The organism is Paenibacillus sp., from assembly GCF_031177825.1.
GTDB lineage: Bacteria > Bacillota > Bacilli > Paenibacillales > YIM-B00363 > Paenibacillus_AE.
In genome coordinates this window covers 1-57,671 of the sequence record NZ_JAPSKE010000002.1, presented here as the reverse complement: position 1 = coordinate 57,671, position 57,671 = coordinate 1, and the positions used below count along the sequence as shown (strand labels likewise).

The 57,671-nt window shown below is 60.7% G+C and carries 51 protein-coding genes (1 of these 51 running past the window's edge); 39 read left to right on the top strand and 12 right to left on the bottom strand.

Annotated elements, in window-relative coordinates; all coding sequences use genetic code 11:
* Both RIN49_RS02315 and RIN49_RS02310 read right to left on the bottom strand, forming a co-directional pair.
* On the bottom strand, nucleotides 1-140 hold the 5' portion of the coding sequence (locus RIN49_RS02315) for a Ger(x)C family spore germination protein (protein ID WP_483874275.1). Its footprint begins 124 nt before the window's first position; only the first 140 of its 264 coding nucleotides appear in the window; its start codon is at nucleotides 138-140; its stop codon lies beyond the left edge, outside the window.
* Nucleotides 141-164: 24 nt separating this feature from the next.
* On the bottom strand, nucleotides 165-1,031 hold the full coding sequence (locus RIN49_RS02310) for a pentapeptide repeat-containing protein (RefSeq protein ID WP_309118558.1): 867 nt from the start codon (nucleotides 1,029-1,031) through the stop codon (nucleotides 165-167).
* Between the two features lie 181 nt (nucleotides 1,032-1,212).
* Between RIN49_RS02310 and RIN49_RS02305 the strand changes: the two genes are divergently transcribed.
* Together RIN49_RS02305 and RIN49_RS02300 are read left to right on the top strand one after the other, a co-directional pair.
* Nucleotides 1,213-2,094: an AraC family transcriptional regulator gene (locus RIN49_RS02305; RefSeq protein ID WP_309118557.1), complete on the top strand. Its 882-nt coding sequence runs from the start codon at nucleotides 1,213-1,215 to the stop codon at nucleotides 2,092-2,094.
* A gap of 87 nt (nucleotides 2,095-2,181) precedes the next feature.
* Nucleotides 2,182-3,030: a hypothetical protein gene (locus RIN49_RS02300; protein WP_309118556.1), complete on the top strand. Its 849-nt coding sequence runs from the start codon at nucleotides 2,182-2,184 to the stop codon at nucleotides 3,028-3,030.
* Between the two features lie 16 nt (nucleotides 3,031-3,046).
* Here RIN49_RS02300 and RIN49_RS02295 read toward each other — a convergent pair whose 3' ends face one another.
* The gene (locus RIN49_RS02295; RefSeq protein WP_309118555.1) at nucleotides 3,047-4,231 is read right to left on the bottom strand and encodes a serine hydrolase domain-containing protein; all 1,185 of its coding nucleotides are present in this window, start codon (nucleotides 4,229-4,231) and stop codon (nucleotides 3,047-3,049) included.
* Nucleotides 4,232-4,349: 118 nt separating this feature from the next.
* On the opposite strand from RIN49_RS02295, the gene RIN49_RS02290 reads away from it, so the two are divergent.
* From RIN49_RS02290 to RIN49_RS02275, 4 genes are all read left to right on the top strand, one after another.
* On the top strand, nucleotides 4,350-4,898 hold the full coding sequence (locus RIN49_RS02290; RefSeq protein WP_309118554.1) for a PadR family transcriptional regulator: 549 nt from the start codon (nucleotides 4,350-4,352) through the stop codon (nucleotides 4,896-4,898).
* A 15-nt stretch (nucleotides 4,899-4,913) separates the two neighbouring features.
* Entirely contained in the window at nucleotides 4,914-6,293 is a 1,380-nt protein-coding gene (locus RIN49_RS02285; protein ID WP_309118553.1) for an MATE family efflux transporter, read from the top strand.
* A 25-nt stretch (nucleotides 6,294-6,318) separates the two neighbouring features.
* The gene (locus RIN49_RS02280) at nucleotides 6,319-9,024 is read left to right on the top strand and encodes a winged helix-turn-helix domain-containing protein (RefSeq protein WP_309118552.1); all 2,706 of its coding nucleotides are present in this window, start codon (nucleotides 6,319-6,321) and stop codon (nucleotides 9,022-9,024) included.
* A 91-nt stretch (nucleotides 9,025-9,115) separates the two neighbouring features.
* Nucleotides 9,116-10,036: an NAD(P)-dependent alcohol dehydrogenase gene (locus RIN49_RS02275; RefSeq protein WP_309118551.1), complete on the top strand. Its 921-nt coding sequence runs from the start codon at nucleotides 9,116-9,118 to the stop codon at nucleotides 10,034-10,036.
* A gap of 76 nt (nucleotides 10,037-10,112) precedes the next feature.
* Here RIN49_RS02275 and RIN49_RS02270 read toward each other — a convergent pair whose 3' ends face one another.
* Both RIN49_RS02270 and RIN49_RS02265 read right to left on the bottom strand, forming a co-directional pair.
* On the bottom strand, nucleotides 10,113-10,619 hold the full coding sequence (locus tag RIN49_RS02270) for a DUF3189 family protein (protein ID WP_309118550.1): 507 nt from the start codon (nucleotides 10,617-10,619) through the stop codon (nucleotides 10,113-10,115).
* A gap of 44 nt (nucleotides 10,620-10,663) precedes the next feature.
* The gene (locus tag RIN49_RS02265) at nucleotides 10,664-11,317 is read right to left on the bottom strand and encodes a TetR/AcrR family transcriptional regulator (protein ID WP_309118549.1); all 654 of its coding nucleotides are present in this window, start codon (nucleotides 11,315-11,317) and stop codon (nucleotides 10,664-10,666) included.
* Nucleotides 11,318-11,467: 150 nt separating this feature from the next.
* Here RIN49_RS02265 and RIN49_RS02260 point away from each other — a divergent pair, with 150 nt between their 5' ends.
* From RIN49_RS02260 to RIN49_RS02240, 5 genes are all read left to right on the top strand, one after another.
* Nucleotides 11,468-12,838: a cytochrome P450 gene (locus RIN49_RS02260; RefSeq protein WP_309118548.1), complete on the top strand. Its 1,371-nt coding sequence runs from the start codon at nucleotides 11,468-11,470 to the stop codon at nucleotides 12,836-12,838.
* A 91-nt stretch (nucleotides 12,839-12,929) separates the two neighbouring features.
* Nucleotides 12,930-14,984 carry a thioredoxin domain-containing protein gene (locus RIN49_RS02255; RefSeq protein WP_309118547.1) on the top strand — a complete coding sequence of 685 codons (2,055 nt, stop codon included), beginning with the start codon at nucleotides 12,930-12,932 and terminating at the stop codon, nucleotides 14,982-14,984.
* A 178-nt stretch (nucleotides 14,985-15,162) separates the two neighbouring features.
* The gene (locus tag RIN49_RS02250) at nucleotides 15,163-15,642 is read left to right on the top strand and encodes a hypothetical protein (protein WP_309118546.1); all 480 of its coding nucleotides are present in this window, start codon (nucleotides 15,163-15,165) and stop codon (nucleotides 15,640-15,642) included.
* A gap of 6 nt (nucleotides 15,643-15,648) precedes the next feature.
* Nucleotides 15,649-16,431: an SDR family NAD(P)-dependent oxidoreductase gene (locus RIN49_RS02245; protein WP_309118545.1), complete on the top strand. Its 783-nt coding sequence runs from the start codon at nucleotides 15,649-15,651 to the stop codon at nucleotides 16,429-16,431.
* A gap of 104 nt (nucleotides 16,432-16,535) precedes the next feature.
* Nucleotides 16,536-17,444: a D-alanyl-D-alanine carboxypeptidase family protein gene (locus RIN49_RS02240; RefSeq protein ID WP_309118544.1), complete on the top strand. Its 909-nt coding sequence runs from the start codon at nucleotides 16,536-16,538 to the stop codon at nucleotides 17,442-17,444.
* 47 nt (nucleotides 17,445-17,491) lie between these two features.
* Here the strand turns inward: RIN49_RS02240 and RIN49_RS02235 are convergent, their stop codons facing one another.
* The 3 genes from RIN49_RS02235 to RIN49_RS02225 form a co-directional block, all read right to left on the bottom strand.
* Complete coding sequence (locus RIN49_RS02235) at nucleotides 17,492-19,414, bottom strand: glycosyl hydrolase family 18 protein (protein ID WP_309118543.1); 1,923 nt, start codon at nucleotides 19,412-19,414, stop codon at nucleotides 17,492-17,494.
* Between the two features lie 161 nt (nucleotides 19,415-19,575).
* On the bottom strand, nucleotides 19,576-19,851 hold the full coding sequence (locus tag RIN49_RS02230) for a DUF2653 family protein (protein WP_309118901.1): 276 nt from the start codon (nucleotides 19,849-19,851) through the stop codon (nucleotides 19,576-19,578).
* Entirely contained in the window at nucleotides 19,851-20,291 is a 441-nt protein-coding gene (locus RIN49_RS02225; protein ID WP_309118542.1) for a hypothetical protein, read from the bottom strand. The genes RIN49_RS02230 and RIN49_RS02225 overlap by 1 nt, the downstream gene beginning before the upstream one ends.
* Before the next feature lie 127 nt (nucleotides 20,292-20,418).
* On the opposite strand from RIN49_RS02225, the gene RIN49_RS02220 reads away from it, so the two are divergent.
* Nucleotides 20,419-20,943 (top strand): DUF309 domain-containing protein, encoded by a 525-nt coding sequence (locus RIN49_RS02220; protein WP_309118541.1) that lies wholly within the window; start codon nucleotides 20,419-20,421, stop codon nucleotides 20,941-20,943.
* On the opposite strand, the gene RIN49_RS02215 is transcribed toward RIN49_RS02220, so the two are convergent.
* Nucleotides 20,894-21,256 carry an iron-sulfur cluster biosynthesis family protein gene (locus RIN49_RS02215; protein WP_309118540.1) on the bottom strand — a complete coding sequence of 121 codons (363 nt, stop codon included), beginning with the start codon at nucleotides 21,254-21,256 and terminating at the stop codon, nucleotides 20,894-20,896. The two genes, RIN49_RS02220 and RIN49_RS02215, sit on opposite strands and share 50 nt — an antisense overlap.
* An 80-nt stretch (nucleotides 21,257-21,336) precedes the next feature.
* On the opposite strand from RIN49_RS02215, the gene RIN49_RS02210 reads away from it, so the two are divergent.
* The 14 genes from RIN49_RS02210 (at nucleotide 21,337) to RIN49_RS02145 (ending at nucleotide 39,121) form a co-directional block, all read left to right on the top strand.
* Complete coding sequence (locus RIN49_RS02210; protein WP_309118539.1) at nucleotides 21,337-22,845, top strand: carboxypeptidase M32; 1,509 nt, start codon at nucleotides 21,337-21,339, stop codon at nucleotides 22,843-22,845.
* Nucleotides 22,846-22,979: 134 nt separating this feature from the next.
* Nucleotides 22,980-23,075: a YjcZ family sporulation protein gene (locus tag RIN49_RS02205; protein ID WP_309118538.1), complete on the top strand. Its 96-nt coding sequence runs from the start codon at nucleotides 22,980-22,982 to the stop codon at nucleotides 23,073-23,075.
* 157 nt (nucleotides 23,076-23,232) lie between these two features.
* Nucleotides 23,233-23,799: an outer spore coat protein CotE gene (locus RIN49_RS02200; RefSeq protein WP_309118537.1), complete on the top strand. Its 567-nt coding sequence runs from the start codon at nucleotides 23,233-23,235 to the stop codon at nucleotides 23,797-23,799.
* Nucleotides 23,800-23,946: 147 nt separating this feature from the next.
* On the top strand, nucleotides 23,947-25,404 hold the full coding sequence (locus RIN49_RS02195) for a putative amidoligase domain-containing protein (RefSeq protein ID WP_309118536.1): 1,458 nt from the start codon (nucleotides 23,947-23,949) through the stop codon (nucleotides 25,402-25,404).
* Between the two features lie 68 nt (nucleotides 25,405-25,472).
* Complete coding sequence (gene mutS / locus RIN49_RS02190) at nucleotides 25,473-28,130, top strand: DNA mismatch repair protein MutS (protein WP_309118535.1); 2,658 nt, start codon at nucleotides 25,473-25,475, stop codon at nucleotides 28,128-28,130.
* 36 nt (nucleotides 28,131-28,166) lie between these two features.
* The gene (locus RIN49_RS02185; protein ID WP_309118534.1) at nucleotides 28,167-29,621 is read left to right on the top strand and encodes a S41 family peptidase; all 1,455 of its coding nucleotides are present in this window, start codon (nucleotides 28,167-28,169) and stop codon (nucleotides 29,619-29,621) included.
* Complete coding sequence (gene mutL, locus RIN49_RS02180; RefSeq protein WP_309118533.1) at nucleotides 29,614-31,620, top strand: DNA mismatch repair endonuclease MutL; 2,007 nt, start codon at nucleotides 29,614-29,616, stop codon at nucleotides 31,618-31,620. The genes RIN49_RS02185 and mutL overlap by 8 nt, the downstream gene beginning before the upstream one ends.
* Nucleotides 31,620-32,405 (top strand): class I SAM-dependent methyltransferase, encoded by a 786-nt coding sequence (locus tag RIN49_RS02175; protein ID WP_309118532.1) that lies wholly within the window; start codon nucleotides 31,620-31,622, stop codon nucleotides 32,403-32,405. Before mutL ends, RIN49_RS02175 begins: the two co-directional genes overlap by 1 nt.
* Nucleotides 32,402-33,373, top strand: a complete 972-nt coding sequence (gene miaA, locus RIN49_RS02170; RefSeq protein ID WP_309118531.1) for a tRNA (adenosine(37)-N6)-dimethylallyltransferase MiaA — start codon at nucleotides 32,402-32,404, stop codon at nucleotides 33,371-33,373. The genes RIN49_RS02175 and miaA overlap by 4 nt, the downstream gene beginning before the upstream one ends.
* Before the next feature lie 11 nt (nucleotides 33,374-33,384).
* On the top strand, nucleotides 33,385-33,624 hold the full coding sequence (hfq, locus tag RIN49_RS02165; protein WP_138193465.1) for an RNA chaperone Hfq: 240 nt from the start codon (nucleotides 33,385-33,387) through the stop codon (nucleotides 33,622-33,624).
* A 127-nt stretch (nucleotides 33,625-33,751) separates the two neighbouring features.
* On the top strand, nucleotides 33,752-36,199 hold the full coding sequence (locus RIN49_RS02160) for a transglycosylase domain-containing protein (protein ID WP_309118530.1): 2,448 nt from the start codon (nucleotides 33,752-33,754) through the stop codon (nucleotides 36,197-36,199).
* Between the two features lie 121 nt (nucleotides 36,200-36,320).
* Nucleotides 36,321-36,953: a peptidylprolyl isomerase gene (locus RIN49_RS02155; RefSeq protein WP_309118529.1), complete on the top strand. Its 633-nt coding sequence runs from the start codon at nucleotides 36,321-36,323 to the stop codon at nucleotides 36,951-36,953.
* Entirely contained in the window at nucleotides 36,943-37,851 is a 909-nt protein-coding gene (locus RIN49_RS02150; RefSeq protein ID WP_309118528.1) for a hypothetical protein, read from the top strand. The genes RIN49_RS02155 and RIN49_RS02150 overlap by 11 nt, the downstream gene beginning before the upstream one ends.
* Before the next feature lie 280 nt (nucleotides 37,852-38,131).
* Nucleotides 38,132-39,121, top strand: a complete 990-nt coding sequence (locus RIN49_RS02145; RefSeq protein ID WP_309118527.1) for an AAA family ATPase — start codon at nucleotides 38,132-38,134, stop codon at nucleotides 39,119-39,121.
* Nucleotides 39,122-39,264: 143 nt separating this feature from the next.
* Here the strand turns inward: RIN49_RS02145 and RIN49_RS02140 are convergent, their stop codons facing one another.
* On the bottom strand, nucleotides 39,265-40,158 hold the full coding sequence (locus RIN49_RS02140) for a helix-turn-helix domain-containing protein (RefSeq protein WP_309118526.1): 894 nt from the start codon (nucleotides 40,156-40,158) through the stop codon (nucleotides 39,265-39,267).
* A gap of 104 nt (nucleotides 40,159-40,262) precedes the next feature.
* Here RIN49_RS02140 and RIN49_RS02135 point away from each other — a divergent pair, with 104 nt between their 5' ends.
* From RIN49_RS02135 to RIN49_RS02115, 5 genes are all read left to right on the top strand, one after another.
* Complete coding sequence (locus tag RIN49_RS02135) at nucleotides 40,263-42,029, top strand: sensor histidine kinase (protein WP_309118525.1); 1,767 nt, start codon at nucleotides 40,263-40,265, stop codon at nucleotides 42,027-42,029.
* Nucleotides 42,004-43,653, top strand: a complete 1,650-nt coding sequence (locus RIN49_RS02130) for a response regulator transcription factor (RefSeq protein WP_309118524.1) — start codon at nucleotides 42,004-42,006, stop codon at nucleotides 43,651-43,653. The genes RIN49_RS02135 and RIN49_RS02130 overlap by 26 nt, the downstream gene beginning before the upstream one ends.
* 138 nt (nucleotides 43,654-43,791) lie before the next feature.
* Nucleotides 43,792-45,528, top strand: coding sequence for an extracellular solute-binding protein (locus RIN49_RS02125; protein WP_309118523.1), 1,737 nt, complete (start codon nucleotides 43,792-43,794; stop codon nucleotides 45,526-45,528).
* 75 nt (nucleotides 45,529-45,603) lie between these two features.
* Nucleotides 45,604-46,503, top strand: coding sequence for an ABC transporter permease (locus tag RIN49_RS02120; protein ID WP_309118522.1), 900 nt, complete (start codon nucleotides 45,604-45,606; stop codon nucleotides 46,501-46,503).
* Between the two features lie 14 nt (nucleotides 46,504-46,517).
* Entirely contained in the window at nucleotides 46,518-47,402 is an 885-nt protein-coding gene (locus RIN49_RS02115; RefSeq protein ID WP_309118521.1) for a carbohydrate ABC transporter permease, read from the top strand.
* Between the two features lie 249 nt (nucleotides 47,403-47,651).
* Here the strand turns inward: RIN49_RS02115 and RIN49_RS02110 are convergent, their stop codons facing one another.
* Nucleotides 47,652-48,476, bottom strand: a complete 825-nt coding sequence (locus RIN49_RS02110; RefSeq protein WP_309118520.1) for a phytanoyl-CoA dioxygenase family protein — start codon at nucleotides 48,474-48,476, stop codon at nucleotides 47,652-47,654.
* Nucleotides 48,477-48,611: 135 nt separating this feature from the next.
* Between RIN49_RS02110 and RIN49_RS02105 the strand changes: the two genes are divergently transcribed.
* From RIN49_RS02105 to RIN49_RS02085, 5 genes are all read left to right on the top strand, one after another.
* Entirely contained in the window at nucleotides 48,612-49,487 is an 876-nt protein-coding gene (locus RIN49_RS02105) for a helix-turn-helix transcriptional regulator (protein WP_309118519.1), read from the top strand.
* A gap of 116 nt (nucleotides 49,488-49,603) precedes the next feature.
* Nucleotides 49,604-50,383 carry a phytanoyl-CoA dioxygenase family protein gene (locus tag RIN49_RS02100; RefSeq protein WP_309118518.1) on the top strand — a complete coding sequence of 260 codons (780 nt, stop codon included), beginning with the start codon at nucleotides 49,604-49,606 and terminating at the stop codon, nucleotides 50,381-50,383.
* Nucleotides 50,384-50,520: 137 nt separating this feature from the next.
* Nucleotides 50,521-51,546 (top strand): Gfo/Idh/MocA family protein, encoded by a 1,026-nt coding sequence (locus RIN49_RS02095; protein ID WP_309118517.1) that lies wholly within the window; start codon nucleotides 50,521-50,523, stop codon nucleotides 51,544-51,546.
* Entirely contained in the window at nucleotides 51,534-52,445 is a 912-nt protein-coding gene (locus RIN49_RS02090) for a helix-turn-helix domain-containing protein (protein ID WP_309118516.1), read from the top strand. The genes RIN49_RS02095 and RIN49_RS02090 overlap by 13 nt, the downstream gene beginning before the upstream one ends.
* The gene (locus RIN49_RS02085; protein ID WP_309118515.1) at nucleotides 52,442-53,845 is read left to right on the top strand and encodes a sulfatase family protein; all 1,404 of its coding nucleotides are present in this window, start codon (nucleotides 52,442-52,444) and stop codon (nucleotides 53,843-53,845) included. Before RIN49_RS02090 ends, RIN49_RS02085 begins: the two co-directional genes overlap by 4 nt.
* Here the strand turns inward: RIN49_RS02085 and RIN49_RS02080 are convergent.
* Nucleotides 53,842-54,780, bottom strand: coding sequence for a phytanoyl-CoA dioxygenase family protein (locus RIN49_RS02080; protein ID WP_309118514.1), 939 nt, complete (start codon nucleotides 54,778-54,780; stop codon nucleotides 53,842-53,844). The two genes, RIN49_RS02085 and RIN49_RS02080, sit on opposite strands and share 4 nt — an antisense overlap.
* Nucleotides 54,781-54,917: 137 nt before the next feature.
* On the opposite strand from RIN49_RS02080, the gene RIN49_RS02075 reads away from it, so the two are divergent.
* The 3 genes from RIN49_RS02075 to RIN49_RS02065 form a co-directional block, all read left to right on the top strand.
* Complete coding sequence (locus RIN49_RS02075) at nucleotides 54,918-55,784, top strand: helix-turn-helix domain-containing protein (protein WP_309118513.1); 867 nt, start codon at nucleotides 54,918-54,920, stop codon at nucleotides 55,782-55,784.
* Between the two features lie 116 nt (nucleotides 55,785-55,900).
* Nucleotides 55,901-56,875, top strand: a complete 975-nt coding sequence (locus RIN49_RS02070) for an ABC transporter permease (protein ID WP_309118512.1) — start codon at nucleotides 55,901-55,903, stop codon at nucleotides 56,873-56,875.
* Nucleotides 56,876-56,890: 15 nt separating this feature from the next.
* The coding region (locus RIN49_RS02065; protein ID WP_309118511.1) for a carbohydrate ABC transporter permease at nucleotides 56,891-57,671 on the top strand (781 nt) is incomplete at its 3' end.

The window sequence follows — 57,671 nt, the reverse complement described above, 5'->3', positions numbered from 1 at the left end:
TCGTTGATCGTCTTTCCGGTTTCGGTGACGACCTCACCTTGAACGAGCCTCGTACCCGGACCGGGAATATACAAAACGACCCGATACTGTCCGTTCGCTTCGGCGACGCCCATGAGGGTCGGCAGCGCCCGATGATTGATGTCGCGGTCCGTTGGACGATGCCGTCAAGGCTGGTAGTATTCTCCGGTCGACCAATGCGGCGGACGAGCGAAGGCAAACGGCAACTTCGTGCCCGCGTCCCCTGAAGCCGCGTTCAGCTGGGCTTGGGTGAGGAAGAGGCCGCCGGCGAGGTTCGCCCCCCGCACGTCCGCGTCGCGGAAGTCGGCGCCGATCAAGTCGGCCCCGGTCAGATCGGCGCCGCGAAGGTCGGCGGCGATCAAGAAGGCGCCCCTTAGATTGGCGCCTCGTAGATCGGCGCCTCGTAAGTTGGCGCCGACGAGGTCGGCGCCGCGTTCGTAAGTCCTCCGCCGGCGGGAAGGCGGGATTCGCGCGAGCGTCTCGGCGCGAACCAGCTCGCTGGTGCGCAAGAGCAGCGCGTTGACGTTCGCCCGATGCGCGTTCACATCGATCTTCGCGATTCGCTCGGGGTCAAGGGAGGCGAGGCGCTCGGTCTCTTCCAGCGATTCGCGCAGCGCGGCTCGAATCGATTCGGCGGCCGGAAGCTCGAGCGCTTCGGAGAGGTACCAGAGCAGCTCATGGAGCGAGCGCAGAATCGGGAGCGTCTCGAACATCAGCTGCGCGCTTTCCGGCGCTTGCCGCCAGTCGATGCCGCGGAAGCCGGAGCGGGACAGCTTCTGCCCCGCGCCGAAGCAATCGAACGTCGTACAGCCCTTCAAGCCGTTCTCCCGTAACCCGGCATGGATGCCGCAGCGGAAGTCCGAGCGAAGGTGCCGGCAAGGCGTCCCGGCGTCTTTGTCGAAGGCGAAGTCCGCCGAAGCGGCGAAAGGGAGGGCGACGCAGCATAAGCCGATGCAGTTCTCGCAATCGGCCGTCAGATCGCGGCGGCGAGGTTGGGTTTGGTTTTGGTTCATGACGTGGTTCTCCAATCTATTGTTTCCTAACCTGTAGTATAAGACAGGATGAATACGAGATTCATTACTTTTTTCGCAATCAGGAGGAGGGCGGCCCCGCAATTTCGTGCACGAAAAGTCGGAGGCGGATCGGAGCGCTCTGGTAAGCTATAATCAGAGGGAAGGAGGAGAGCCGCCTCGTATGAACACGATGGAGCACTTGAACGATGCGATGCGTTATATCGAAGAACGGCTGACGAGCGAGATCGACTTCAAGGAAGTCGCGCGGCGGGCATATTGCTCGGAATACCATTTCAAGCGAATGTTCTCGTTTCTCGCGGGCGTGCCGTTGTCCGAATACATTCGCCGGAGACGCCTGACGCTCGCCGCCTTCGAGCTGCAGTACTCCCGGGACCGGATCCTCGATATCGCCTTGAAGTACGGGTACGATTCGCCGGACGCGTTCGCCAGAGCGTTCCAACAATTCCACGGCGTCACGCCGTCCGAAGCGAGAAGTCATGGGAGGTCGCTGAAATCCTTCCCTCGGATGTCGTTTCAACTTACGATACAAGGAGGAGCCGAAATGAAGTATCGGATCGAAGCGAAAGAGCCGTTCCGCCTCGTCGGAATCAAGAAGAGAGTGCCGATCGTCTTCCACGGGGTCAACCCGGAGATCGCCGAGATGGCGGCGAGTCTCGACGAAGCGAAGATCGCCCGATTGAAGGAGCTGTCCGACACGACCCCGTCCGGGATCATCAGCGGGTCGGCGAATTTCTCCGAGGGGCGAATGGAAGAGCGAGGGGAGCTCGACCATTACATCGGCGTCGCCACGACGAAAGCTTGTCCGGAGGAATTCGAAGCGCTGGACGTTCCCGCGTCGACCTGGGCCGTATTCGAATCCGTCGGACCGTTCCCGGAAACGCTGCAAGGGATTTGGGGGCGGATCTATTCGGAATGGTTTCCGTCGTCGAGTTACGAGCTGGCGCCGGGACCGGAGATGCTGCGGCACGAAAGCAAGGATTTCGCGTCCCCGGCGTTCCGGAGCGAAATTTGGATACCCGTTACGAAAAAAACGACGATCTAACGCCAGAAGAGCCGGCTTCCTTCGAAGCCGGCTTTGTCATGTTCCGGCAAAAAGATGGAATGATAAGGAACAAAGGGGGAACGACCGATGAGCGAAACGTTATTGGCGGAGCTGAAGCAATTCGTCGAGGAGCTGGAGCGCAAGGAGCGAAGCGTCGTGTATCGCGTACCGGACGAAGCGGTGAAGAACGTAAAGCGGGCGAAGTCGCTGGAGCCGCTGCTTCACGATATGTTCATGCAGGCGATCGGGCCCGGCGGGATTCGTCTCCAGCCGATCCTTCGAAGGGAGTTCGGTATCGATGCCGCTCTGATGGACCGACTCGACCAGTGGGCTCCTTACGACAAGGAACGTATGGCGGATGCGCTGCACGACGCCGTCGACCGAGCCGAGATCCGGGCGGGCAACCAAGGGGTGTTCTTCAAGGGCACCCCGAGCCGAGAGGAAGCGCAGGAAGCGCTCCGGATTCTTAGATCGATCGCGCATGCCGCGGTCGCGATCCGCTTCGACGAACGAACCGCCGGGCCGGAGCCGTATGTAGAGATGCTGGACGGATCGCTCCGATTTTACGCGTTGCCGAGTACGTTCCCGGAAGGAACTCCCGCGGATTACCGCAGCCTTCTATCGGAAGGGCGGCTCGCCTCTATGTCGGGGAGCGCCGACGTGACGAGCGCTCTGAAAGCATACGCCAGAGCATGGTACCAGCGGTCCTCTCTCACCTTCCTGGAGAACCCGGACGACTATTTCTCCTACGAAGAGGTCGAGCCATTGCTGTATGCGATGACGGAGGAACAGACGGAGCGGCTTCGGGCGCGTTATATCGAGCGCATCCGAGCGCTATTCGCGGCAGTGCGAAGGGAGAACGATCTCGATCGCGCGCGGAAGGTAACGACGATGCTGGAGACGGTCATCGGCTGGCAAACCCGACCGATCCGATAAGCGTCCGCTCCGTCCGCTATTCCTTTATTCTTTTCAACGTGTTCAAAATTTCGATAAGCGCTTTAAAGCTTTTCGTCATCGCCGTCGCGGAGCCGAAATTCATGACGATTCGGATATCGGATTCGGGGCTGCTGAACATGTGCGCGGCGACGATCCCGATATGCCCCCTCAACCGCGGGAGGTTTCTCAGCAGAAAGAAGAACTCCTCGAAACGAATCTCCATCATGCCGTACCCGTAATGGATCCCGGGTCGGAATCGGTTCGCGAAGTCGTCCATCACGCGAAGCGAGTCCGGACGGAGGAAGCCTCCTTTTCTAAGCGCCTGTAAGAACGTCATAAGGTCTCCGGTCGTCGTAATTACGCCGCCGCCGGCCCAGTCGCAGCTCATGCTGCGATACCGGCTTATCTCGACGCCGTTCAGCCAGATGTCTTGGATCGGTCTGATCCCGCGTTTCGGTTCGCCGTAAAACATCAAGTACGAGTCGTCCATCCGCAAGGGGGCGAAAATGTGTTGATCGAGACATTCGCCGAAGGGGATGCCGGTAACGCGTTCCACGATCAGGCCCAGCAAGATGTAACCGGTATCCGAGTAATGAAATACCGTTCCCGGAATGCCTACGCATCGTTGATGTCGTCTCGTGAAATCGACCAATCGTTCCGGAGTCCAATATTCATCGGGGCGACGAACGATGCGTTCCAGGAATGAAGGGGAGCGATGGACGGGACCCTCGAAATAATCGGCGACGCCCGAGGTGTGTCCGAGCAGCTGCTTGACGGTCGCTTGATCCGCGTAATCCTTGTCTTGGTACACGAAGAGATCGCTCAACTCGGAACGGGATAAATAATTCGCGATCGGATCGTCGACGGCGAGCGCTCCTCGCTCGGCTAGCTTCATCACGAGCGCGGCGGTGAATACCTTCCCGATGCTGGCCGAATGGAACGGCTGGTCGCGGTCGAACGGCGCGCCGTTCAGCGCGGAGAGGCTGCCTTCGGAGAAGCGATAGGACAAGCTCTCGCTCTCCACATGGACTTGCAAACCGGTCTGATCGCGGCCGCTTCGCAGCGCTCGGGAAAAATACGCATCGAGATGCGCTTTCGCTTCCGCCTTACTTAGAGGTCTCGTGGATAAGCGGTAGAGCAACGCGAATCCGATCAACCCGGCCGCAACGAGAAGGAATAACGCTGCTTCCCAATAGGGCATACCCATCGCCTCCGTGGATGTCGATTGAAATTGTTTTCGGAATATATTACTATTAGATATGTATCCAATAGTAAGGTTTGGACGAGTCGGTTGTCAATCGCTTCAAGGAGATCGATCGATGGAATATGTCGTGCTAGGGTTGTTGATTCTGAAAAGTCAGACGCTTTATGAATTGAATAAGGCATTCCAGCAAGGGATCGCGTTGTTTTACAGCGCCAGCTACGGCAGCTTGCAAACGACGTTGAAAAAATCGCTGAACCAAGGGCACATCGGGTTTCGGGAACAAGTGGACAAAGGCCGCAACAAAAAGGTGTACTTCATTACGGAAGCGGGAACGAAGGCGTTCATGGAATGGATGGAAGCGGAGCTTCCGACGAGCCGATTGGAATCCGCCGCGCTCACGAAAGTATTTTTCTTGGGCTTGATCGACGGCGCGGAGAAAAGAAGGTTCATGATTCAAGATATCGTTGAGAAAATACAATCCGTCCAAACCGATCTTCAACGCATGGACAAGCGCTTACAACAAATCCAAGTGCCCGATGCGCACGCGGATACGTTCGCCTACCAACGAAAGACGTTGGATTACGGCATCGAGGCGCATCGATTCGCTAGACGTTGGTTCGAGGATCTGCTGACGGAGCTGCGACAACTCGAAGAGAAGGCATAAGAGGAGCGAATCGCCATGGCGGTCGGACATGCCCTGCGTTCGATCTTGAACCGATACTTTACTGGAAATTCAATGGATTATAAGCAAACGTTCGGCATTATTCTCCCGATTTTCGTGGATAATGCTTTTCTTATTATCATGAGCTTGTTGAATACCGCGATGATCGGTTCCGCGGGCGTCGCCGCGATCAGCGCGGTCAGCATGGTGGAGTCGCTCAACCTGTTCATCGTGAATTTATTCCTTGCCTTGGCCGCGGGCGGAACCGTTATCGTCGCGCAATACAAAGGCGGCGGTCGACACGAGATGGTGTCGAAGGCGGTCTCGCAAGCCGTCTCGCTCGTTACGATCGTCTCTGTCGTCATTAGCGTATCGGTCATCGTCTTTCATGCGGGAATATTGAAGTTTTTGTTCGGAGGCGCGGAAGCCGAAGTGTTCGACAACGCCCGAATCTTCTTGATCGGCAGCTGCTTGACGTTCCCGCTCCTCGGGGCGTACCAAGCGGTGTCCGGCGCGTTGCGGGGCGTCGGCGCGACCAAGGTCAGCTTGTTCTTGTCGGTCATTATGAATCTTACGAATTTCGTCTTGAATATCGTATTTATCGTACTGATGGATTTAGGGGTCGTCGGATTGGTATTCTCCTTGATCGCGGCGAGAATCGTAGGGGTGGCCGCATCGATGTATTATTTGATCCGGCATAGTCCCAACCTTCATTTCCAGTGGAGTCACCTATGGAAGCTAGACGGGACGATCGCCAAGAAAATTGTGTTTATCGGCGTCCCGTTCGCCATGGAGCAGATGTTCTTCAACGGCGGAAAATTGCTGACGCAGACGTATATCGTCCAATTCGGGACGATGGCGCTGACGGTCAACGCGATCGGCAGCACGATCGCAGGGGTGTACCAAATCGGAGCGAACGCGTTGTCCATCGCGATCGTGACCGTCGTCGGACAGAGTATCGGACGGAAGGACATCCAGGACGCCCGCAAATTCGTCAAATCGTTCATGGGTCTGTCCACGATCTGGTTCGGGCTCGCGACGGCGGTCATCTTGCCGTTCTTCCCGTATCTCGTACGCCTGTTTTCTCCGCCGGAGGACATTATCCCGACGGTCTTTACGTTAGTCGTCCTGATCGCGATCGCGCAGCCGCTGTTTTGGACGTTGAGCTTCTTATTGCCTTCGGCGTTGCGGGCGGCCGGGGATTCGAATTACACGTCGATTACGGCGCTGCTTACCATGTGGTTGGTCCGGGTCGTGCTCGGTTACCTGTTAGGCGTAACGTTCGGATTCGGCATTATCGGCGTCTGGGTCGCCATGATCGTCGAATGGGGCGTTCGCGGACTGTTCTTCGCTTGGAGGTTCAAGGGGGACAAGTGGTACCGTCACAACTTGGTATAGAACCGTTTCGGAATAGGAGAAGTCGATGCACGTGATGACGACGCCGATCGTATCCACCAAACTGTATGCGCCAGAGCCGCGCGCGAACGCGGTATCCCGCCCTAGGCTACTGGAACGCTTGAACGAAGGGGCGCGGCGTAAGCTTACGCTCATATGCGCTTCCGCCGGCAGCGGGAAGACTACGCTCGTCGGAGAGTGGCTAGCCGGCTGCTCGATGCCGGCCGCATGGGTGTCCTTGGACGAAGGGGACAATGAACCGTCCCGCTTCTTGACGTATGTGGTCGCGGCGCTGCAGACGATCGTTCCGCATCTCGGGCAGGGCGCGTTCGGTTTACTGCGCTCGCCCCAGCCTCCCCCTCCGGACTACGTGATTTCGGTCTTATTGAACGAACTCGATTCCGTACCCGGGAAGTTCATCCTCGTCTTCGACGACTACCATGTCATCGACGCGGAGCCGGTCGAGCAGGCAGTCGCCTATCTCGTCGAGCGCATGCCGCCGCGCATGCATGTCGTCATCGCCGCCCGCGAGGAACCCAGACTGCCCGTCGCCCGGCTGCGGGTTCGGGATCAGCTGACGGAGGTGCGCGCGGCGGATTTGCGATTCACTCCCGTCGAGACCGAATCGTTCTTGAACGAAGTCATGGGATTGCGGCTCTCCAAGGAAGCCGTCGCGGCGCTCGATCAACGAACGGAGGGATGGATCGCCGGATTGCAATTAGCGGCGCTGTCCGTCATGGGGCGCTCGGACGCCGAGCGAAGCGCGTTCTCCTTCTCCGGCGGCGAACCGTACGTGACGGACTATCTATTAGAAGAGGTGCTGCAGCGACAGCCGGCGTCGGTGCAGCGGTTTCTGCTGTATACGTCCGTCCTCGACCGGTTTACCGGATCGCTGTGCGACGCCGTTCTTCATGGGGGTTGCGGGGAATCGGGCTTGACCTTCGAGTCCGGGCAGGATGTCTTGACCTATTTAGAGCGGTCGAATCTGTTCCTCGTTCCGTTAGATCGGGAGAATACCTGGTACCGATATCATCATCTGTTCGCCGAGCTGTTAAGGCAGCGCCTCCGCCGCGCCGATCGTTCGTCTCCCGAAGGCGGAGCGCGGCTCGAGAGGAGGCTGCATGAAAGCGCCGCAGCGTGGTACGAAGCTCATGATCTCGAACTGGAAGCGTTCCGACACGCGACGGCCGCAGAGGATATCGACCGCGCCGCCCGCTTGGCGGAGGGGAAGGGGATGCCCTTGCCGTTCCGCGGCGCGGTGGCTCCCGTCCTGGATTGGTTAGGCTCGCTTCCCGAAGAAGCGTTAGACGCTAGGCCCTCATTTCGCGTCATGCATGCCTCCGCCTTACTGTTGACGGGGAACACGAGCGAGATCGAGCCGAAGCTGCAAGCCGCGGAAGCGGCGCTGCGGAAGATGCCTCCGGACGATGCCGTCCGGGACCATATCGGACATATCGCCTCCATCCGTGCGACGCTCGCGGTGAGCCAGCACCAGTCGGCGAAGATCCTAGCGGAGTCCCGTCGCGCTTTGGAGCATCTGCATCCGAACAACCTTCCCGTTCGAACGGCAACGACGTGGGCGTTAGGACATGCGTATCAGCTCCAAGGCAAGCGGGCGGAGGCAGAAGCCGCGTACGCCGAAGCGTTCGCGGTCAGCGAGCGGATCGGCCATGTCGCGATCGCGGTCATGGCGGGAACCGGGCTCGGCAACGTGCAGGAAGCGGGAAATCTGCTGTTCGCGGCGGCCGACACGTACCGGCGCGTGCTCGCGTTGGCCGGGGATCCTCCGCTGCCCGCCGCATGCGAAGCGCACCTAGGTCTCGCCCGGGTCTGCTGCGAGTGGAACGATTTGGCCGCGGCGGAGCGCCACGGGGCGGAGGCCGTTCGGTTGGCTCGGCACCTGGAGCATACGGACCGAGAGGCGGCGATCGAAGTGTTTCTTGCCAAGCTGAAGCTTGCGCGGGGAGACTGGGGCGAGGCCGCCGCGATGCTAGCCGCGGCCGAACGGATCGCGCGGCAGCGGGATTACGCGCTTCTGCTGCCCGGAATCGCGGCCGCTCGAGCGCTTGCGCTGCTCCGCCAAGGCAACCCCGAAGCGGCGGAGCGGTTGATGCAACAGGGCGAGCCATCGCTCGTTCTGGTCCGAATCCGCTTGGCGCAAGGACGCACGGCCGAAGCTATGGCGGACGCGGAGCTGCTGCGCGGGCGCGCGGAAGCGATGGGCTGGGAGGATGAACGGCTGCAGGCGACGATTTTGCTCGCGCTCGCGCTGCAAGCCGGCGGGGAACGGGAGCCGGCGAGGCGCGCGCTGGCGGATGCGCTCGCGCAGGCGGAGCCCGGCGGCTTCGTCCGCGTCTTCGCCGACGAAGGGGCGCCGATGCGCCGCTTGCTGCGGGACGCTGCCGCTCAAGGCGTCATGCCCTCGTACGCCTCGAAGCTGCTAGCGCACTTCGAGGCGCCGGAACGGGCGGAAGGGAAACCCTTCCGGTCTGCCGAGACGCTCGCGGAACCGCTCGCAGTACCGCTCGCAGTACCGCTCTTCGAGCCGCTCAGCGAACGCGAGATCGAAGTGCTGCGGCTGATCGCGGAAGGTCGCTCGAACCGAGAAATCGGCGAGCGATTGTTTCTTGCGCTGAGCACGGTGAAAGGGCATAACCGGATCATCTTCGACAAGCTTCAGGTCGAGCGGCGCACCGAGGCGGTCGCCCGCGCCCGCGAGCTGGGACTGTTGTGAGCTTTCCTTTCCCAAACCATACTTTAGTAGCTATATATACATACCGTCCGGGCGATATACTACTCGAAACACGCGGTCTGGGAGGAAAGCTATGAAAGCGGTAGTGTGCACGAAGTATGGAGGTCCGGACGTCTTGAAGCTTGCAGAGGTGGAGAAACCCGTTCCGAAAGGCAACGAAATCTTGGTTAAGGTTCATGCGACGACCGTGGCGTCCGGGGATTTGCGCGTCCGGGGCTTCGTCAGTCCGGTCTTGTTCTGGCTTCCGATGCGAATCGTCTTGGGGATTAGCAAACCGAGAAATGCCGTACTGGGGGTGGAATTGGCCGGGGAGGTCGTAGATGTAGGGAATCGGGTGAAGCGGTTTAAGAAGGGAGACCGAATCTTCGCGTTAACCGGGATGAAGTTCGGCGGATATGCCGAATACGCCACGATCCCGGAACATGCGACGGTTGCGCGCATGCCGTCGAACGCGACCTACGGGGAGGCCGCCGCCATACCGTTCGGAGGCACGTCAGCGCTGTATTTTCTTCGGAAGGGCGGCATTCGCAGCGGACAACGGGTGCTGATCTACGGAGCGTCCGGGTCGGTGGGCACGTCCGCGGTGCAGCTCGCGAAGCATTTCGGAGCGGAAGTGACCGCGGCGTGCAGCGCGGCGAATGCGGACTTCGTGAAGTCGCTGGGAGCGGACGACGTCGTCGACTATGCGAAAGAGCCGATAACCGCCGGCGGGAAGCGGTACGATCTCGTACTGGACGCCGTCGGGAAGCTGGTGAAATCGGAGACGACGAACGCGTTGGCGCCGGGCGGGAACTATACGACGGTCGACGGTCAGGGGATCGCCAAAGTGAGTCAGGCGGATTTACAATTCCTTAAAGATTTGTACGAGGCGGGGAAGCTCCGCGCCGTCATCGACCGACGGTACCCGCTCGCGCAAATTCCAGAGGCGCATCGATACGTCGAGACCGGACGCAAGAAGGGCAACGTCGTCATAGACGTCGCGGATGATGCATAACGGAACGAACCGTATTTTACGTATAGGAAGGAGCCTGGGGTCGGAGAGGGACCATCCGGGCTCCGGGTCCGCGTTCCTACGTGAACCGCTTGTTGTCCAGTACGAGCAACTGGGAAGAGGATTGTTTGGCTGCGGATTTCGTATGGTCCACGAGGTTGACGATATCGCGGTACGCGATCTTTGCCCCATAGAGCAATAACGGGACGCCGATCGCGTCGATTTTCAACCAACGGGAAAGCATCCCTCCCAAGGTCATGGGGAGCGGCACCGTCGGAGAGGTGTTGGACAGGACGATCTTTTCGCGCAATTTGTGTTCCTCCATCAGCATCGACAACAGATTTACGGCCCCTGGAATTAAGATCTTGGACTTGCCCCGTCCCATCGTGTAAACCGGGTTCCCTTCGTCGTCGATCCCGTGGAAAAACAGTTTCCCGCGATCCGCGTACACAAGCTTGTTGAAGTTATGCGTCGTAAGGATTTCGCGATCGGTCGGCGCCCGCGTCGGGGTTAATTTCTTCAAATGATACGCCGCGGCCAACACGGTCGTATGGGTACCGCCGAAGTCATTATAGATGTATATCATGGAACCGCCCCTCGATAAGCATCCATCCAAAAAATTCTTGAGTATTATTTTCTTTCTTCGCTCCGCCCATACTCTCGACGACGAAGTTCGGTTTCGGCTATTGCATCATCGCTGCCGGTACCCGTTCTTCCGATCAATCCATAGTAAAAGAGACGATCGATATCTTGAAGCAGCGTAGGGCTCGATTGTGCGATAAATCCTGGCCGAGCGAGCGCTTCTTTAAACATTTGAATATAAAATAATACCGCGTCTATGGAAAGATTCGGGTCGATACAGCCTTCTTGCTTACCGATTTGGATCAATTTCTTGAAAAAAGGAATCGTCCGCTCCTTGTAAAACGCCTCGATATATTCGCGAACCGCCGGTTCGCTGCCGATCTGAACGAGATCCATGCTCATCCGCTCCGCCATTTCGCCCCGGCCGCGCAGAAACAATTCCAGTTTCTCTTGAAAAGGGATCGCTTTCTCCAACAATTCCTCATACTTGTTCATCGATTGATTCATAAGATCGATCAGCGTCATCCGAACAAGCTCTTCCTTGCTACCGAAATAATTATAGATCGAAACGGGAGAAACGTTGGCCAGCTTGGCGATTTCCGCGATACTCGTTTTTTCGATCCCGAATTTGCTGATCAAGTCGAAGGTTGCCCGCATAATTTGCTCTTTCTTCTTTTCCGTCCGCAATCGATAACCGTTCATATACTACGCCCACCTCAAGAAGTACTATACCGAATGTTTTGTAACGTTTCAATCCAGCCGTTACAAAATCATGTTGCGCTAGGATTGTTGTAGTTATAAAATGAATTTAATGAACTATATAATTACAAAACATAAAAAGGATGTGTGCTCATGAACCGCATACCTGGTCCCCATTCCATCGTAGGCTGGAGATGGAACATGTTCCGTTTCTTCCGTAGTCCGTTCGCATTCCAGCGATGGCTGTATGAAACGTACGGCACGCTTTCCGCCCTTGGTCAAGGCGACAAACCTTCGACTGTGTTCGCCTTCGGTCCCGAGATGAATCGTCAAATTTTATCGAATCCGGATTTTTTCGAAGTCAGTACGGCATTGGTCAAGATCCCTAAAGACACGGAAATGGGGGAATTGTTCTACAACAACCTATTGCTCATGTCCGGCGACAAACATAGACAGCATCGTCGTCTGATGCAGCCGGCCTTTCAACATGACCAAATCGGAAAGTACGGCCACGATATGGCGACGATCACCCATCGCTTGGCCGACGAATGGAGGGGGAGGACGGACATCGACTTGAACGTCGAAATGAAAAAGCTGACGCAGCGGATCGCCGTAAAGACGCTATTCGGCGTGCAGGACGAGGAAGGGATGGATCGGATGGGGACGCTGATCAACCGAATGACGCGATCTCTCTTGCTTGTCACCCTCGCGCCCGTCAATCTTCCCTTTACTCCTTACCATCGCGCTTTGCGAATTGCGGAACAGCTCCATGCGCAAATTCGTTTCATGCTTCAAGAGAAACGGCGCGAACCGGATAAAACCGATGTGCTTGCCGCATTGATTCGAGCGCATGACGAGGACGGCGCCACATTAACGGACGAAGAGCTGATCGGCCATACGTTCTCGCTCTACGTCGCCGGGCACGAAACGACGGCCAACGCCTTGACTTGGGCGATTTATTTACTCATCCAGCACCCGGATATGTATTCGAGCGTTATAGAAGAGTTGAACGTCGTCCTGAGCGGCAGCCCGCCGACGTTGGAGCAGTTGAGTCGACTACCGCTGCTTGACGGCGCGATCAAAGAGAGCTTGCGTCTGTTGCCCCCGGCCAGTATCGGTACCCGGGTCACCGCCGCTCCTTGCGACTTGGGCGGATATTCCCTTCCGGAGCGTACGAACGTCTTTTTCAGCCAGCTCGTCACGCATCGTCTACCGGAGCTGTACGAAGAGCCGAACCGGTTCAAGCCGCAGCGTTGGGAGACGATCAAACCGACTGCGTTCGAATATTTGCCGTTCAGCGCGGGACCTCACATGTGTATCGGTTGGCATTTCGCCATGCAGGAGCTCAAGATCGTCCTTGCCGTCCTCCTTCAGCGGTATCGGTTCTCGGTTGTCCGCGATGCAAGAATCAGTCCGAATCTGATGATGCGTCCCGTTCACGGGATGCCGATGCGCATCGGCCGGCAGGACGGGAGGTTCGAACGGGTACCGGTGCGGGGCACCATCGATCGGATGATCGAATAGGGATCGGATTAGGGTTTCTCGCCAGGTTGGGGTACAATAAATGAAAGATTTTCCCAACCCCATCAAACTCTGCACAAGAAGGCGGTGCCCCATGACGACGAACAAGAAACCGAATCGATTAGCGCAGGAAAAGTCGCCGTATTTGCTGCAGCATCAATACAATCCGGTCGAATGGTTCCCCTGGTCGGACGAGGCTTTCGAGAAAGCGAAACAAGAAAAAAAGCCCATTTTCTTATCCATCGGTTATTCGACTTGCCATTGGTGCCACGTTATGGAGCGCGAGTCGTTCGAGGACGACGAGGCGGCGGCGCTGTTGAACCGCGAATTCGTCTCGATCAAGGTGGACCGCGAGGAACGTCCCGACGTGGACAACCTCTACATGACCGTCTGCCAGGCGATGACCGGGCAAGGCGGTTGGCCGCTGACGATCGTCATGACGCCGGACAAGAAACCGTTTTTCGCGGGCACGTACTTCCCGAAGCGGAAGCGATTCGGCCGGAACGGATTGGTCGACATTCTGGAGCAAATCGCGGAAAAGTGGAAAGAAAACGCGCAGCTCGTCATCGACGCCGGGGAGACGGTCGCCGATCAGACGGCTCGCCGGATGATCTCGAACCTGAAGGGCGAAGTCACGGAGTCGTCGCTGGACGAATCGTTCGTCATGTACAAGCAGCTGTTCGACGGCGAGTACGGCGGTTTCGGCCAGGCGCCGAAATTTCCGACGCCGCATAACCTGATGTTCCTGCTGCGGTATTACGCTTCGACCGGGGAGGACGACGCGCTGCATATGGCCGAGAAAACGCTCGACGCCATGTACCGCGGAGGTCTGTTCGATCATGTCGGCTTCGGCTTCGCGCGATATTCGACCGACCGGGAATGGCTCGTGCCGCACTTCGAGAAGATGCTGTACGACAACGCGCTGCTCGGCATGGCGTACACGGAAGCGTATCAGCTGACCGGCAAAGCGAAATATCGAGAAATCGCGGAACTCGTATACGCGTACGTCCTGCGAGATATGAAGGAGCCGGGCGGAGGATTCTACTCCGCGGAAGACGCCGATGCCGAAGGGGTAGAGGGCAAGTTTACCGTCTGGACGCCTGACGAGGTGCGCGACGTATTAGGCGAGGACGACGGCGAATGGTTTTGCGACGTCTACGGCATTACCGCGGAAGGCAACTTCGAAGGACGCAGCATTCCGAATTTGCTGCACGGGTCGCTCGAGTCGCAAGCGGCGCGGAGCGGGACGGAGGAGGCGGCGTTCGTCGATCGGGCCGATCGGCTGCGCCACAAGCTGTTCCTCCGCCGCGAGGAGCGCGTCCATCCGGAGAAGGACGATAAGGTGCTGACGTCGTGGAACGGCTTGATGATCGCTTCGCTCGCGAAGGCCGCCGCCGCCTTCGACCGGCCGGAGTACGCCGAAGCGGCGACGTCGGCGGCTCGCTTCGTTCTGGAGAAGCTGCGGACGCCCGAAGGCCGGCTGCTCGCGCGCTATCGCGACGGGGATTCCGCATTCCCGGGATATATCGACGATTATGCGTTTTTGACCTGGGGGCTGATCGAGCTGTACCAAGCGACGTTCGATCCCGAGCTGCTGCGAGTAGCGTCCGAGCTGACGCAGGACGCCGTTCGGTTGTTCTGGGACGAGGAAGACGGCGGCTTCTACTTCTACGGCTCCGATGCGGAGCAGCTGTTCACCCGGATGAAAGAAGTGTACGACGGCGCGATTCCGGCGGGCAATTCGGTGATGGCGAACAACCTGCTGCGATTGGCGCGTCTTACGGGAGAACAGCGGCTGGCCGGGTATGCGGAGCGGATCTTCGCGGCGTTCGCGGGGGCGGTCCAGCAGTACCCGACGGGACATGCGATGATGCTCATGGGGTTGTCGCTCGCGTATGGCAAACCGCGAGAGATCGTCATCGCGGGGGCGCGAGGGGACGCCGAGACGGAGGCGATGCTTCGAGCGGTGCGATCGGCGTTCCTGCCGGATGCGGTCGTGCTGCTGCGGGACGACGCGCTTGCGCATCTCGCCGACAAGACGCCGGTGAACGGCGCCGCCGCCGCGTACGTCTGCGAAAATTACGCATGCCAAGCGCCGGTAACGTCGGCGGAAGCGTTGAAGGCGGCGCTGAAGCCGGATAACGAATAAATTCGGGAACGTCGATCCTTACGGGTCGGCGTTTTTGGTTTGGCGGTGAAGCGATACGTTTTGCGTGGATCGCGCAATCTTTTGCGGAGCGTTCCTCCATAATTTGCGCGTTGCGGACGCGGCGCCGGTGATAGGATGAGGTCAAGACGAACGAATCCAATCTCTCGGGAGGAAACACATGAATATTCAATTGTTGCAATGGGGTCTGCTTTCCTTTATGATCGGCCTGGTTTTATCGCTTCCGCTCGCGGCGGTGCATTATCAGAACTCCCCTTCGTGGACGAGCATCTTCACGAACCCCCGGAAGCTGAAATCGGCCCATCTGGATTTCTTCACGCAAGCGTTCGCCGCCGCGTTCGTATACGTGCTGGAATTCGCATCGGGAACGCCATTTCCCGCCTACGTCGCGATTCCGCTCCTCTTCGGAACGATCTGCAACCCGCTGCTGCTGCTGATCGAAGCGACCCCGCTGACCCGCTCGGGTTTCGCAGCAATCCTGTATAAGTCGCTTCGAGCGACAAGCCCGCTCGCCTTGTTGTTCGCTTGGTTCGCCATCGCTTGGATGGTCCTGCCTGCTTCGCTGCTCCTCTTCCTTGCGCTCCTTACGGTCATCGGCGTTCTGATCCTGTTCGGCTACAAAGGGCCGCGGAAGGAGTAAGCGAATATGATACACCGCAATGTGCTGATCACGGGAGCGACCGGCGGGATCGGATACGAGCTGGCGAAACGATTCGCCGCGAACCGATGCAATTTAATTTTGGTCGCCAGAGATCGGGCGAGATTGGAGGAAATCCGTTCCGAACTGACCGCTCCGGAAATCGACATTACGATTATAGATAAGGATTTGACGAAGCCGTTGTCCCCTTCGGAGGTGTATGAGAAAACGACAAGGCGAAACATCCGGGTTCATGTGCTCGTAAACAATGCGGGCATCGGATGGTACGGACCTTTCCACCAGAGCCCTCTGCAGCAGCAGCTTCGAATGATCCGGCTCAACGCGGCGGCCGTTACGGAATTAACATATTTGTACGCCAAAGATATGGTCGAGGATCGATACGGAAGAATTTTGAACGTCGGGTCCATCTCTTCCTTCCTCCCCACGCCGATGATGAGCGTGTATGCGGCGACGAAGGCGTACGTGTCCTCTTTCTCCGAAGCCTTGAACAGCGAGCTTAGGGGTCATGGCGACATCTCGGTTACGGCGTTGTGCCCCGGATTTACGAAGACGAATTTTTTGGAAAAGGCGAATCTACAACCATTGGCAGCCTTATTGGACACTATCGCTTTGGATCCTGCTGCCGTTGCTAGGGATGGATACCGGGCGCTTCAGGAGAAGAAGGCGATTCGAGTCAGCGGCGGACTGAACAAAGTATTGTTCGCCTTGACGCGCGTGTTGCCGAGGAGCTGGATGCGAACGTCGGCGGCTCTCGTTTTCAAGAAACCTTAAGAAAGTATTTAGGAATTCTTCAGCTTATCTTATCGGAAGCGAGAGCCGCGTCGTATATGATGAAGGAACAGCAATCGTTGGCGAACCGATAAGGAGGAAGTTTCTTGAATCGCAGGGGCAGGCGTCTCGCGGCGCTCTTGTCGGCGGCGGCCGTATTGGCGGTCGTCGGCACGGAGGATCTCGATGCGAAGGTCGAGAGAATATTGGATGAGGCGAAGGAAACATTCGCGGGGACTGCGATCCCTGCGATCGCGATCGCGGGAAGCGCCGCGACGGTCATCGACGCGGACAGCGGCGCCGCGTTGTTCGCGAAGCAGGCGGATCGGCGCATGTACCCCGCCAGCACGACGAAGATCATGACCGCCTTGCTCGCGCTCAAATACGGCGAGTTGGACGAAGCGATCGTCATCGGAGAAGAGGCGCGGCCGGAGGCGCCCGACGAAAGCACGGCCGGGCTGACGGAGGGACAAGCGTTGACGCTTCGCGACGCGTTATCCGGCCTGATGCTGCCGTCCGGGAACGACGCGGCGAGAGTCGTAGCGAAATACGTCGTCGAAAAGACGGAGGGGGGACCCGTCCCGAATTGGTACGAGCGATTCGCGGCGCTCATGAATGCGGAGGCGGAACGGCTCGGCGCGCGCGGCACGCATTTCACGAACCCGCACGGGCTGCACGACCCCGATCATTATTCGACGGCGAGCGACCTGGCGCTGATCGCAAGAGAGGCGATGAACGATCCGGCGTTCCGGGACATCGTCGCCGCGAAGTCGTATCGAAGCGAGGCGGGCGATGCGTGGTTCGGCAATCGAAACAAGCTGTTGGACGAGGACGGGGCGTTTTATCTCCAAGGTGCGAACGGAATCAAGACGGGTTTTACGTCCGACGCGGGGTACTGCCTCGTCGCCTCCGCCGAGCGCGATGGAAAGCTATTGATATCCGTCGTGCTCCAATCGACGGAAACCGACGTATGGACGGACACCCTTCGATTGATGGCTTATGGCTTTTCAACGTAAAAACCGCTTCCCGCATAACCCCGGGAAGCGGTTTTCCGTTCGATCGTTTACTTCGCGCGGAGCAGCTCGGTCCACAGCTCGGCCGGCTCGTAGCCGAGGCGCCAAGCCGCGACGCCGGCGAGATCGTGCTTCTTCGCGATGTCGACGCGCTCCAGGATCGTCGCGACGTTCTCCATCCAGAACACGTACCGTTTGCCGTCCTTCGCGTATTCGACCTTCTCCAGGCCGTATCTCGCGTCTTCGGTTCTCGTGACCTGAGCGCCTTCGAGCGATTTCTCGATGTCCTTCATCCAGACGGCGCGGTTCGACACTAGCTTGCCGGCGGCGTCCACTTCCCAGACCCGGATGTAATACGGCACCCCGAGCAGCAGCTTGGATCGCGGAACGCCATAGCTGAGGAATTCCTCCACGCCTTGCTCGGTCCAGCTCATGCCGGCTACCGGACCCGGCGAATCGCTGCCGCTGTAAAACTGATCGTAAGTCATAATGGCGATATAATCGACGTACTGGTGCAGCTTCTCGTGATCGAAGGCGGTCAGATGATTCCAAGCGGCGCTGCCTCGCGGCAGGTCGATGGACACCGTCAGCCCCGCGGCGCGAGCGGCTTCGCTCAACGCTTTCACGAAGGCGGTGTACCGGTCGCGATCCGACCCGGCCATGCTCTCGAAATCGAGGTTGAGGCCGTCCGCTCCGATCGCGACCAAGCGGTTCACCAACGAGGCGATGAACGACTTCTGCGCGTTCGCGTCCGCAAGGAATGCCGACGTCAGCTTCGAATCGAACTGATTATGCACGAGCGGATGCACTTCGACGCCTTGCGTCTTCAGCCACGTTACCGTCTCCGGGTTCGATTCGTCCCTCAGCGTCCCCTTGGCGTCCTGCAGCGTGAACCAGGTCGGAGAATCGATGTCCAGCCCTTGCGTATTGCTCACATGGCCGACGATCGTCGAATGGTTCGACGTGCCGTTCCAGCCTAAGTACATGAGCTCCTTCAGGTTATCCCACACGCGAACGCCGTCGAGCGTCACGACTTCGGCGTTCGCGTACCCGTTCGCGAAGGCGGCGGCCGCCGCGGGCGCTCCGAACGACTTCAGCTTCTTGCCGGATTGCAGCACGGCGTAATAGCCCTCATTAGACCAAATCCACTTCCCGTCCCATTCGATCGACGCTTCGCTCAGCTTCGAAGCGGCGTTCAACGCCGCCGCGAGGCTCGGGAAGGACGCTTTCTTCGCGCCGTTCTGATGGACGACGTACGCATGCGCGTTGGAGAAGACGGTCTTGCCTTTGCCGATGGCGACGACCGTGGAGTTCGCCCACTTCAGCGACTCGTTCACGGCATCCTCCAAGTAGGCGAACGTCCATCCTTCTATCGTCTTGGCGCCTTGATAGACGCGGTACGCGTCCGGACCGGCGCGCAGCGCCGTCTTCCGTTCGGCCGAGAGGTTGTCCCAAACCCACTTGTTCGACGCTAGATCGATAATATGCGCGTTGGCCCACTTCTTCGCCTCGGCCTTCGCTTGATCGAGCGTCGCGAACGTCCAGTTCGGCAGCGTGTTCTCGCCCTGGTAGAGCGTGTACCCGGGGTGATCGGGATAGTTGTCCCATACCCAGCCGCCGCCGTCTACCTTGCGAACGGAGGCGTTCGCCCACTTCTTCGCTTCCGCGATCGCCGACTCGAGCGTAGCGAATTCCCATTCCGGCTTGCTCTTGTCCTTCTGGTACACCTTGAACGACGGGTAGTTGTTCCAGACCCATGCGCGCGTGCCGATCTGTTCGACGTACGCGTTCTTGAAGCTCTTGGCGTACAGCATAGCTTGATTTTTGTCGGAAAACTCCTTCAATGCGCTCGCGTTCTGATAGACTCGATACTTCGAAGTACGGTCCCCGGCCGCCAAGGCGTTCGCCGGCGCCATCGCGCCGACGAGCATGGCGCAAGCCAGCACGGCGGACGCCGTAGATTTCCATTTCATGCCGCGACGTGTCTCCTCCCATGGTAAGCGATTCTATAAATCTCTTACTCTATTACGAGAGGAAGGGCCGGATTGTTGCGGTGCCTCATTTATCCATTCGCGCGAACATGAAGAAACCGCCGATGCGCTCGTCGCGCAGGCGGTTTCATGCCCAGGTTGATTTACTTGACGTCGACGACGATTTCATCCGCGAGCCGGAACGAGATGTCGTCGCGGTAAGCTTGCTTGCCGTACTGCTTATGAACGTAACGCGACACGGCTTCGGCCATATTCGCTTCGATCCAGACGATGTCGCGGCCCTCGACGGTAAGCTCGGCCGAGAAGCCGAGCTCGTCGTCGTAGATCAATTCGACGCGAACGTTCTCCGGGCGAATGCCCTTGCGCTCGGCCATATGGAGGCACAGCGCGTTGACCAGCTCCGCTTCGGACAGCGTCATCACCGATAATCGCCCCGCGGACGGTTCCGGTTGGAGAACGCCTGGAAGAGCTTGCGAACGAGCGCGATCGCGACGACGATCGCGAGCACGTTCACGAGCAACCCGAGAATGCTGCCGAAGGCGCCGAGCCCGCTGAGCAGGCCGCCGAACATGAGACCGGCGAGACCGCCGAGCATGAGGCCGCGCATCAAGCCGCCGCCGCCGAACATGCCGCCGGTTCTGCCGGTCGTTGCGCCCGGCGTCGTCGTTCCGGCTCGATTCGTCGTGCCGTTATTGATGTTGTCGGTGCGATTCGGCGACTGCGCCGGCGCGTCCGGCGTGTACGAGCGGGACGGCGACCGGTATCGCGGCTTCGCGTCCGCGGTGTCGGCGAACATCGGCGCGGTCGCGGCGAACAGTAACGTAAAGGCGAAAAATAACGTTGCGATCTTCTTCCACATAAATGATTCTGTCTCCTCTTCTGGGCATGTACGACATATTACGATTAATGTGGGCCGCGGTTTCAATCCTTATGCTAAATATTTGTTATAATGCGAAGGAAGCTTTCTGTCGGAAAGGGGAATGGCGATGCGTTCGGCATATCCGGAAGCGTACGTGCGGTTTTTGGCGCATTATCAGGGAGATCGGGATTTCTTCGAATGCCATGAGCTGCTGGAGGAATATTGGAAGGAGCACCCGGATTCGCCGTACCGCGGCGAGTGGGTCGGTCTCATTCAGGCGGCGGTCGGAATGTATCATTATCGCAGGGGAAATACGGCGGGCGCGGTCAAGTCGTTCGAAGGCTCGCTGCGGCGGAGTTCGCCGGAGCGGCTGCGCGCGCTCGGCATCGACGCGGAGCTGTGGCTCGAGCGGCTGACGGAGACGCTTCGCGCGGCGCGATCGGGCGAGCCTTACAAGGACGTCGACCTGCCGGTCGCGGACGCGGCGCTGGAAGCCGAGGCGCGGGCGGCATGCGAGGCGCTCGGCGCGAAGTGGGGCGATCCGAGCCGGATGGAGGACCCGGAGCTCCTCCATCGGCATGCGCGGCGAGACCGATCTAGCGTTATCGAGGCGCGTCGGCAGGCGTACGAAGCGCGCCGCGCCGGTCGATGACGTCGATGCCGTTGCCGTAAATTTGTCCGTTCGACGATAAACGGAAGGCGCGGCGCTCCGGATTGTAGTCGAGACGCAGGCGATCCTCGAAGAACACTTCGTGGCGCCGGAGGTACGCGATCGATACCTGTTCCGCATTCGTCTCCGCTTCCCGTTCGTCGCTCTCGGGGGCGTTCGTCAACCAGAGCGCCACGACGCCGCTGACGGCGCAGCCGCAGCCTTCCGCGTCGTAGACGAGGCGGAATCGCTCGCCCTCGGCGAGATCGTAAGAAGCGAGCCGCTCGGCGGCCGCGTCGGTCAAGTGAATGTACATAGCAGGCAGTCCTTTCGTTGCGTTCCGTATTTTCCTTATTGTATCATTTGAACGAAGGTTAAAGAAGGAGCGGATGAAGCATGGCGGCGGATGAGCGGCAAGTGCAACAATATTTGGAGCTCATGAAGAAGATGAAAAGCTACGAAGAGGCGCTCGGCGTGCTCTATTGGGACATGCGGACGGGCGCCCCGCGCAAGGGGCTCAACACGCGCTCCGAGACGATCGGCGTGCTGTCGACGGATCTGTTCAAGCTGAGCACGTCGGAGCGGATGGGCGAATTGCTCGACGCGCTGTCGGCGCCGTCGGCGTTCGAATCGCTCAGCCCGATGCTGAAGCGCAGCGTAACGGAGAGCAAGAAGGAATACGATCGATCGAAGAAAATTCCGGCGGACTTGTATCAGAAGTACGTGGTGCTCGCCTCCCAAGCGGAATCCGTATGGGAAGAGTGCAAGCCGAACAACGACTTCGCTACGTTTCGTCCGTACTTGGAGCAGGTCGTCGACTACCAGAAGCGTTTCATCGAGCTGTGGGGCTACGAGGAAAATAAATACGACACGCTGCTTGACGCCTACGAGCCCGGCATGACGGTGAAGAAGCTCGACGCCGTCTTCGGCGCGCTTCGGGAGAAGCTGGTGCCGCTCGTCGCGGCGGTCGCGTCGAAGCCGCCGGTCAACACGTCGTTCATGTCCCGCAAGGTGCCGATGGAGACGCAGCGGGCGTTCAGCGAATTCATTCTGAAGGAAATCGGTTACGACTTCGCGGCCGGGCGGCTCGATCCGACGACGCATCCGTTCGCGACGGGCCTCAATCCCGGCGACGTGCGCGTCACGACGCGATATATCGAGGACGACTTCCAAAACTCGCTGTTCTCCACGATTCACGAAGGCGGGCATGCGCTGTACGAGCAAAATATTTCGCCGGACCTCATCGGCACGAACCTGTGCACGGGCACGTCGATGGGCATCCACGAGTCGCAATCCCGCTTGTGGGAAAATATGATCGGCCGCAGCCGTCCGTTCTGGGAACGTTATTACGCGGACTTCCAACGAATGACGCCGGAGCTCTCCGACGTGCCGCTGGACGACTTCTACCGCGCGGTCAACGAGGTGAAGGCGTCGCTCATTCGGACGGAAGCCGACGAGCTGACGTACAATCTGCACATCATGATTCGTTACGAGCTCGAGAAGCAGCTCATGAACGACCAGCTGCAAGTGGCCGACTTGCCTGCGGCGTGGAACGCGAAGTACAAGGAATACCTCGGCATCGAACCGCCGAACGACGAGCTGGGCGTGCTGCAGGACGTGCATTGGTCCGGCGGCGGCTTCGGGTACTTCCCGTCGTACGCGCTCGGCAATATGTACGCGGCGCAGATGATGGACGCGATGCGGAAGGCGCTGCCGTCGTTCGACGCTCTTGTCGCCGCCGGCGACTTCGAGCCGATCAAAGCGTGGCTGACGGACAAGATTTATCGTCACGGCCGCTTGCTGACGCCGTCCGAGGTGATCCGCAACGTCGCCGGCGCGGAGCTCGACCCGACGTACTTGACGACGTATTTGGAAGCGAAGTATTCGGACATTTATAAGTTGTAGGTTCGCGGGGCGCCTTTCGGGGCGCCTTTTTTTTTGTCCGCCGCCCAACTTTCGCCGACCCGGGCATTCGCACACCCGAGACGACCCCGACCGCCGTATGATGTACAAATCTCAAGCGAAAGGGGGACGTCGGAATGACGGCAGTCAACGGCGGCGTGTTCACGTCGGTCGGCGCGATTTTGGTTCTCTACATTCTGCTCGTGATCATCTCCAGGACGTTGCTCTACTAATAAAGAACGCAAGACGCCGGGGGCTCCGCCCTCGGTTTACATAGCGATGCGGCCTCCGCGAGGAGGGCTTGGAAAAACAAAATAAAAGAAGTTATCACAATAGACGAATGTCCTGCATACAATTGAAATTGAATGATTGTATGGAGGAGGTTGTAAGATGGTTGCAGATAACGATTTGCAGTGCCGTGAGATCATCACGAAAGCGGTCTGCGGCAAAGGTCGTAAGTTCTCTCAAGTGACTCATACCGTGACTCCGCCAAACCTTCCCACGAGCATTTTGGGGGCATGGATCATCAACCACCAGTATGAAGCGGTTCGATCCGGCGACGGCATTGAGGTTGTGGGAACTTATGATATCAACATTTGGTATTCGTACGACCGCAACTCGAAGACCGACGTAGCGAAAGAGACGGTGTCCTATGTAGAGCTGGTTCCGCTCTCCAACGTGGATCCGAAACATCGCGCGTCGACGGAGGAAGTATACGCGGAAGCGACGCAGGAACCGAACTGCGTCGAAGCGAGCGTATCGTCCAAAGGCACGAGCGTCGTCATTCGCGTCGAGCGCGAGTTCGAGGTGGAGATGATCGCGGAGACGAAGGTATGCGTCGTCGTGTGCCAGAACGGTTGCGACGATTGGGGCGAGAAGGCCGTGGATTTCGCCGGTGGAGACGACGATCTCGACGACCTTGACGCCGATCTGCTGGACGACGACGACCTGAATTAACAAAAGGGTGCCGCTGCCCGATTCCTTGGGGGATCTTCCCGTACTTACCACATCGTATGTCAGCCGGGTGTAAGGGGAGAGGGCGGTAGCCCTCTTTGTTTTTCCGAAGGGAAAAAAATCTTTATGCCGCAGGAGGCGAAGAGGAGCATGGGCGTGTTTGTGCTTCACGCGGGACAGCCGGAGCTGTCTCGCTTCCTGGGGCGATTGCAGGTGCCGGCGGGCACGGCGCCGCCGCGACCGGATGACGGCCGATCCGCTTGGACGGTCGTATCTTTCCGCGGCGACGCGAAGCCGATCCGTCTGCCCGGAGGCGTCGGAAGCCCGATGCAGCCTGCCTCGGCCGTCCGGCGGGCGTCGGACGCGCGGCGCGCGGCGGAAGACTTGCGGCGGCACGGCATCCGCACGTTGCCGCCCGGGAAGGACGTTCGCGGCTCGATCTATCGGACGTTCGTCGTCCCGGTGTTCGGGTTGGAGGCGCTCGGTTCGTTCGCGGCCGGCGCGGTCGGCGGCCCGATGCTCGCCGCGGGGACGCTCCGCCGTCCGCCGTCCTCGGAGCCGCGCGAGGCGGCTTCCGCGGAGGCGCCGCGTCCGACCGCGCAGCGACGCGCGGAGCACGCGGCCGTACGCGCGGTGTACGCGCTCGGACTCGATTACGGCGTCGTTCGCGTCCGCACGGGAGAAGACGGGGCGGCGTACGTCGTATCGGTCGACGCCTCGCCGCTCGTAGCTAGCGGCGAGTTCGCGCCGTTGTTCGCGTCCGCCGTCAACCGGCTGCAGGAAGCCGAGGACGCTGCCGCTCGCGCCGGCGAAGGCGGCGGAACGCTGCTGCTCGGCATGGATCCGGAGTTCGTGCTGAAGAAGCCCGGACCCGAAGGGAAAATCGTGTCGGCCTCGCGTTATTTCGAACGCAGGGGCCGCGTCGGCTGCGACAGCGTGCGCATCGGCGATAAAATCGTTTATCCGCTTGCGGAACTGCGCCCCTCCCCTGCGGCCGAGCCGCGGGAGCTGCTCCGCAACTTGTACGCCGCGATGCGGCTTGCCGCGTCGCGGATAGACGACGCCAGCCTTGAATGGCTGGCGGGAGGGATGCCCGCGCCGGGCCTTCCGCTCGGCGGGCATATCCATGTTAGCGGCGTTGCCCTCAACGCCGATCTGCTGCGCGCCATGGACAACTACATGGCGCTGCCGCTCGCGCTGCTCGAGGACGAACCCACGAAGCGGCGGCGGCCTCGGTATGGCGCGCTTGGCGATTTCCGCCGCCAATTCCACGGCGGCTTCGAATACCGGACGCTCCCCTCGTGGATCGTCTCGCCGGCCGTCGCGCTCGGAGTCATCTCCCTCGCGAAGGTCGTCTGCGAGCATGTCCGCGAGCTGCGGGAGCGTCCGCTCGCACGGCCGGAGCTGCAAGCGGCGTACTACGCCGGCGACAAGGAGACGCTGCTGCCGGCGGCGCTCGCGCGTTGGAGCGAGCTCGAGCGTACGGCGGGCTACGCCCGGTACGCGAAGGCGCTCGACGGACTGAAGCGGCGCGTCGCACGAGCCGAGCCCTGGAACGAACGGCAAGACGTAAGACCCGCGTGGAAAATTCCGCCGTACCGCGTTTAGCCTCTGCGCCCGGCGAGCGATCATGGTATAATGAACGGATACATAACCTACGAAGGACGTTGACGTTCATGGCTAAGATCACTCCCATGATGGAGCAGTATTTGTCCGTCAAGGCGCAGGCGCAGGACGCCTTTTTGTTTTTCCGCCTCGGCGATTTCTATGAAATGTTTTTCGAAGACGCGGTACTGGCGGCTCGGGAGCTCGAGATTACGCTGACGAGCCGCGGCGCGGGAGCGGAGGAAGACCGCATCCCGATGTGCGGCGTACCCTATCATTCCGCGGAGAATTATATCGCTAGATTGATAGAGAAGGGCTATAAAGTCGCGATCTGCGAGCAGGTCGAGGATCCGGCCGAGGCGAAGGGCGTCGTGCGGCGGGAGATCGTCCGCGTCGTCACGCCGGGCACCGTCATGGACGGCAAGACGCTTTCGGAGCGCGCCAACAATTATTTGGCCGCGGTCGTCGAGCGTTCCGGCCGGTGGGCGATCGCCGCCTGCGATCTGACGACGGGCGAATTGTACGCGGTCGCGACGGAAAGCGCGCCGGACGCGGCGGACGAGCTGGCCGTGTACGCGGTCACGGAGGTCGTCTGTCCGCCGTACGTGTCGGACCGGCTGAAGGAGACGCTGGAAGGGCGGCTCAAGCACGTCGTCTACACGGAGCGGCAGCACGTCGCGGGCGACGACGGCGCGTGGCTGACGGAACGGTTCCCGGCGCTTCGGCTGGACGGGCTCGATGGCGCGCATCGGTCCGCGGCGGCGCTGCTGCTGCAGTATTTGACCGAAACGCAGAAGCGATCGCTCGGCCATCTGCACGAGGTGCGCGTCTATGAGCCTAGCATTTACATGACGCTAGATTCGTTCACGAGGAAAAATCTCGAGCTGACCGAGACGGTGCGGGATCGCGGAAGGAAAGGCTCGCTGCTCGAGATGCTGGACAAGACGGCGACGAGCATGGGGGCGAGGCTGCTGCGCCGCTGGCTGGACAAGCCGCTCATGAGCGCGGGCGCGATTCGCCAGCGTCTCGACGCGGTCGAAGCGCTGCAGAAAAACCTGCTGCTGCGCGAGGACATGCGCGAATTATTGAAGCGCGTCTACGATCTCGAGCGGCTGTCCGGCCGCATCGCGTACGGCTCGGCCAACGCGCGAGATCTGAACGCGCTCGCCGCGACGCTCGCCGTCGTACCGGAGCTCATGGAGCTGAGCCGGGGCTCGGGATCGGAGCTGCTCGGCGCGATCTCGGGCGATCCGGACGACGGCGCGGACATTCGCGGTTGGATCGAAGCCGCCGTCCATCCGGAGCCGCCGGCGTCGACCCGCGAAGGCGGGCTCATCCGCGACGGCTGCGACGCGCACTTGGACAAGCTGCGCGAGGCGAGCAAGAGCGGCAAACGGTGGATCGCGGAGCTGGAGCAGGCGGAGCGCGAAGCGACCGGCATTCGTTCTTTGAAAATCGGATACAACAAGGTGTTCGGCTATTATATCGAGGTGACGCGGGCGAATCTCGGCATGGTGCCCGAAGGGCGCTATGAGCGCAAGCAGACGCTCGCCGCCGCGGAGCGGTACGTCACGCCGGAGCTGAAGGAGAAGGAAGCGCTCATTTTGGAAGCCGAGGAGAAGATGGTCGACCTCGAATACGGCATTTTCCAACAATTGAGAGAGAGGATCGCGGCGGAAATTCCGCGTCTGCAGCGTCTCGCGGAGCGGCTCGCCTCGCTCGACGCGATTCAGTCGCTCGCGAGCGTCGCCGCGGCGAACCGGTACGTGCGGCCCGACGTACACGAAGGGTTCGACCTGGACATCGAGTCGGGCCGTCATCCGGTCGTGGAGTCGGTGCTGACGAGCGGCACGTTCATCGCGAACGATACGCGGCTGACGATGGACGAGACGCGGGCGCTGCTCATCACCGGGCCGAATATGGCGGGGAAGAGCACGTATATGCGGCAGGTCGCGCTCATCTCGATCATGGCGCAGATCGGTTCGTTCGTGCCGGCGAAGCGGGCGCGCGTGCCGATCGTCGACCGCGTGTTCACCCGGATCGGCGCGGCGGACGATCTCGCCGGCGGACAGAGCACGTTCATGGTCGAGATGCAGGATATCCAGACGATGATCGCGAAGGCGACCGAGAAGAGCCTCGTCGTGATCGACGAGCTCGGCCGCGGCACGTCGACGGGCGAAGGGATGGCGATCGCGCAAGCGGTCATCGAGCATCTGCACGAGAACGTCGGCTGCAAGACGCTCGTCTCGACGCACTATCACGAGCTGGCGCATCTAGAAGGTTCGCTCCGCTATTTGTCCAACGCGTGCATGGCGGTGAAGGAGAGCGGCGGGCAGGTGACGTTCCTGCGCAAGCTCGTGTCGGGCGCGGCCGATACGTCGTACGGCATCTACTGCGCGCAGCTCGCCGGGCTGCCGGACTCGGTCATCGACCGGGCGTATGCGCTGCTGCACGAGTTCGAGGCGACCGCCGAGGCGCGGGCGGCCGCGCCCGCCGCCGTCGGGGCCGCCGCGGGCGGGGGGAAGCCTCAGCGCCGCGGAAGCGCCGCGGGCGGAGGCATCGAACAGCTCGACATGTTCGCCGATTGGAACGCCGCGCCTCCGGTGCCGAAGCGAGATCCGCGGGCGGACGAGCTGGTGGAGCTGGTGAAGCAGGCCGACGTATTGAACATGACGCCGATCGAGGCGATGAACTTTCTGTTCGAGCTGAAGAAGAAGACGTTATCGTAAGACTACCCCAATCGGGACGAAGCGGGAGAGAGACAGATGAAGAAGCTGCACAGAACGGGGACATGGAGACGATGGACGAGGCTCGCGGCGTTGGCGGCGGCGCTGACGCTGCCGCTGCCGGCGGTCGCCGGGGCGGCGACGCCCGCGGAACAGCTGAACGAAGTGTTCGGATATATCGAGGAGCTTCATGTCTCGGGAACGTCCGGTGAGGCGCTGCGGGACGCGGCCATTCGGGGCATGCTGGACGAGCTGAACGATCCGTATACGGCTTATTACGACGAAGCGATGTGGAAGTCGCTGCACGACGCCTACGAGCAAGTGATGGTCGGCCTCGGCATCCAATATGCGCAGACCGACGAAGGACTTAGAATCTTACGCGTGTACGCGGATTCGGCCGCGGAAGATGCGGGGCTGCGCGCGGGCGACGTCGTCGTCGCCGTCGGCGGCAAGGCGGTGAAGTCCCATCCGTTGGAAGAGATCACGAACGATCTGCTCGGGCTCGAGGGCACCGAGGCGAAGCTGGACGTCCTTGACGGGGCGAGCCGCAAGAAGAAGACGGTCGTCGTCACGCGGCGGGCGTTCCACATTCCATCGGTGAACCATGAGCTGATGGACGGTGGCGTCGGGTATATCAGGATCGATTCGTTCTCGGGCGATACGGCGGCTCGATTCGGCGATGCGATGTGGACGTTCGCGAACGAACCGTCGCTAACGGCGATCGTCGTCGACGTACGCGGCAATCCGGGCGGGTACTTGGATGCGGCGCGAAGCGTCGCGTCGTTTTTCATCGAGGAAGGTCCGCTGCTCCACACGATCGATCGGAACGGCGTGGAAGTCGCCGTCGAGATCGAAGGCGGCGGCAAAGTCGGGCTTCCGGTAGCGGTGCTTGTGGATGGCAACAGCGCAAGCGCGTCCGAAGTGTTCGTCGGCGCGATGCAGGATTACGGCGTCGCTACGATCGTCGGCGCGAAGACGTTCGGCAAGGGGAGCGTCCAGCAGCTGATCGAGCTGCAAGGCGGCGGCGGGCTGAAGGTGACGATCGAGCATTATTTGACGCCGAAGATGAACCCGGTCAACGGGGTAGGCATTACGCCGGATGCGGCGGCGACGCATCCGCTCGACGCGACGGCGACGGCGCTGCGCGAGGTCGGCGTCGCGAAGTTGCGCGCGGAGCTGCGGTCGTACGAGACGGTCGTCAACGGCGCGACGTTCGCTACGATCGTGAACGTCGTTCGCGAAGGCGGACGCGTCTACGTCCCGTCGCAAGCGCTCGCGGCGTTGTCCGGCGGCGAAGCGAAGTGGGACGGCGCGACGAGCGCGGTGACGATCGACGGGGGAGGACGAACGGCGTCGTTCGCCGCGGGTTCGGGACTTCTCTTGAAGGACGGAACCGGCTATATCGACATCGGCGCCTTCGCCAAAGCGTTCCCGAACGCATCGGCGAAGTCGTCGAGAAGCAGCGTCGTATTGGAGTGGAGCGACCATGGGTAAGATTCGATTGTTGGACGATCATCTCGCGAACCAGATCGCCGCGGGCGAAGTCGTCGAGCGGCCGTCGTCCGTCGTGAAGGAGCTCGTGGAGAACGCGATCGACGCGGGCAGCCGGACGATCGACGTGACGGCGGAGGAAGGCGGCGTCAAGTTCATCCGCGTCGTGGACGACGGGTCCGGCATCGAGCCGGACGATCTCGAGCTTGCGTTCGAGCGGCATGCGACGAGCAAGATTCGAACAGGCAAAGATTTGTTCGCGATCAAGAGCCTCGGCTTCCGAGGCGAAGCGTTGCCGAGCATCGCGGCCGTCTCGCGCGTCGAGGTGCTGTCCGGCGCCGGCGACGACGGCGTCGCGCGGCGCATCGTCATCGAGGGCGGCGCGAAGCTTGCGTTCGAGGAGGCGGCCGCCCCGCGCGGGACCGACTTCCGGGTGAAGGATTTGTTCTACAATACGCCGGCGCGACTGAAGTATATGAAGACGGTCCAAACCGAACTCGGCCATATTACGGATTATATGTACCGCCTGGCGCTGTCGCGGCCGGATATCGCCTTCCGGCTCGAGCATAACGGCACGCAGCTGCTCGACACGTCCGGGAACGGCGATCTGCAGCAGGCGGCCGCCGCCGTGTACGGGACCGCCACGGCGAAGCGAATGATCCCGGTCGAAGCGGAGACGCCGGATTATAAAATTTCCGGTTGGATCGCCCGTCCGGACGTGACCCGCTCGAATCGGAACGGCATCACGGTCGTCGTGAACGGCAGATACGTGCGCAACTTCCAGGTAGCGCAGGCGATCCTGGCCGGATTCCACACGCTGCTGCCGATCAACCGGTACCCGCTCGCGATCGTGCGGCTCGAGATGGAGCCGACGCTCGTCGACGTGAACGTCCACCCGGCGAAGCTCGAGGTGCGCTTCAGCAAAGACGCGGAGCTCATGGAGGCGGTACAGCGGGCGGTCCGAGCGGCGCTGCAGCGGGAAACGCTCATTCCGAGCGGCATGGCGGGACGGGAGCGCCGCGTCCTGCCGCCGGCCGGGTCGCAGCCGCAGGCGGTGCAGGAGACGCTGCGGCTGTACGACGCGCGTCCGGCGGTCGCGCCGGGGTCATCCTCGCCGGGGGCGTCCGCGCCGCCGCCGGCGTTCAAGCCGGCTCCGCAGAGCGGGTCGGCGCCTCGGCCGGCGGCGCCGTACGGCAAGCCGGCGGGGACGTACGGCGCGTCGGGAGGCGGCTCTCCGGCGCCGATGCCGGCCGCGCCGGCGCGCCAGTGGGAGCCGCGCGACGCGGAGCGGCTGCTCCGGGCGATGGCGCCGTCCCCGGCGCCATCGCCGCCGCCCGCGGCGGAAGCCGAGCCGGAGGAGCGGGACGCCGCGTCGCTGGACGCGACCGCGCCGGCGGATTCGATCGAGGAGGAAGGACCGCGGTTTCCGCATCTGTACCCGATCGGGCAGCTGCACGGTACGTATATCGTCGCGCAAAACGAAGACGGTCTGTTCCTCGTCGATCAACACGCGGCGCACGAGCGTATCAATTACGAGAGGTTCTACCAAAAGTTCGGCAGCGTGGAAGCGGTCAGCCAGCTGACGTTGTTCTCGCATACGATCGAGTTCACGTCTTCGGAAGCGCAGACGCTGCGCGATCGATTGCCTCTGCTCGAGAGCGTCGGGGTTTATCTGGAGCCGTTCGGAGGGAATACATTTAAAGTGCGGTCCCATCCGAGCTGGTTCCCGAACGGCGAAGAGGCGTCGCTCATCGAAGAGATGACGCAGTGGGTGCTGAACGAGCGCAGCCCCGACGTCGCGAAAATTCGCGAGGCGTCGGCGATCATGTGCTCCTGCAAAGCGTCCATTAAGGCGAACCAATCGCAGTCGATACCGGCGCTCGAGTCGCTGCTCGCGCGCCTCGCCGCCTGCAAGAACCCGTTCACGTGCCCGCACGGCCGCCCGATCGTTGTAAGCTTTACGAAGCGGGATCTCGAAAAACTATTCAAGCGGGTGATGTAATGCGCGCCGTCATCGTGACGACGACGTACAAGCCCTCCGCCGACATCGAAGCGAAAGGACGGGCGGCCGCGCAACGTCTCGGCGGGCGGTACGCCCCCCGAGGCGGAGCTTCGGTCCGAAAGCTTCAGGATCGATATCCGGGGTCGTCGGTCGTCGTCCTTGGCCCGAACACGCTGGAGTGGCATCCGGAGCAGGGCGGGAAGCCGTTCTTCTTCCACCCCGGCATGAGTCTCGTCCGGGCCAAACGGCTTGCCGCCGGCGAGCGCGACGCGATGCTGGACGCATGTCGACTCGAGCCGGGCGACGCGATCGTCGACTGCACGGCCGGACTCGGCTCGGACGCGATCCTGTTCAGCTACGCGGGCGGCCCGGACAGCCGGGTCGTCGCCGTGGAGAGCCAGCTGCCGCTGCATTATATCGTCTCGCAAGGGCTTCGCTCGCACGAGACCGGATGGCCGGCGTTCGACGAGGCGATGCGCCGGGTGGAGCCGCAGCACGCGGACCACTTGGCATACCTCCGTTCGCTGCCCGACCGCAGCGTCGACGTCGTGTATTTCGATCCGATGTTCGGCGACCCGGTCCGTACGTCCACGGGCATCGCGCCGCTGCGCGCCTTCGCGAACGACGCGCCGGTGACGGGCGAGGCGATCGAGGAGGCGCGAAGGGTAGCCAGGAAGACGGTCGTTATGAAGGAGAGAGGCGACGCGGAGGCGTGGCGGCGGTTCGGCTTCACGGTCGAAGCGAGGCCGAACGCCCCGGTCGCATACGGAGTGATACGAATTTGAAAAAGACGCCATTGCTCGTCTTGGTCGGCCCGACGGCGGTCGGCAAGACGGCGTTCAGCTTGCATGCGGGGACTCGATTCCCCGTCGAAATTATTTCCGGCGATTCCGTTCAGGTGTATAAGGGGATGGACATCGGCTCGGCGAAAGCGACTTGGGAGGAGCGGCAGGCCGTTCCGCATCATATGATCGATATCTTGCAGCCGGACGAGCCGTTCACGGTGGCGGAATTCCAAACGCGCGCCGCCGCCCTCATCGAAGATATCGCCGCGCGCGGACGACTGCCGTTCATCGTCGGCGGGACGGGACTCTACATCGAAAGCGTCGTGTACGATTACCGATTCTCCGAGGCGATCGCCGACGAGGACGCTCGGGCGAAGTGGAACGACGTCGCGGACGCCCAGGGCACGGAAGCGCTGCACGCGCTGCTGCAGGATCGCGATCCCGTCTCGGCGGCGCGCATCCACCCGAACGACCGCAAGCGGCTCGTTCGTGCGCTAGAGGTCTACGACGCGACGGGAAAGCCGATGTCGGAGCAGGCGCAGAAGCGGGAGAAGACGTCTCCGTACGAGCTGTGCATGATCGGACTGACGATGGATCGAGAGCTCTTGTACCATCGGATCGAAGAGCGCGTGGACGCGATGCTGGCGAACGGCCTCGAGGGCGAAGTGCGCGAGCTGCTGCGCTGCGGCTACGATCGGTCGCTCCCGTCGATGCAGGCGATCGGCTACAAGGAGATGGCGGCTTATGCGGCGGGGGAAATCTCGTACGATCGAGCGGTGTATTTGCTCAAGCGCAATACGAGACACTTCGCCAAGCGCCAACTCAGCTGGTTTCGCGCGATGCCCCAAATTCATTGGGTCGATGTTACGGATACGGCAAATTTCATTACCCAAAGAGATGCTATTAATGATATAATAGCCACAACGTTTCCGACTTCGGACTATCCATTTCATTCGCCAGAGGCATAGGGGGCTTCATGATGAACAAGTCGATCAACATTCAAGATACGTTCCTTAACACGCTTCGCAAGGAGAATATCCCGGTCACCGTGTACTTGACCAACGGGTTCCAGATCCGAGGCGTCATTCGCGCCTTCGATAATTTCACGATCGTGATCGATAGCGACGGCCGTCAGCAGATGGTGTACAAGCACGCGATTTCGACGTTTACGCCGCAACGCAGCGTGTCGCTCGCGTACGAGACGAATTCGGACGCGTAATCTTTTTGAAACTTTTTCGCACGCACATCGTCTATAAGGATACGCCGGAGCAACCCTTTCGGGGTTGTTCTTTTTGCGTAATGAGAAAATTAGAGAGAAAGCAATCGGATGGAAGAGGTGACGACAGATGAATTTTCGGAGATGGGTCATCGGCATTTTCAGCGTGTTGACGTTAGGGTTATTGATTTTCATCGCGGGCTACTTCGTCATTTATATGAACGGTCACACGCTGCTGGAGCAAAATCAAGAGAAGCTCGACATGGCCGAAGCGACGGTCGTGTACGATCGGAACGGCGAAGAATTCGCGCGTCTCATGATTCAGAATCGGGAACTCGTCACGCTGGACGAAGTGCCCGACAAGCTGGAACAGGCGATGATCGCGACGGAAGACCAGCGGTTCGAGTCCCACGCCGGCGTCGACTTCTGGTCGATCGGTCGCGCGATCGTCAAGGATATCATCGCTCGCGACCTCGTGGAGGGCGGCAGCACGATTACGCAGCAGGTCGCGAAAAATATGTTCTTGAACGCGGACAAGACGTTCTTCCGCAAGGCGACCGAGGTATCGATCGCGCTGGCGTTGGAGAACAATTTCGAGAAGGATCAGATTCTCGAGATGTATTTGAACCGAATTTATTTCGGGAACGGGGCGTACGGCGTGAAGGCGGCGGCGGAGCGCCATTTCGGCAAGGACGATCTGGAGGACCTCAGCCTGCTCGAGATCGCGGTTCTCGCGGGGATGCCGAAGGCGCCGAATACGTATTCGCCGACCAACAATCCCGATAAGGCGCTCGAACGAGCGGCCGTCGTGCTGTCGCTTATGAAGGACCAAGGGTATATTACGGAAGAGGAGCGCCGCGAAGCGCTGAACAGTACGTTGGGCAAGCCGGCTCCGCGGGCGGACGGCACGGCGTCGGCCATGAGGGATTACGTGCTCGAACAGGCGGCGTTGGTCACCGGGAAGTCGGAAGAAGAGCTTCGCATCGGCGGGTACGAAATTCATACGACGGTGGACGCCAAGGCGCAGCGAGCGATGGACGAAGCGTTCGCGAATCCGGAGCTGTTCCCCGAGGACGGACCGAAGCAAATCGCGCAGGGCGCGATGGTGATCGTCGAGCCGAAGACGGGCGGCATCGTCGCGATGAACGGCGGAAGGAACTATGTGGAAAAAGGGTACAACCGCGCCCTCGCGGACCGTCAGCCCGGCTCTTCGTTCAAGCCGATCGCGGTGTACGGTCCCGCGCTCGAGACGGGTGAATGGCAGCCGTATTCGATTCTGAAGGACGAAAAGATGTCGTTCGGCAATTACAGCCCTAGCAACTTGAGCGGCAAGTATGCCGGCGAAATGACGATGATGGAGGCCGTGCGGCGTTCGATCAACCTCCCTACGGTCTGGCTGCTGAACGAGATCGGCGTCGACCGGGGGCTCCGGTTCGCGAAAGATCTCGGCATCGACATGGACGCGAAGGACCGGAACCTCGCGATCGCGCTCGGCGGCTTGACGCACGGAGCGTCGCCGCTCGAAATGGCGCGGGCGTACGGGGCGTTCGCGAACAACGGCGTCCTGGCGGAGACGCATGTGATCACCGAAGTGCTGGATACGGACGGTCATCGCGTATACACCTTCGAGCCTTCGGGGAAACGCGTCATGAGCGAGCGAACGGCGTATTACTCGACGGTGTTGCTCGAAGCCGTCACGCAGAAGGGCGGCACCGGCACGAAGGCGAACTTCGGCCGTCCGATCGCCGGCAAGACCGGAACGACGCAGCTCGGACTGAAGGGCGTGAAAGACTCGGCCGGCAACCGCGACATTTGGTTCGTCGGGTATACGCCGCAATATGCTGCGGCCGTATGGATGGGCTTCGACGAGACGAACGCCGAGCATTATGTGAAGTCGGGCAGCGGCACGGCGGCGGCGATGTTCGCCGCGGTCATGAAGAAGGCGATGGACGGCATGGAAGTACAGGACTTCAATCGTCCTTCCGGGGTCGAAGAGCCGAAGGAGGCGGAGGCGCCCGCGGCGATCGCCGATCTGTCGGGGTTCTACGACGTCGAGAAGCGGGAAGCGGTGCTGACGTGGTCGGCGGTTCCGGAAGCGGAGGGGATCGAGTACCGGCTGTATCGGAAGGTGGAGCCGTTCGATGCCCCGGCGGAGATGCTGCACGCCTCGGATTCGACGACCGTAATCGATATTTCGGGCGCGGCCGGGAAGAAGTACATGTATTACGTGACCGCCTACGCGAAGGAGACGGAGCTCGAAAGCGCGCCGTCGAACGTCGTCGAGATCGTCGTGCCGGGCGAAGGCGAAGGGGCCGGCATCGGCGACGACTTGCCGGTGCTGCCGGACATCTTGCCTGGCGAAGAGGGCACGGGCGGAGACGGGGGCGACGACGGTCAAGAGACCGACGGCAACGGTAACGGTAACGGTACCGGTAACGGCAGTGGCAACGGCAATGGCGGCAACGCCGGCGGGACCGGAGGGACCGGCGACAACGCGGGGCTACCGGATCAGGCGACGGACGACGAGCCGTCCGACAGCGACGACGGCGAGGCGCCCGACGCGCCGGAAGGATTGTAGACTGCACAGGAGGAGTCGGCGGGAGCGCCGGCTCCTTTTCTTTTTCCGTCGAGGGATTTGATTGTCGTGCGGCGGTCAAGCTACAATGACATTGGAAGTTTTACGGAGGAGGCGCACAAGGATGAAGAAGTGGGTACGGGCCGCATGGATTGTAACGGCGGCGGCGGCGATGCTGGCCGGCTGCGGAACGCAGCCGGCTCAGGAGCAGGGAAGCGGCGGCGGGGAGCGGCAGACGTCGTTCGATAAGGCGCCCGACATGCAAATCGACGAAGCGAAGTCTTACGAGGCGGTCGTGAAGACGTCCAAAGGGGAGTTCACGATCGAGCTGTTCGCGAAAGATGCGCCGATTACGGTGAACAGCTTCGTCTTCTTATCGCGTCAGAAGTACTACGAGGGGATCGTCTTCCATCGGATCGTTCCGGATTATATTATTCAGACGGGCGACCCGACGGGCACCGGGCGCGGCGGACCGGGCTATTCGTTCGAGGACGAGCTTGGCGGACCGCATGAATACGGCCCCGGCATCGTGGCGATGGCCAATAGCGGCGCGAATACGAACGGGAGCCAGTTTTTCATCTGCACCGGCGAATGGAGCAAGAAGCTGAACGAGATTCCGAACTACACGATCTTCGGCCGCATTACGGACGGCATGGACACCGTGCTCGCGATCGGCGCGACGCCGGTAGGCGGCGCGAACAACGACACGCCGCAAGAGACGATCACGATCGAATCGATTACGATTCATGAATCCTAATTGCGGCGCGATTCGCGTCTACGGGGTCGACTTCAGCGGGGCGCGCGATCCGTCGGGCAAGCTGTTCGTCGCATCCGGGACGCTTGCGGCGGACGGTTCGGCGTTCGAGCTCGAGCGCGTCGTCCTGTGCGACGACCGGCTGGACGCGTTCGCGATGCTGCTGCGTTCGCCCGCCGGCTCGATCTGGGGATGGGACGTTCCGTTCGCTCCTCCCGGGCCGGCTTATGACAAGCTCGGATTTACCGCGTGGGAGGAGTGGCTGTCGCTGGCGGCCGGCTCCTCCCGTTCGTCGTTTCTTGAGAAGCTCGACGCTGCGTTCCCGGCGTTCGAGACGCCGTGCGCGGCCCATGGCTGGGCTTGCCGATGTACGGATGTCGCCTGCCGCGCCGCCAGCCCGTTCAAGCGCGTGCAGCCGAATTTACGCGCCATGATTTACGCCGGCTGGAAGCTTCTGGCGTATGCAAGGGAAGCCGGCGGCGCCGTCTATCCGTTCGACGAGGTCGGCGGGGCGCGCGACGGTCCGACGCTCTACGAGGTGTACCCGTCGCACACGGCTCGGTTGGCGGGCGGCGCGCGTCGGCTCGACCTGTCGGCCGCCGCCGAGGTCGCGCGCGCAGCCGCGGGCTGGCGTCTCCCGCCGGCGACGGATGCCGTTGCCGGCGCGGTGCCGAGCCAGGACGCCGCAGACGCCTGCGTCGCGTGTTTGACGCTGGCAGCCGCCTACGCGCGCGATGGGACGGCGCTCGCCGGCGGCGGGCGGCCGTCCTTCGCGACCGACGCGGAGTGGGCGGTCCGCGGTCGCGAGGGGTTGATCGTGCGTCTGGCCGCATCGTCGGACGAAGCGCGGACCACGAGGCCCAAATCGTCGGAGAAACTCCGACTACACCCGCCCAGATGAGCCCTCCGACGCGCCCGTGTCCGAGCCGTCGGAGCCGTTCTACGACTCGGCCGCCCCCCCCATTCCCGAGAAAGCTCATGCTTCGGCGTTCTCCCGCATAAGATGTACCATCGTCCGTCATCCCGCCTATTCTCCGCATTCCGCTCGCCGACCCGGCATCGTACGCACCCTTTACCCGCGATAAAATATTTATCGGTTCTCTAGACGGGTGCCCGCACGAGTCACGCATTTCTGGGCACTTGCGTATACTGCTAGCACCTTCCACAAACGAGGTGAGCCCATGAACAACCGCAGCACGCTGAGAGACGCGAATGCCGCCGTTCCCGTTCCTCCCGCCGCCGCCGATAAACCGTCGCGAAAAATCCAAGTCGTCCTGCGCAACGGAGACGGATACCCGAACCAGGCCCCTCAACCGGCGCCGACGGTCCATCCGAAGACGCTGCTTCTGCAAAGCCCGTTCGGCGACATTTTCAAAGAGCTTGATCAGATGGTCGGCCTGGAGCACGTGAAAGAGCTCGTGTACGAAATTTATGCGATGCTTCAAATTTCCCAATATCGCGCCGACGCCGGGCTGCAGAGCAAATCGCACGTATATCATATGATTTTCAAGGGGAATCCGGGCACGGGCAAGACGACGGTCGCCCGGCTCGTCGCCAAGCTGTTCCATCGGATGGGCGTGCTGAGCAAAGGGCACTTCATCGAGGTGGAGCGAGCGGATTTGGTCGGCGAATACATCGGCCATACGGCCATCAAGACAAGAGAGTTAGTAAAGAAAGCACTCGGAGGAATATTGTTTATCGACGAAGCGTATAGCTTGGCCCGAGGCGGGGAGAAGGATTTCGGCAAAGAGGCGATCGACGCGCTCGTCAAGGCGATGGAGGATCATCGCGAGGATTTCATCTTGATTCTAGCCGGCTATTCCGAGGAGATGGAGCAGTTCCTGACGCTGAACCCCGGCTTGCCTTCGCGCTTCCCGATTCAGATCGACTTCGGCGACTATTCCGTCGACGAATTGTTGTTGATCGCGGAGTCGATGGCGAAGGAACGCGAATATGTGCTGCTCCCCGGGGCGACGCATCGCCTGAAGCAGATGTTGACCGAAGAGAAGCACGTGTTCTGGCGATCGTTCGCGAATGCGCGGTACGTGCGCAACTTGCTCGATAAGGCGGTCCGCAATCAAGCGGTGCGGCTGCTGCACCAGCATCCGAACGTGCCGTCCAAGCAAGAGCTTATGACGCTCCGTCCGGAAGATCTGGCAACCAAGCGATAAGCGGAAAAGGAACCGAACAGACCGTTAGGCGAACGCTATGCCTAACGGTCTTTTCGATGTCTTCCGTTGTCGGAACCTGCGGACCATCCGTACGGTTCCGGATAGCTTAAACGTCAACGTCGATACGGCGGAGACGGCGTCGTCTATTCGACTTGCGATCCCTGAAGCCGGCGGTAATGCCTCGGCGACATGCCGGTATGCTTGCGGAAGACGCGGTTGAAGAAGCTGACGTCTTGAAATCCGGCGCTGTACGCCACGTAGACGATCTTAATATCGGTCGTTCGCAGCATGTCGCACGCATGGCGAATTTGCAAGGAATGTTTATAGTCGAGGAAGCTCATCCCCGTCGCCTTCTTGAACTTCGCCGTGAACGAAGACACGCTCATGCCGCACGTCGCGCTCAGCTGGGCTAACGTCAACGGTTGACGATAGTGCTCTCGCACGAAATGTACGATCGACCGCATCCATTCGTCTTTGCCGAGGGACGACTCGTCGGCGCTCCCGTTTTCTTCATAGAACCGGTTCAACAAGACGAGACACTCGATCCATCTCGACTTCAGGATGAGTCGATAACCGCTCGATTGCGACTTGAACTCATCGCTCATCTTGGACAGATGCGTCTCGATCGCCGTACGTTGACCGGGCAGCAGAGAGACGTGAGGAATGAAGGACGCGCTCTTCCGCAGGAACGGAGCCAAGTAGAAGGAATTCACGATCGCGGGCATGCGCAGGAGGTCGTCGAATTCCCGCTGAAGGAACTCCTTCTTGAACAACACGTTGTAGACGATCGTATCCTCGGCATCCGAGCCGGTATAGCTGTGGTACGTCTCCGGTTCGAGCACGAACACGTCGCCCGTGGACAGCGAGTAGCGTTGAGTGGCGATGTCGTGCGTCGCGCCGCCTTGGGCCACATAGACGAATTCCAAAAAATCGTGCGTATGCGTCGGTACGACTTCGCCCCGGCGTATCGTATATTTCTGGATGAAGAACGGGAACGAAGCATCCGCGAAAAAGGCGGCCCCTCTTAATACGTTCACGCGCGTTCCCTCCTAGTTCTAGTTTCCTATGCGGGAAGATTCTTCTCCTAAGTATATTCGCTTCTGCTATATTGTAAATATTCTGAATACAGGATTCGAAGGAGATGAGGGCAACGAAGCCGTTCGGTCCATCGCCGCAGCACTCTATTTTTTACAAGATCGTATTGACGTTTCTTTGCCTGCTTCTCCCGTTATGCGGGTTGAACTTATTCATGAACGATTCCGGAGCCGGCATCGTGCGATCCGAAATCGTGCATTCGATGGACGGCAAGGTAGAACTGTACGTGGACTTGATCGAATCCGACTTCGACCGGGTCATCCAGTTGATTCAGACGTACGTCAACGACGACGATTTGCTCATGCTCAGCTCCGCCGCGTCCGTCATGTCGGACGTGGAACGGACGAAAGCGATCTTGTCGCTGAAGCGCAAGATCGATCTCGTCAAGACGTCCAGTCGTTTCGTGGAAAATGCGAGCGCCTTCATTCCGCTGTTGGACCGCACGGTCACCTCGAACGACAACTCGATCGCTTCCTTCGACGAAGCGCAGTTCGAAGCGTTGTCCGCGACGACGAACCGGTACGACGCTCCGTTCCTGCGGTACGGGGAACACTTGTACATCAGCGTTCCGTATCCGGACCCCGCGTTGTCCGGAGGGCGACCGCCGCAGTTTTTGCTGACGGTGGAGGTGTCCGAACGGGCGCTGCGAGAGACGCTGAAGCGATTCGCGAACAACGGGGAGAAAGCGGTGTTATCTTCGAACCTGTTCGATTGGGCCGTCCGGAGCGACGACGGGTTCGGCGCCGTCCCGGCCGCTTCGGCCCCAACGTCCGGCGATTCCGTCCGGCTCGACGGAGAACGTTATCTCGTCGTGTCGCAGTCGTCGGATCGGCTCGAAACGACGCTGACGATATTCGCGCCGGAGCGCCGGATCTTCGGTCCCTTAACGAAATATAGGACATGGCTGCTGCTGATGTCGATCTTCTCCGTCGTCGTCATCTTGTTCTTCGCGCTCAGTCTGCATCGGATTATCGAACGGCCGCTTCGGACGCTGGTGCGTTCCTTAAGCCAGGTGGAGAAAGGCAATTTGCAGGTGGCCGTCGCGTATGAACGCAAGGACGAATTCGGCTTTTTGTTTACCCGGTTCAACGCGATGGTTCGTCAGCTGAACGTGCTCGTCCATGAAGTGTACGAACAGAAATATCTCGTCCGACTCGCCGAGCTTCGCCAGCTCCAGTCTCAGATCAATCCGCACTTCTTGTACAACAGCTTCTTTATTCTTCACCGGATGGCCACGCTGCGCGACAACGACAATATCGCCCGGTTCACGAAGTATTTGGGCGACTACTTCCGTTATATTACGAGGGACGGCGCTTCGAACGTTCCGCTCTCCGAGGAAGTGAACAACGCGCGCACGTATACCGATATTCAGGCGTTCCGGTTCGGGCGCCGCATCGTCGCGTCGTTCGGCGATCCGCCGAACGAATGGGAGGACTTCCGCGTTCCGCGGTTGATTCTGCAGCCCTTGATCGAGAACGCTTACGCGCACGGGCTGGAGAACAAGACGAAGGACGGGAGGCTCGTCGTCGAATTTCGCGCGGCGGAGGAGACGCTGATCGTCGTCGTCGAAGACAACGGCGAACACTTGGCCGAAGAGACGCTGCAGCAGCTGAGACAGCGGCTGGCGGCGCCGGAGTCGGCGGCCGAAAGCACCGGTCTCCTGAACGTGCATCGGCGATTGCAAATCATGTTCGGAAAGGACAACGGGTTGACCTTGTCGCGAGGCGCCGAAGGCGGCCTCCGCGTAGAGCTCCGCATCCCGAGAAGGAGAGAAGGAGAGGTTGCGATTGTATCGTCTGTTGATCGTCGATGACGAACCGTATACGGTCGACGGCTTGTATGAATTTCTGCAGGATGCGGATTTGCCGGAGATCGAGATGTACAAGGCTTATTCTGCGGAAGAAGCGCTGCAGCGGCTCGATCGGGCGAAGTTCGATCTCGTGATCAGCGACATCCGGATGCCGGGCATGAACGGGCTGCAGCTGCAGAAGCAGATTAAGGCCCGGTGGCCGGCATGCAGGGTGATCTTCTTAACGGGCATCAACGACGCCGACTACGTACGCGAAGCGCTGCGCAAGGGCAGCGCCGATTATTTACTGAAGACGGAAGGGGACGAGCCGATCCTCGCCGCGATTCGCAAGGCGATCGGCGAGCTGGAGCGGGAGTTGGTGAACGAGCGGGTGCTGACCATGGCGGAGGCTCGGCTCCGCGAGGCGCTTCCGGCGCTGCGCAACGACTGGTTCCGGCGGCTGCTGCAATATGGCATCGAGGAGAACGGATTATCGCAGACGAAGCTGGAGGAGCTGGAATGTCCGCTCCAGGCGAAGTTGCCCGTCCTGCTCGTCGTCGGACGCGTCGATCGGTGGCTCTCCGCTATGTCGGCGACGGATCGGTCGCTGCTGATGTACGCGATCGAGAACGTCGTTCGGGAGCGCTTCAAGCCGATCGCGTTGCAGTGGATCGCCGTCGACGAAAGCTACTTCACGCTGCTGGCGCAGCCGCGGACGCGAACGGAGGCGGAAGAGGAGGGCCCGGACGGTACGGACGATTCGCCCCGGTGGGAACGTACGGTCAGATTCGCGCAGGGCGCGTTGGACACGGTGCAAACCGCCTGCGCGCGGCTGCTCAAGCTGTCGGTTTCCGCCGTCTGCGCCAGGGAGCCGATCGACTGGGGGGACCTGACGGAGAGAAGCTCGTCGATGCGCAACGCGCTGGTCGTCGGCGTCGGGGACGGCAACAGCATGATGCTGCTGAACGGCGGCGTCGCGGGCGAGCGCGCGGCGCGCGAACGGGACGAGGCGGCGGCCGCTCGGCGGAAGGAACGATTCGGAAACGCGCTGGAAGGCGGAGATTCGATCGCGGCGCGAGAGGCGTTGAAGGACTGGTTCCAAGGCGCGGAGACGTATCCCTTGTATGTAGAAGCGTATTATGCGGCGGCGAACCGGCTGCTGCGCCTCGCGAACCGGTGGGGCGTCTCGGAGCGGCCGGAGGCGGGGTTTCGGCTGGAAGAGCTGATGAACATCCGGGCGCATCCTTCTCGCGAGGAGGCGATCCGCTTCCTGCAGGAGACGGCCGACCGGCTGATCCGCGACAAGCGGGCGACGCAGCAGGATCGCGCCCACTACATCGTCGACAAGGTCAATCGCGTCATTCGGGAGCGCATGCAGGAGGACGTCTCGTTGACGGCGCTCGCCGACGCGGTCTATTTGAATCCGACGTATTTGTCGATGCTGTACAAGCAAGTGACGGGGGCGAACATCTCGGAAATTATTATTCAGCTGCGGCTGGAACGGGCGAAGGAGCTGCTGGCGGATCCCCGCTACAAGATTCATGAGGTGGCCGCCGCGATCGGCTTCGACAACCCCGGTTATTTCGCCCGCTTCTTCCGCAAGCACGCGGGCGTCGGACCGCAGGAATATCGGAATCAGACGAGCTAGTCAGATCACCCGGAACGGAGCTCGGAACGAAGTTCTGAACGAAGTCGCATGAATCCAAAGATTGTATCATTCTCAGGAGAGGATGCAAGCTCCTATACTAATGACAGGAAGGATCACCCAAATAAAGGGAGGATGTCAATGAAGCCGAAGAAGGGGAAAAACGGACTTGCGGTTGCCCTCACTGCGATTCTATTATTTGTAAGCGCTTGCTCCGGCGGTGGCGGCGGCGCGTCGGAACCGGAGGGGACGGAAGGAACCCCGACCGGGACGGGGACCGCGACGGAGAAGCCCGCGGAGACGCCGGCCGAAAACGAGGCGGGACCGATCGATCCGCTCGGCAAATACGATCCCCCGATCGAAATCACGAGCGTTCGGATCGTCAACGATACGTTTAAGTACCCGGAAGGCGACGACATCGGCAATAACGTATGGACGCGCACGCTGCAAGAGAAGCTGGGCATCAACGTGAAGTACGATTGGGTCGTCAGCGGCGACGGACCCGGCGGGCAAGGCGAGCAGAAGATGAACGTCTCGATCGCGTCCGGCGATCTGCCGGATTTCATCCCGGTCAACGCCAAGCAGCTGAAGCAGCTGGTCGAAGCGGATCTGTTGATGGATTTGACGGACGTATACGATAAATACGCCTCGGAATTCACCAAGGAAATTATGCTGCAGGACGGGCCGAACGCGCTGGCGTCCGCGACGTTCGACGGAAAGCTGATGGCCGTTCCGAACACCGGCTCCGCGATGGACGGCGCGATGATGATTTGGATCCGGGACGACTGGCGCAAGAAGCTGAACTTGCCGGTGCCGCAGACGCTCGACGACGTCGTTCGAATCGCCGAAGCGTTCACGACGCAGGATCCGGACGGCAACGGGCAGGCGGACACGATCGGCATGTCGCTGAATAAAGATTTGTACGGCGGCTATGCGGGCATCGACGGATTCTTGAACGCGTTCCATGCGTACCCGCGGCAATGGATGAAAGACGACAGCGGCAAGCTCGTCTTCGGCAGCGTGCAGCCGGAGATGCGGCAAGCGCTTCAGAAGCTGCAAGAGATGTTCAAGAACGGGCTGCTCGACCGAGAGTTCGGCGTGAAGGATCAAGGGAAAGCGGCGGAATTCGCCGCGTCGGGCAAGGTCGGATTACACTTCGGGCAAATGTGGAACCCGCTCTGGCCGCTCGTCGACAGCAAGAAGAACGATCCGGCCGCGGAATGGCAGTCGTATCCGCTCGTCTCCGCGGACGCCGAGCCCGCCCAGCCGCGAGTCGGACTAGCGGTAGGGGGTTATTACGCGGTGCTGAAGGAAGCGAAGCATCCGGAAGCGCTGCTGAAGATCATGAACCTGTTCACGGAAACGGGCTGGGGCGAATCGACGACGCCGGACAATTACGCGGCGCACTTCACGAGCGACGGCTTCGAGAAGCATAAGTACATTCCGTTCCAAACGTGGCCTGCTCGGAAAAACTTGGATATCCATCTTCACATCACGGAAGCGATGAACAGCGGAGACTTCTCGAAGCTGAACCCCGAGGAGCAGAACAACTACCAACAGATCGACGCCTTCCTGAAGGGCGAAGCGGGCAGCGAGATCGGCTGGGCGTATAACCAGGTGTTCGGCAAGGAAGGCTCCTTCAAGGTGATCGACCAATACGTGAACGACGGAAGCTTGCTCCAAAACGAGTTTTTCGGAGCCCCGACGCCGACGATGGTAGACAAGGACGCGACGCTGCAGAAGATGGAGCTCGAAGTGTTCACGAAGATCATTCTGGGCGATCCCATCGACTTGTTCGACAAGTTCGTCGAGGATTGGAAGAAGTTGGGCGGCGACGCCATGACGCAAGAAGTGAACGACTGGTACGCAAGCAAGTAATTCGCAACGGCGAGGGGAGCGATTCTTAAGGATCGCCTTCCCTCGCTTCCCTTTCGGGGAAGGAGGCGCAAGCGCATGCTTCGGAAGATGAAATCCCCCTACTGGCCGCTTCACCTCATGCTGCTGCCGGGGGTGCTTCTCGTTCTTGTCTTCAGCTACGGTCCGTTGCTCGGCATCGTCATCGCGTTCCAACGATTTCTGCCGGCCAAGGGCTTCTTCGATTCGCAGTGGATCGGGCTCGATAATTTCCAATACGTGTTGGACTTGCCCGATTCATCAAGAATTCTATGGAACACGGTCATCATCGCGTTCTTCAAGATCGTCGTCGGGTTTATCGTCCCGGTCGTCGTCTCCTTGCTCTTGAACGAGGTGCGCAAGGAGCTGTTCAAGCGGAGTATTCAAACGATGATTTATTTGCCGCATTTCTTGTCTTGGATTATTCTGGGCGGCATTCTGATCGACATCCTGTCGCCGTCCAGCGGCATCGTGAACCAATTTCTCGTCTGGTTCGGCATCGAGCCGATCTATTTCTTGGGCGACAATGCCTGGTTCCGTCCGGTACTGGTGTTATCCGACGTATGGAAGGAATTCGGGTTCAATACGATCGTCTATCTCGCGGCGCTTACCAGCATCAATCCCTCGCTGTACGAGGCGGCGATCGTGGACGGGGCGGGGCGGTGGAAGCAGACGCTCCATATTACGCTGCCGGGTATGATGCCGATCATCGTCCTCACGTTGACGCTCAGCCTCGGCAACGTGCTGAACGCCGGCTTCGATCAGGTCTTTAACCTGTACAGCCCGCAAGTGTACGAGACGGGGGATATCATCGATACGTTCGTCTATCGGATCGGCCTCGTCGATGCGCAATACGGCGTCGCGACCGCGGTCGGCTTGTTTAAGTCGGTCGTCTCGCTCGTCTTCATATCGGCATCGTATTATTTGGCTTATCGATTGGCGAATTATCGCATTTTCTAAGGAGGAGGGAGAAGATGGTAGAGCAGCTCGGTTTCGGGAGAAGGCTGTTCCTCGGCGTCAACTACGCGGTGTTGGCCGCGCTCGCCTTGTTGTGCCTCCTCCCGCTGATCCATGTGCTGGCGATCTCGTTCAGCTCGAGTCAGGCGGCGACGGCGGGACTCGTGAAGCTGTGGCCGGTCGAATTCACGGTTAGCTCGTACGAATTCGTTCTTGCCAAGCCCGCGTTTACGCAATCGATCGGCGTCTCGCTGCAGCGGGTACTGCTAGGCGTTCTGGTCAATATGCTGTTAACGGTATTGATCGCCTACCCGCTCGCGAAGGAAGCGAAGAAATTTCCGTACCGCACGGCGTACGTCTGGTTTTTCGTCATTACGATGCTGTTCCACGGCGGACTTATCCCGCTGTACATGACGGTGAAGTACACGGGCATCATGAACACGCTGTGGGCGCTCGTGCTGCCGAACGCCGTGCCGGTATTCAACGTCGTGCTGCTGCTCAACTTCTTCCGGGGATTGCCGAAGGAGCTGGAGGAGGCTGCGTTCATGGACGGGGCCGGCCATTGGACGACATTGTGGCGCGTCATGGTGCCGTTATCCGCGCCGGCGCTCGCGACCATCACGCTGTTCGCCACCGTCGGCCACTGGAACGCATGGTTCGACGGGCTCATCTTCATGAATTCGCCGGACAATTACCCGCTGCAGAGCTATCTGCAGACGGTCGTCATTAACCGCGACTTGTCGCTCGTCTCTTCGTCGGACTTGAAGGCGCTGGCGGAGGTGAGCGATCGGACGGCGAAGGCGGCGCAAATTTTCCTTGGCGCGCTGCCGATCCTGCTCGTGTATCCGTTCCTGCAGCGGTTCTTCATGAAGGGGATCGTGCTCGGCAGCGTGAAGGAGTGAGCGGGAAACGAGGTAACGGAGACACGGAGCAACGGAGGATGGGGATTCGGATAGGGAACACCGAAGTTCCTTATTTCGACGCGGAGGCCGCAGCAGAGGGGAATAGGGAACAGCGATGTTCCCTATTTCATTGAAATATTGCCGAATAGGCGAGGTTTCGTGGAAATAGGGAACATTCTTGTGCGCTATTCAACCAATTCAGGGTATCGCAGCAAAAATAGGGAACATCGCGGTTCCCTATTTTTGTCGTTACGAAATTTTCTCGTACACCGTCGGGAAGTGGTCGCCGGCGAGAATTTCGCCGGGCTTCACTTGCACGTAATCGTGCATCGGATGATTCGCGAGCGGCTCGTACCGGGTATGCCCTGGCATGTAATGGACGGCGATGGCGCGCCGCTTCAGCTGCGATCGGTTATGGGGCGAGCCGTGCCACGTCAGGCAGTGGTGATAGCCGACTTGCCCCTTCTTGATCTCGAACGGAACGGCTTCGACGACGGCGCCTTCGGGCAGCAGCTCCGGCTGCTTATGGTACGGCTTGAAGTCCGGCGTCGCCCCGAGGTATTTCTGATGGTTCCCCCACTTATGACTGCCGGGCACCATCCACATGCAGCCGTTCTCGATGACGGCGTCGTCGAGCGCGACCCACGCGCTGACGAGATCGGCGGGCTGAATGATCGGCCAAAGCGGATGGTCCTGATGCCAGCCCGTCGGACCTCCGGATACCGGCGGTTTATACTGCACCTGATCGTGCCAGATCCGCACCGCGTCCGTCCCGCATAGCTGCGCGATTTCCTCGCAGATCGTTCGGTTCGACGCATGCTTGTAGAAAGCGTCGCTGGCCATCCAGATGTTTACGATCTGTACGACGCGCTCGGTCACCGTCATCTTCATGTTATCGTACAAGGAGTTGTTTCCCAGCATATTGTGGCTGAGCACCGGCTTCTTAACGGACTTGCCTTCCATGACGAGATCGAGCTCCGCGCGCAGCGCTTCGACCTCTTCGTCGTTCAGCACGACGTCTCCCTTCAAAAATCCGTTCCGATGAAATTCGGCGATTTGAGCTTCCGTCAACATATCGTGTTCTCCCCTTCGGAAATGTTGTTTACGTTTCCATCATACGGAAGGAAGAAGCCGACGTATTTAGAATTAATCTTAAAGTAGTTGCGATTTTTCAAGATCGCTCGTCGCGAGAAACCGGAGGTGGCGTACATGCACGAAGCGTCGGCGCACGATATGCTGCCCGTCGTGAACTTCGCAAGCAGGGATGCGGCGAACGCGGGGGAATACTGGGGGCCGCGGGTCATCCCGGATTATCAGCTGTTTTACGTCGCGTCGGGCGAAGCGCGGCTGACGGTCGGCGGGGAAGCGCATCGGATCGATCCCGGACAATTCGCGTATTTCGGACGCGACCATCCGCATCGGCTGCAAGCCGTCCGCCCGACCGAATATTTCAGCATACATTTCTTGTGGACCGGTCCGTCTTCCGCGCCGGTGCATCCCGCTTACGGCATCCGCGAGGTGGACGATGCGACGCTGCTCCGATCGGGCGGGCTTCACCGCGTCGAGTGCCCGGGCTTCGGTACGATCGAGCTGCCGCATCGTTTGTCCGCCGTCGGCGTCGAGCCGTTGTTGACGCGAATCGTGAAAGAATATCGACAAGAGCAGCCGGGGTACCCGACCATGCTGCGCGCGCATATGACGGAGCTGCTGATGGAGCTTCTTCGGGGCCGGATGGAGGGGGACGCGACGAGTCGTCGCGGCCGCATCGACGCCGCCTTGCGCGCGATGCGGGAGCAGCCGGCGAAACCGTGGACGGTCGCGGAGCTGGCGAGCTTGTGCGGATATCATCCGAGCTACTTCACGTCGTTGTTTTCCCGGGAGATGGGGCGCAACCCGAAGCACTTTCTCATCCACGAGCGGATCAAACAAGCGAAGCAGGCGCTGCTGCGCGGAGAAGCGATCGATTCGATCGCCGAGCGGCTCGGTTACGGGAGCATTCATTATTTCAGCAACAACTTCAAGAAGGAGACCGGCTTGTCGCCGAGCGAATTCAGACAGCGGCCCGACCGAGGCTCGGACGGTTGACGATGCGAAGCGCATTGGCAGATCGACCAACTTTTCTTACAGATCCTCCAAGAACGGAACCGGATTCCGTTATACACTGTCCATAGCAATTCCAATAACGGAGGGTGAGGATAGGGATGAACGATCGCCGAGCGTTGGAGCAAGATCGAATCGATTACTATCGGGAAAACGGGTTCGTGCAAATCGACGATGTCTTATCCAGCGAAGAAGTCGAGGAGCTGCGCGAGTATTTGTTCGAAACGATGGATACAAGCGGAGGAAGAAGCTTGCAGACGGACGTGGAGAACGGCTTGTATTACCGCGTGCTCAATCAGCGCGTGAATACGTGGCGGGATCACGGGGGAATGGCGCGTTACGTGCTTGGCTCGCGGTTCGCGGATATGGGCAAGCAGCTGACGGGCTTCGAGGGCATTCGGCTGTTCCATGACCACGCGCTGTTCAAGATGCCGAACGATTCGAAGCCGACGCCGTGGCATCAGGATTGGCCGTACTGGCCGATGCGGGAGACCGGCGCGTTCTCGATTTGGATCGCGCTCGACGACGTGGACGAGAACAACGGCTGCATGATGTTCGTTCCGAAGTCGCAAAAGATTAAAAACCTAAAGAGCGTCAGCTTGGTCAATCCCGAGGATATCTTCGCCCAGGACGGCGCCCGGGAGGTCGATCGGAACACGGCGGCGATCGTCCGGATGAAGGCGGGCAGCTGCACGTTCCACGACGGCCTCACGTTCCATTACGCCCACGCCAACCGGACCGATAAGCCGCGACGCGCGCTCGCGATCATCTACATGGCCGACGGCACGACGTACAGCGGGGCGCCGCACGTATGCACGGACGGCTTGGGCCTTGCGCCGGGCGACGTCATCAAGGGCGGACTGTTCCCGAAGCTGGCCTAGACGGATCCGGATCGGTTCGGGCAACTTGCCCGTATCCGACGGGCGTATGTCCGGATCGACCATGACAGGGCGATCCGGACACGATATGATCGAGGTAGCAAGCGCTTCCACTAGCGCGTCCGGAAAGGATGACGATCATGATCAACATCGCCGTCGTCGGCGTCAACAACATCGGCAAGCTGCATTGCCAGGCCTATGCGAAGCATCCGAAAGCGCGTTTGGTCGCGGTTTGCGACCTGCTCGAAGAGCGGGCGGCGGCAGCCGGCCGCGAATTCGGCGTTCCCGCGTATACGAGCTTGGAGCGACTGCTCGCGCTAGAGACGGTCGACGCGGTGGCCGTCGCGACGGCGGGAGAGGAGAAGGGCGGCCATCATTACGATCCAGCGATGCTCGCCATGCGCGCGGGCAAGGACGTCTTGGTGGAGAAGCCGATTTCGAACCGAATCGACTTGGCCCGCGAGATGGTCGCGTACGCGCGCGAGAAGGGCGTGCGTCTCGCCTGCAACTTGAACCATCGCTTCGCGCCCGCCGCCTTCCGGGCCAAGGAGCTCCTCGAGGAAGGCAAGCTCGGAACGATCCTGTTCGTGAATATGCGCCTGACGATCCGCAACCCGTCCGACGAGACGCCGTGGCTCCATCTTCGGGCGCTGCATCCGCATTCGATCGACGTGATGCGCTATTTCGCCGGGGACGTCCGCCGCGTGCAATCGTTCTTGACGAAGGCGCCCGGCCGGACGTCCTGGTCCACCGCCTCGATCAACATGGAGTTCGAATCCGGCGCGGTCGGCCACCTGACGGGCAGTTACGATATGTCCATGCGTCACCCGATCGAATGTCTGGAAATCGGAGGGACGTCAGGCCGTCTGCTGCTCGACAACGTCTATGAGACGATGACGTATTTCCCGCACGACGCGGACGACCGTCTCGTCCTGCAAAATCCGATCTTCGGCGGCATGCAAGGATTCAACGATACGTTCCGGCTTCGGATCGACCGCTTCCTCGAGGATATCGCCCGGGGCGCGTCGCCGGACGACGTCGCCGCCTCGGGCGCGGACGCGCTCGCCGCGCAGGAGACGATCGAGGCGGCGATCCGCTCCTTCCAAGCCGGCGGGGCGCCGGCCGTCGTCGAACGCAGCGGGGGGGACGGACGATGCGAAAGCTGAACAGCAGCGCGTACATGAAGGAGGATTTCCCGTTCTGGATCGGGCGCACGACGCAAGGCACGATCGACGAGCACGGGCACGACTTCGTCGAGCTCGTCTACGTCGTGCGCGGGAGAGGGCGGCATCGCTTCGACGGCGCGTCGTACGACATTCATGCGGGAGACGTGTTCATCATCAATCCGGGAGAGACGCATGCGTACTCCGTCCAACCCGGCGATTCGATGGAGATCGTCAACTGCCTGTTCATGCCGTCGTTCATTCCGGACTCGCTGCTTCGGGAGTTGAACGTCACGGACGCGATGGATTATTTCTACGTGCATCCGTTCCTCCAGCGGGACCAACGGTTCAATCACCGATTGAACCTGCACGGCGAAGACGCGGACAACGTGCTCGGCCTGCTCGAGAGCATGCTTCGCGAACAGGGGGGAGCGGGCACAGGCTTCGCGACGATACTGAGGTTGAAGCTGCTCGAGCTGCTCATTCTGTTGTCGCGATATTACAAGACGATCGCGCGCGGCGCTTCCTCGCCGTCGCCGAGACAGCAGGATCGAACGATGACGGCCAGGCGACTATACGGTTATATGGAGAGAAATTACGACAAGAAGCTGACGCTGCAGTCGTTGTCGGAACTGTTCAATATCAGCTCCCGGCACTTGAACCGGCTCATCCGCCGCCAATACGGCAAGAGCGTCGTGGACGTCTTGCACGACATTCGCATCGGACGCGCCAAGCGGCTGCTTCTCGATACCGACGAGAAGGTCATCTCGATCGCGGCGCTCGTCGGCTACGAGGATTCCTCGTTCTTCACGCGCCTGTTTCAGCGCCACGTCGGCTGCTCTCCGAGCCGATATCGGACGCTTCACGACGGCGGGGAGCTGGAAGGCGGACGCACGTCGTGAGCCGCAAGCGCCCGAACGTGCTGCTTATCACCGCCGACCAACTTCGCTACGACGCTGTCGAACCGAACGCCCCCGGCGCGCCGAGCACGCCGCATCTGGCGAGGCTCGCGGCCGAAGGAGTCCGCTTCGAGCACGCGTATTCGCATATTCCGGTGTGCGGGCCGGCGCGGCAGTCGCTGCTGTGCGGTCGACGGCCGGAGACGTTCGGCGGCCTCTGGAACGCCGGCGGCGCGCTGCCGGTCGCCTCGCTGCCGCCGGACGCATGGACGTGGTCTCGGGCGCTTGCGGAAGCCGGCTACCGAACCGCATTCCTCGGCAAGTGGGGCGTCCATCCGACGCTCGATCCGACGAGCTACGGCTATGATTCCTACGTCGGAGAATCCGACTATCGCGCATTCCGGCAAGCGACATACCCGGAGGTCGTCTTCGGGAACGGCTACTTCGGCGAGGCGAATCCGATTCCGGTCGAGGCGTCCTCGACGCATTGGTTCGCGGAGCGGGCGGTTGCGGAGATGCGCCGTCTCCACGCTTCGGGCGGTCCGTGGCATATGGCGATCCATTTCGCCGAGCCTCACTTGCCGTGCCGCCCGTCCGGCCGGTTCGCCGACATGTACGCGCCGGAAGCGATCGAGCCTTGGCCCGGCTTCGAAGAGACGTTCGCCGGCAAACCCTACATTCAGCGGCAACAGCTGTATAATTGGGGCGTCGAGCGGTATACGTGGGCGGATTGGGCGCCGATCGTCGCTCGGTACTTCGGGGTCATCAGCCAACTGGACGACGCGATCGGCCGCGTGCTCGGCGCGCTGGACGATCTCGGCGCGGCCGACGACACGCTCGTCGTCTTTACGTCCGACCATGGCGACATGTGCGGCTCCCATCGGATGATGGATAAACATTACGTCTTGTACGACGACGTCGTCCGCGTGCCGATGGCGATGCGTTGGCCCCGCGCGCTGCCGCGGGCGACGGTATGCGATCGGTTCGCGTACAACTTCCTGGATTTGGCTCCGACGTTCCTCGAGCTTCTCGAACTCGAGGCGGACGCGAGCGTTCGAGCCGGCTTGCACGGCCGATCGCTTGCGCCGATGCTCTTGCGGCGGCCGGAGCCTTCCTGGAGGGAAGACATCGTCGCCACATACAACGGGCAGCAGTTCGGCTTATACACGCAGCGAATGATCCGCACCGAGCGATGGAAGTACGTCTGGAATATGACCGACGTCGACGAGCTGTACGACGTTCAGGCGGATCCCGGGGAGCTTGAGAACCGAATCGGCGAGACCGCGCTCGCGGACACGGTGCGCGACCTGCGGGTTCGGTTGTACGAGACGCTCCGCCGGGACGGCGACGGCTTCGACAACGAGTGGATGCGGCGCCAGCTGCTCGAAGGCCGGAAGCTCTAACAAATTTTCTCTTGCTGCCAGCGAATGCTCTGATCGAACGGGACGTACTCGAACGTCCGGTCCTTCCAATAATACATAAGCTCTCGACGCGTCCATCCCTCGTAAAGCTCCTCCCAGTCGTACGGACCATGCGGCCGGAGGGAGGCGGATTCGATCGGATCGCTCGCGCGTTGGTAGCGGAAGTCGCACGACAGCCGGACCGCGCCCGGACGCAGGTTGGGCAGCGCCTTGTGCACGGTATGGCTGTGGAACGCCAGCACGTCGCCCGCCTCGAAGTCGACCGTCTCCCACTCGTAGTCGAGGCCGCATAAAATCGACTCGAGTCCGCCGGCGCCCGCAGCATGCGTGACGCCGAGCAGCCCTTCGCGATGGCTGCCCTTCAGCGCGGCGAGTCCGCCGAGCTCCCGCGGCACGTCGCCGAGCGGAATCCAGCACGTCCACGTATCCGAACTTCCCTGCACATGCAGGAAGTCCTGATGGGACGGCGTCGTCCGAACGTCCGGATGCGGCAGCATGACGCGGGCGATGTTCCGCGGATGCACGAACGGTTCGCCGTCGAACACGGCCGTCAACATGCGCCGGATCTCCGGCGCGTGCGCCAACGCGTGGAACGACTCCAGCTTCTGGATGTCCCGATACACGCCGAGCGGCGCGCCTACGCCGTTCCAGGCGACCTCCTCGGCGGTGTAGCGGCGGATGCGCGCTTCGTCGCCGATCGCTTCGCCCTCGCGGCCGGTCTCGAGCAGCTCGTAAGACCGAAGCACGCCGAGGACGTCGCCGCGCACGGCCATCACCGACTCCCTCGGAAGCAGCCCCCGAAAGAAAATCATCCCGTCCCGTTCCGCGCGTTCCCGGACGAGCTCCGGCGTTTCGAGCAGGGGCGTCGCGTCTTGAAACGTGCCGGCGACGGGACGTTTATCGTTGTCCGTCAACATGAAATCAGCTCCTCTAATCGATTGCGGTTATACCGTCAGCGTATCAAACCTTGCCGTCGGTTGTATTTGTCCGATACCCATGGCCTATTGCACTTTACCGGATTCGGATGACACTCGGACGAGAGGAGGACCTCCCTATGCCGCTGTTTACGCCTTCCGGCGCGGAGCTTGCGCCCGTCGTCGGCTACGCCAATCGGCTCGTATGCGCGCCTTCGGAACGATTCGGGCCCCGCGCGATTTCGGACTTTCAATTCGTGTTCGTCGCGAGCGGCGCCGGACGATTCTTCATCGGAGGACGCAGCTACCGCGCCGCGGCCGGCTGCTTGTTTTTTTACGGGCCGGACGTGCCGCACGTCATCGAGGCGGACGATGCCGACCCGTTCGTGTTGTACGGCGTCCACTTCGCTCCGGAAGGACCGCTGCCGGAGCGCCCGCCGGAGTCGCCGCTCCGCATCCGGCCGGCGAAGGAAGACGAACCGGCTCCCGCCGAGCCGGGGCTGCCGTTCCCGCCGTGCGCGAGGACCGGGATGTGGCCGCTGCCGTATTTCGAAACGTTCGCCCGCGAATTCGTCGAGAAGCGGCCGTTCGCGTCCGAAGCGCTCCGCGGGGCGATGCTGCAATTCGCGGCGAAGCTGCTGCGCTGGTGCGAGAGCGGGAGCTTGCCCGCGCCGACGCCGCTGGAGGCGCGCATCGCGGCGGTGCGGGCGATGCTGGAGGAGCGAGCCGGCTCGCCGTACGACGCCGGCTGGCTGACGGAGGCATCGCCGTATACGCATGATTACGTCTCCCGGAAGTTTCGCGAACGGTTCGGCCTCTCGCCCCAGCGGTATCACGACGAACGGAGGGTAGAGCGGGCGAAGCGATTGCTGGCGACGAGCGCGGACACCGTCACGGGCGTGGCGCAGCGTCTCGGCTTCGAAAGCGTGCACTACTTCTGCAGATGGTTCAAGAGCCGAACCGGGGATCAGCCGTCCGTCTACCGGCAGCGGAACCGAACGATTTGACGCGTAAGGTCCGTCGGATCGTGCACCTTTTCCATCGAATCGTGTACATCGTACGACAGCGAAGCCAGTTACAATGGGATTCGTAAGCGCTTACTCATGAAAGGAAGGGGGAGCTTATGCCCGCCAAGACGAACGAGAACGGAAACCTTCGAGGGACGGAGAGAGGCGCGTCGGCGGTTCGGGAGGCGTCGCTCCTGCGGCGGATGGCGGAGCACAAGACGTTGTATTTGTTGTTTATTCCCGTCTTGCTTTACTACGCGCTCGTGCGCTACTGGCCGATCGGGATGGCTTGGGTCGTGGCGTTCAAAGACTTGCAGCTGGGCGCGGGCGTATGGCAGAGCGAATGGGTCGGACTGGATAATTTCCGCGTCATGTTCACCGACCCGCAGCTCGTGAAGGTGCTAAGAAATACGGTGGAAATCAGTCTGCTGCGGCTCGCCGTCGGGTTCGTGCCGCCGATTATCCTGGCCATCATGTTTCACGACCTCGCGAGCAACCGGTTCAAGAAGTGGACGCAGACGATCGTGTACATTCCCCATTTTTTCTCGTGGGTCATCGTCTTCGGCATCGTTTTCGCGTTGTTTTCGACCGGGTCGGGGTTCGTAAACAACATGCTCGAGTGGCTGGGCTTGCCGCGGAAGGAGTTTTTCCTCGATCAAGACTGGTTCCGGCCGCTGCTCGTCGGTTCGGCGGTCTGGAAGGAAATCGGCTGGGGCACGATCATTTATTTGGCCGCGCTCGCCTCCGTCGATACGCAGCTGTACGAAGCGGCCGCGATGGACGGAGCGGGACCGCTGCGGCGCGTATACCATATCACGCTGCCGTCGCTCGTGCCGGTTATCATTTTCCTCATTTGTTTGAATCTCGGGACGATCCTCTATGCCGGAGGGGAGCAAATTCTCTTGTTCTACAATCAGGCGGTGCTCGATACCGCGGATGTCGTCGATACGTGGATCTACCGAGAATCGCTCGGCCGGCTGCAGTTCAGCATCGGGACGGCGATGGGCCTGTTCCAGTCGTTCGTCGGCATGCTGCTCGTGCTGGCGACGAACGCCGTGTCAAAGAAATATACGGGCCGGGGCATCTGGTAGAAGGGAGCCGTTCCGATGTACGCATACGCATCGCGTTCCGAGAGAGCGTATCAAATTTTCATTCATACCGTTGTGGCGCTCGTCGCGCTTTCGGCCTTGTTTCCGCTCGTCTACGTCGTCGGCATGTCGCTGACGTCGCAAAGCGAGATGATCGCGCGCGATTATTTCGTCATCATCCCCCAGGAGCCGACGTTCGAAGCGTATAAGCGGATTTTCGCGTCGCCGCTCGTCTGGCAGTCGATCGGAATGTCCGTGCTGCGAAGCACGCTGGGGCCGCTGCTGACGCTTGCGCTCACGACCGTAGGCGCGTTCGTGTTGTCCCGGAAGACGCTGCCGGGGCGCGGGCCGCTCCTGTTCCTGGTGCTGTTCACCATCTTGTTCCACGGCGGTCTGATCCCGTCGTACCTCGTCATGAAGCAGCTGCACTTGATCGACTCCTTCTGGGCGCTGATCGTGCCGATGCTCGTGGACAGCTTCGGGCTGCTCGTCATTAAGATTTTCATCGAAAATTTGCCCGACGGCCTCATGGAGTCGGCGCGTATCGACGGCGCCGGAGAGATCGCGCTGCTGACGCGCATCGTCGTGCCGATGGCGGCGCCGGCGCTCGCGGCGATCGGTATGTTCAGCATCGTCAATCATTGGAACAGCTGGTTCGACGCTTTGATTTACTTGAACGACAAGCAGCTGTACCCGCTGCAGATGGTGCTCCGGAATATGCTGACGGTGGACAGCATGGCGAACGATCAGATGAATTTCATCTTGAAGGACACCCAGCGCGTCAGCTCGGAGACGATCA

Coding starts and splice junctions, on each gene's coding strand:
- RIN49_RS02135 (WP_309118525.1), top strand. CDS start 40,263: ATGAGGGCAACGAAGCCGTTCGGTCCATCGCCGCAGCACTCTATTTTT.
- RIN49_RS02185 (WP_309118534.1), top strand. CDS start 28,167: ATGAAGAAGCTGCACAGAACGGGGACATGGAGACGATGGACGAGGCTC.
- RIN49_RS02310 (WP_309118558.1), bottom strand. CDS start 1,031: ATGAACCAAAACCAAACCCAACCTCGCCGCCGCGATCTGACGGCCGAT.
- RIN49_RS02115 (WP_309118521.1), top strand. CDS start 46,518: ATGGTAGAGCAGCTCGGTTTCGGGAGAAGGCTGTTCCTCGGCGTCAAC.
- RIN49_RS02120 (WP_309118522.1), top strand. CDS start 45,604: ATGCTTCGGAAGATGAAATCCCCCTACTGGCCGCTTCACCTCATGCTG.
- RIN49_RS02245 (WP_309118545.1), top strand. CDS start 15,649: ATGATACACCGCAATGTGCTGATCACGGGAGCGACCGGCGGGATCGGA.
- RIN49_RS02225 (WP_309118542.1), bottom strand. CDS start 20,291: ATGTGGAAGAAGATCGCAACGTTATTTTTCGCCTTTACGTTACTGTTC.
- RIN49_RS02235 (WP_309118543.1), bottom strand. CDS start 19,414: ATGAAATGGAAATCTACGGCGTCCGCCGTGCTGGCTTGCGCCATGCTC.
- RIN49_RS02290 (WP_309118554.1), top strand. CDS start 4,350: ATGGAATATGTCGTGCTAGGGTTGTTGATTCTGAAAAGTCAGACGCTT.
- RIN49_RS02275 (WP_309118551.1), top strand. CDS start 9,116: ATGAAAGCGGTAGTGTGCACGAAGTATGGAGGTCCGGACGTCTTGAAG.
- RIN49_RS02125 (WP_309118523.1), top strand. CDS start 43,792: ATGAAGCCGAAGAAGGGGAAAAACGGACTTGCGGTTGCCCTCACTGCG.
- hfq (WP_138193465.1), top strand. CDS start 33,385: ATGAACAAGTCGATCAACATTCAAGATACGTTCCTTAACACGCTTCGC.
- RIN49_RS02260 (WP_309118548.1), top strand. CDS start 11,468: ATGAACCGCATACCTGGTCCCCATTCCATCGTAGGCTGGAGATGGAAC.
- RIN49_RS02070 (WP_309118512.1), top strand. CDS start 55,901: ATGCCCGCCAAGACGAACGAGAACGGAAACCTTCGAGGGACGGAGAGA.
- RIN49_RS02195 (WP_309118536.1), top strand. CDS start 23,947: ATGGGCGTGTTTGTGCTTCACGCGGGACAGCCGGAGCTGTCTCGCTTC.
- RIN49_RS02205 (WP_309118538.1), top strand. CDS start 22,980: ATGACGGCAGTCAACGGCGGCGTGTTCACGTCGGTCGGCGCGATTTTG.
- RIN49_RS02300 (WP_309118556.1), top strand. CDS start 2,182: ATGAGCGAAACGTTATTGGCGGAGCTGAAGCAATTCGTCGAGGAGCTG.
- RIN49_RS02145 (WP_309118527.1), top strand. CDS start 38,132: ATGAACAACCGCAGCACGCTGAGAGACGCGAATGCCGCCGTTCCCGTT.
- RIN49_RS02265 (WP_309118549.1), bottom strand. CDS start 11,317: ATGAACGGTTATCGATTGCGGACGGAAAAGAAGAAAGAGCAAATTATG.
- RIN49_RS02080 (WP_309118514.1), bottom strand. CDS start 54,780: ATGTTGACGGACAACGATAAACGTCCCGTCGCCGGCACGTTTCAAGAC.
- RIN49_RS02295 (WP_309118555.1), bottom strand. CDS start 4,231: ATGCCCTATTGGGAAGCAGCGTTATTCCTTCTCGTTGCGGCCGGGTTG.
- RIN49_RS02285 (WP_309118553.1), top strand. CDS start 4,914: ATGGCGGTCGGACATGCCCTGCGTTCGATCTTGAACCGATACTTTACT.
- RIN49_RS02270 (WP_309118550.1), bottom strand. CDS start 10,619: ATGATATACATCTATAATGACTTCGGCGGTACCCATACGACCGTGTTG.
- RIN49_RS02175 (WP_309118532.1), top strand. CDS start 31,620: ATGCGCGCCGTCATCGTGACGACGACGTACAAGCCCTCCGCCGACATC.
- RIN49_RS02095 (WP_309118517.1), top strand. CDS start 50,521: ATGATCAACATCGCCGTCGTCGGCGTCAACAACATCGGCAAGCTGCAT.
- RIN49_RS02110 (WP_309118520.1), bottom strand. CDS start 48,476: ATGTTGACGGAAGCTCAAATCGCCGAATTTCATCGGAACGGATTTTTG.
- RIN49_RS02215 (WP_309118540.1), bottom strand. CDS start 21,256: ATGTACATTCACTTGACCGACGCGGCCGCCGAGCGGCTCGCTTCTTAC.
- RIN49_RS02200 (WP_309118537.1), top strand. CDS start 23,233: ATGGTTGCAGATAACGATTTGCAGTGCCGTGAGATCATCACGAAAGCG.
- RIN49_RS02305 (WP_309118557.1), top strand. CDS start 1,213: ATGAACACGATGGAGCACTTGAACGATGCGATGCGTTATATCGAAGAA.
- RIN49_RS02160 (WP_309118530.1), top strand. CDS start 33,752: ATGAATTTTCGGAGATGGGTCATCGGCATTTTCAGCGTGTTGACGTTA.
- RIN49_RS02150 (WP_309118528.1), top strand. CDS start 36,943: ATGAATCCTAATTGCGGCGCGATTCGCGTCTACGGGGTCGACTTCAGC.
- RIN49_RS02280 (WP_309118552.1), top strand. CDS start 6,319: ATGCACGTGATGACGACGCCGATCGTATCCACCAAACTGTATGCGCCA.
- RIN49_RS02220 (WP_309118541.1), top strand. CDS start 20,419: ATGCGTTCGGCATATCCGGAAGCGTACGTGCGGTTTTTGGCGCATTAT.
- RIN49_RS02255 (WP_309118547.1), top strand. CDS start 12,930: ATGACGACGAACAAGAAACCGAATCGATTAGCGCAGGAAAAGTCGCCG.
- RIN49_RS02075 (WP_309118513.1), top strand. CDS start 54,918: ATGCCGCTGTTTACGCCTTCCGGCGCGGAGCTTGCGCCCGTCGTCGGC.
- RIN49_RS02250 (WP_309118546.1), top strand. CDS start 15,163: ATGAATATTCAATTGTTGCAATGGGGTCTGCTTTCCTTTATGATCGGC.
- mutS (WP_309118535.1), top strand. CDS start 25,473: ATGGCTAAGATCACTCCCATGATGGAGCAGTATTTGTCCGTCAAGGCG.
- RIN49_RS02230 (WP_309118901.1), bottom strand. CDS start 19,851: ATGACGCTGTCCGAAGCGGAGCTGGTCAACGCGCTGTGCCTCCATATG.
- mutL (WP_309118533.1), top strand. CDS start 29,614: ATGGGTAAGATTCGATTGTTGGACGATCATCTCGCGAACCAGATCGCC.
- RIN49_RS02090 (WP_309118516.1), top strand. CDS start 51,534: ATGCGAAAGCTGAACAGCAGCGCGTACATGAAGGAGGATTTCCCGTTC.
- RIN49_RS02100 (WP_309118518.1), top strand. CDS start 49,604: ATGAACGATCGCCGAGCGTTGGAGCAAGATCGAATCGATTACTATCGG.
- RIN49_RS02155 (WP_309118529.1), top strand. CDS start 36,321: ATGAAGAAGTGGGTACGGGCCGCATGGATTGTAACGGCGGCGGCGGCG.
- RIN49_RS02105 (WP_309118519.1), top strand. CDS start 48,612: ATGCACGAAGCGTCGGCGCACGATATGCTGCCCGTCGTGAACTTCGCA.
- RIN49_RS02210 (WP_309118539.1), top strand. CDS start 21,337: ATGGCGGCGGATGAGCGGCAAGTGCAACAATATTTGGAGCTCATGAAG.